At 63.5% G+C, this 56,702-nt stretch carries 54 protein-coding genes and 1 riboswitch (1 of these 55 running past the window's edge); of the genes, 32 read left to right on the top strand and 22 right to left on the bottom strand.

What is annotated here, in order from left to right; genetic code table 11:
* Positions 1-235: 235 nt before the first annotated feature.
* From NKI79_RS26450 to NKI79_RS26480, 7 genes are all read right to left on the bottom strand, one after another.
* Positions 236-631 carry a hypothetical protein gene (locus tag NKI79_RS26450; RefSeq protein WP_352805726.1) on the bottom strand — a complete coding sequence of 132 codons (396 nt, stop codon included), beginning with the start codon at positions 629-631 and terminating at the stop codon, positions 236-238.
* A gap of 265 nt (positions 632-896) precedes the next feature.
* Complete coding sequence (locus NKI79_RS26455; RefSeq protein WP_352465687.1) at positions 897-1,928, bottom strand: peptidoglycan -binding protein; 1,032 nt, start codon at positions 1,926-1,928, stop codon at positions 897-899.
* Position 1,929: 1 nt separating this feature from the next.
* On the bottom strand, positions 1,930-2,955 hold the full coding sequence (locus NKI79_RS26460; protein WP_352476085.1) for a MotA/TolQ/ExbB proton channel family protein: 1,026 nt from the start codon (positions 2,953-2,955) through the stop codon (positions 1,930-1,932).
* Between the two features lie 115 nt (positions 2,956-3,070).
* Positions 3,071-3,778, bottom strand: coding sequence for a PAQR family membrane homeostasis protein TrhA (gene trhA / locus NKI79_RS26465; RefSeq protein WP_352805729.1), 708 nt, complete (start codon positions 3,776-3,778; stop codon positions 3,071-3,073).
* A 99-nt stretch (positions 3,779-3,877) separates the two neighbouring features.
* Positions 3,878-4,678, bottom strand: a complete 801-nt coding sequence (locus tag NKI79_RS26470; RefSeq protein ID WP_352476087.1) for an inositol monophosphatase family protein — start codon at positions 4,676-4,678, stop codon at positions 3,878-3,880.
* A gap of 25 nt (positions 4,679-4,703) precedes the next feature.
* Complete coding sequence (efp, locus tag NKI79_RS26475; protein WP_352476088.1) at positions 4,704-5,270, bottom strand: elongation factor P; 567 nt, start codon at positions 5,268-5,270, stop codon at positions 4,704-4,706.
* Positions 5,271-5,409: 139 nt separating this feature from the next.
* Complete coding sequence (locus tag NKI79_RS26480) at positions 5,410-6,267, bottom strand: LysR family transcriptional regulator (RefSeq protein WP_352476089.1); 858 nt, start codon at positions 6,265-6,267, stop codon at positions 5,410-5,412.
* Between the two features lie 112 nt (positions 6,268-6,379).
* On the opposite strand from NKI79_RS26480, the gene NKI79_RS26485 reads away from it, so the two are divergent.
* Positions 6,380-7,396 (top strand): zinc-dependent alcohol dehydrogenase family protein, encoded by a 1,017-nt coding sequence (locus tag NKI79_RS26485; protein WP_352805733.1) that lies wholly within the window; start codon positions 6,380-6,382, stop codon positions 7,394-7,396.
* Between the two features lie 43 nt (positions 7,397-7,439).
* Here the strand turns inward: NKI79_RS26485 and NKI79_RS26490 are convergent, their stop codons facing one another.
* The 3 genes from NKI79_RS26490 to NKI79_RS26500 form a co-directional block, all read right to left on the bottom strand.
* Positions 7,440-8,471, bottom strand: a complete 1,032-nt coding sequence (locus NKI79_RS26490) for a tetratricopeptide repeat protein (protein ID WP_352476091.1) — start codon at positions 8,469-8,471, stop codon at positions 7,440-7,442.
* A 1-nt stretch (position 8,472) separates the two neighbouring features.
* Positions 8,473-9,120 carry a thiamine phosphate synthase gene (locus NKI79_RS26495; protein WP_352504940.1) on the bottom strand — a complete coding sequence of 216 codons (648 nt, stop codon included), beginning with the start codon at positions 9,118-9,120 and terminating at the stop codon, positions 8,473-8,475.
* A 105-nt stretch (positions 9,121-9,225) separates the two neighbouring features.
* Positions 9,226-10,110 carry a DMT family transporter gene (locus tag NKI79_RS26500; RefSeq protein WP_352805736.1) on the bottom strand — a complete coding sequence of 295 codons (885 nt, stop codon included), beginning with the start codon at positions 10,108-10,110 and terminating at the stop codon, positions 9,226-9,228.
* Positions 10,111-10,244: 134 nt separating this feature from the next.
* Between NKI79_RS26500 and NKI79_RS26505 the strand changes: the two genes are divergently transcribed.
* Together NKI79_RS26505 and NKI79_RS26510 are read left to right on the top strand one after the other, a co-directional pair.
* The gene (locus tag NKI79_RS26505; RefSeq protein ID WP_254816455.1) at positions 10,245-10,694 is read left to right on the top strand and encodes an Lrp/AsnC family transcriptional regulator; all 450 of its coding nucleotides are present in this window, start codon (positions 10,245-10,247) and stop codon (positions 10,692-10,694) included.
* Between the two features lie 94 nt (positions 10,695-10,788).
* Positions 10,789-11,559 (top strand): sulfite exporter TauE/SafE family protein, encoded by a 771-nt coding sequence (locus NKI79_RS26510; protein WP_352476094.1) that lies wholly within the window; start codon positions 10,789-10,791, stop codon positions 11,557-11,559.
* A gap of 40 nt (positions 11,560-11,599) precedes the next feature.
* Here NKI79_RS26510 and NKI79_RS26515 read toward each other — a convergent pair whose 3' ends face one another.
* Positions 11,600-12,151 (bottom strand): DUF2269 family protein, encoded by a 552-nt coding sequence (locus NKI79_RS26515; protein WP_352476095.1) that lies wholly within the window; start codon positions 12,149-12,151, stop codon positions 11,600-11,602.
* 580 nt (positions 12,152-12,731) lie between these two features.
* Between NKI79_RS26515 and rcdA the strand changes: the two genes are divergently transcribed.
* From rcdA to ftsH, 15 genes are all read left to right on the top strand, one after another.
* A complete protein-coding gene (gene rcdA, locus NKI79_RS26520; protein WP_352649028.1) occupies positions 12,732-13,259 on the top strand; it encodes a protease adaptor protein RcdA in 528 nt (175 codons plus the stop codon).
* 176 nt (positions 13,260-13,435) lie between these two features.
* A complete protein-coding gene (gene ruvC / locus NKI79_RS26525; RefSeq protein ID WP_254816459.1) occupies positions 13,436-13,948 on the top strand; it encodes a crossover junction endodeoxyribonuclease RuvC in 513 nt (170 codons plus the stop codon).
* Between the two features lie 56 nt (positions 13,949-14,004).
* Positions 14,005-14,274 (top strand): AbrB/MazE/SpoVT family DNA-binding domain-containing protein, encoded by a 270-nt coding sequence (locus NKI79_RS26530; RefSeq protein ID WP_352805741.1) that lies wholly within the window; start codon positions 14,005-14,007, stop codon positions 14,272-14,274.
* A complete protein-coding gene (locus NKI79_RS26535) occupies positions 14,252-14,674 on the top strand; it encodes a type II toxin-antitoxin system VapC family toxin (RefSeq protein WP_352476098.1) in 423 nt (140 codons plus the stop codon). The genes NKI79_RS26530 and NKI79_RS26535 overlap by 23 nt, the downstream gene beginning before the upstream one ends.
* Positions 14,675-14,687: 13 nt before the next feature.
* Positions 14,688-15,308: a Holliday junction branch migration protein RuvA gene (gene ruvA / locus NKI79_RS26540; RefSeq protein ID WP_254816462.1), complete on the top strand. Its 621-nt coding sequence runs from the start codon at positions 14,688-14,690 to the stop codon at positions 15,306-15,308.
* Positions 15,309-15,351: 43 nt separating this feature from the next.
* Positions 15,352-16,392, top strand: coding sequence for a Holliday junction branch migration DNA helicase RuvB (ruvB, locus tag NKI79_RS26545; RefSeq protein WP_352805744.1), 1,041 nt, complete (start codon positions 15,352-15,354; stop codon positions 16,390-16,392).
* A 130-nt stretch (positions 16,393-16,522) separates the two neighbouring features.
* A complete protein-coding gene (gene ybgC, locus NKI79_RS26550; protein ID WP_352805747.1) occupies positions 16,523-16,993 on the top strand; it encodes a tol-pal system-associated acyl-CoA thioesterase in 471 nt (156 codons plus the stop codon).
* Between the two features lie 295 nt (positions 16,994-17,288).
* Positions 17,289-17,999, top strand: a complete 711-nt coding sequence (tolQ, locus tag NKI79_RS26555; protein ID WP_352489260.1) for a protein TolQ — start codon at positions 17,289-17,291, stop codon at positions 17,997-17,999.
* A 9-nt stretch (positions 18,000-18,008) separates the two neighbouring features.
* On the top strand, positions 18,009-18,467 hold the full coding sequence (gene tolR / locus NKI79_RS26560) for a protein TolR (RefSeq protein WP_352504951.1): 459 nt from the start codon (positions 18,009-18,011) through the stop codon (positions 18,465-18,467).
* 7 nt (positions 18,468-18,474) lie between these two features.
* Entirely contained in the window at positions 18,475-19,632 is a 1,158-nt protein-coding gene (tolA, locus tag NKI79_RS26565) for a cell envelope integrity protein TolA (RefSeq protein WP_352805750.1), read from the top strand.
* Between the two features lie 78 nt (positions 19,633-19,710).
* A complete protein-coding gene (tolB, locus tag NKI79_RS26570; protein WP_502909861.1) occupies positions 19,711-20,982 on the top strand; it encodes a Tol-Pal system beta propeller repeat protein TolB in 1,272 nt (423 codons plus the stop codon).
* A 284-nt stretch (positions 20,983-21,266) separates the two neighbouring features.
* Positions 21,267-21,773, top strand: a complete 507-nt coding sequence (gene pal, locus NKI79_RS26575; RefSeq protein ID WP_352476106.1) for a peptidoglycan-associated lipoprotein Pal — start codon at positions 21,267-21,269, stop codon at positions 21,771-21,773.
* Positions 21,774-21,961: 188 nt separating this feature from the next.
* Entirely contained in the window at positions 21,962-23,077 is a 1,116-nt protein-coding gene (gene ybgF, locus NKI79_RS26580) for a tol-pal system protein YbgF (protein WP_352805754.1), read from the top strand.
* Positions 23,078-23,131: 54 nt separating this feature from the next.
* Positions 23,132-24,625 carry a tRNA lysidine(34) synthetase TilS gene (gene tilS / locus NKI79_RS26585; RefSeq protein WP_352805757.1) on the top strand — a complete coding sequence of 498 codons (1,494 nt, stop codon included), beginning with the start codon at positions 23,132-23,134 and terminating at the stop codon, positions 24,623-24,625.
* 105 nt (positions 24,626-24,730) lie between these two features.
* Positions 24,731-26,656 carry an ATP-dependent zinc metalloprotease FtsH gene (gene ftsH, locus NKI79_RS26590; RefSeq protein ID WP_352476109.1) on the top strand — a complete coding sequence of 642 codons (1,926 nt, stop codon included), beginning with the start codon at positions 24,731-24,733 and terminating at the stop codon, positions 26,654-26,656.
* A gap of 403 nt (positions 26,657-27,059) precedes the next feature.
* On the opposite strand, the gene NKI79_RS26595 is transcribed toward ftsH, so the two are convergent.
* A complete protein-coding gene (locus tag NKI79_RS26595; RefSeq protein WP_352504957.1) occupies positions 27,060-28,046 on the bottom strand; it encodes a hypothetical protein in 987 nt (328 codons plus the stop codon).
* A 533-nt stretch (positions 28,047-28,579) separates the two neighbouring features.
* On the opposite strand from NKI79_RS26595, the gene glmM reads away from it, so the two are divergent.
* The 5 genes from glmM (at position 28,580) to serA (ending at position 35,137) form a co-directional block, all read left to right on the top strand.
* Positions 28,580-29,932, top strand: a complete 1,353-nt coding sequence (gene glmM, locus NKI79_RS26600) for a phosphoglucosamine mutase (protein ID WP_292664754.1) — start codon at positions 28,580-28,582, stop codon at positions 29,930-29,932.
* Between the two features lie 225 nt (positions 29,933-30,157).
* On the top strand, positions 30,158-31,000 hold the full coding sequence (locus tag NKI79_RS26605; RefSeq protein WP_352805760.1) for an outer membrane protein: 843 nt from the start codon (positions 30,158-30,160) through the stop codon (positions 30,998-31,000).
* 233 nt (positions 31,001-31,233) lie between these two features.
* Positions 31,234-31,983 carry an outer membrane protein gene (locus NKI79_RS26610; RefSeq protein WP_352805763.1) on the top strand — a complete coding sequence of 250 codons (750 nt, stop codon included), beginning with the start codon at positions 31,234-31,236 and terminating at the stop codon, positions 31,981-31,983.
* A 195-nt stretch (positions 31,984-32,178) separates the two neighbouring features.
* On the top strand, positions 32,179-33,354 hold the full coding sequence (locus NKI79_RS26615) for a phosphoserine transaminase (protein WP_352805766.1): 1,176 nt from the start codon (positions 32,179-32,181) through the stop codon (positions 33,352-33,354).
* Between the two features lie 184 nt (positions 33,355-33,538).
* The gene (serA, locus tag NKI79_RS26620; protein WP_352805768.1) at positions 33,539-35,137 is read left to right on the top strand and encodes a phosphoglycerate dehydrogenase; all 1,599 of its coding nucleotides are present in this window, start codon (positions 33,539-33,541) and stop codon (positions 35,135-35,137) included.
* 84 nt (positions 35,138-35,221) lie between these two features.
* Here the strand turns inward: serA and NKI79_RS26625 are convergent, their stop codons facing one another.
* Positions 35,222-36,124 (bottom strand): DMT family transporter, encoded by a 903-nt coding sequence (locus NKI79_RS26625; RefSeq protein ID WP_352805770.1) that lies wholly within the window; start codon positions 36,122-36,124, stop codon positions 35,222-35,224.
* Positions 36,125-36,443: 319 nt separating this feature from the next.
* On the opposite strand from NKI79_RS26625, the gene NKI79_RS26630 reads away from it, so the two are divergent.
* Positions 36,444-37,742 carry an adenylosuccinate synthase gene (locus NKI79_RS26630; RefSeq protein WP_352476117.1) on the top strand — a complete coding sequence of 433 codons (1,299 nt, stop codon included), beginning with the start codon at positions 36,444-36,446 and terminating at the stop codon, positions 37,740-37,742.
* A 73-nt stretch (positions 37,743-37,815) separates the two neighbouring features.
* On the top strand, positions 37,816-39,498 hold the full coding sequence (locus NKI79_RS26635; RefSeq protein ID WP_352805773.1) for a hypothetical protein: 1,683 nt from the start codon (positions 37,816-37,818) through the stop codon (positions 39,496-39,498).
* A gap of 31 nt (positions 39,499-39,529) precedes the next feature.
* Here NKI79_RS26635 and NKI79_RS26640 read toward each other — a convergent pair whose 3' ends face one another.
* The 4 genes from NKI79_RS26640 to NKI79_RS26655 form a co-directional block, all read right to left on the bottom strand.
* Positions 39,530-39,829: a CcdB family protein gene (locus tag NKI79_RS26640; RefSeq protein ID WP_352504964.1), complete on the bottom strand. Its 300-nt coding sequence runs from the start codon at positions 39,827-39,829 to the stop codon at positions 39,530-39,532.
* Entirely contained in the window at positions 39,829-40,071 is a 243-nt protein-coding gene (locus NKI79_RS26645; RefSeq protein WP_352805776.1) for a type II toxin-antitoxin system CcdA family antitoxin, read from the bottom strand. Before NKI79_RS26645 ends, NKI79_RS26640 begins: the two co-directional genes overlap by 1 nt.
* A gap of 76 nt (positions 40,072-40,147) precedes the next feature.
* The gene (locus NKI79_RS26650; RefSeq protein ID WP_352805779.1) at positions 40,148-41,968 is read right to left on the bottom strand and encodes an ABC-F family ATP-binding cassette domain-containing protein; all 1,821 of its coding nucleotides are present in this window, start codon (positions 41,966-41,968) and stop codon (positions 40,148-40,150) included.
* Between the two features lies 1 nt (position 41,969).
* Entirely contained in the window at positions 41,970-42,614 is a 645-nt protein-coding gene (locus NKI79_RS26655; protein ID WP_352476121.1) for a thiamine diphosphokinase, read from the bottom strand.
* 140 nt (positions 42,615-42,754) lie between these two features.
* A riboswitch (TPP riboswitch) is annotated at positions 42,755-42,869 on the top strand.
* Positions 42,870-42,912: 43 nt separating this feature from the next.
* Between NKI79_RS26655 and thiB the strand changes: the two genes are divergently transcribed.
* The 4 genes from thiB to NKI79_RS26675 all read left to right on the top strand — a co-directional run bounded on the left by thiB (position 42,913) and on the right by NKI79_RS26675 (position 48,298).
* Positions 42,913-43,926 (top strand): thiamine ABC transporter substrate binding subunit, encoded by a 1,014-nt coding sequence (gene thiB / locus NKI79_RS26660; protein WP_352801702.1) that lies wholly within the window; start codon positions 42,913-42,915, stop codon positions 43,924-43,926.
* Positions 43,927-44,166: 240 nt separating this feature from the next.
* The gene (gene thiP / locus NKI79_RS26665; protein WP_352805783.1) at positions 44,167-45,786 is read left to right on the top strand and encodes a thiamine/thiamine pyrophosphate ABC transporter permease; all 1,620 of its coding nucleotides are present in this window, start codon (positions 44,167-44,169) and stop codon (positions 45,784-45,786) included.
* Complete coding sequence (gene thiQ / locus NKI79_RS26670; RefSeq protein WP_352805785.1) at positions 45,783-46,574, top strand: thiamine ABC transporter ATP-binding protein; 792 nt, start codon at positions 45,783-45,785, stop codon at positions 46,572-46,574. Before thiP ends, thiQ begins: the two co-directional genes overlap by 4 nt.
* Positions 46,575-46,828: 254 nt before the next feature.
* A complete protein-coding gene (locus NKI79_RS26675; RefSeq protein WP_352476125.1) occupies positions 46,829-48,298 on the top strand; it encodes a M48 family metalloprotease in 1,470 nt (489 codons plus the stop codon).
* A 13-nt stretch (positions 48,299-48,311) separates the two neighbouring features.
* Here the strand turns inward: NKI79_RS26675 and NKI79_RS26680 are convergent, their stop codons facing one another.
* Positions 48,312-49,169 carry an RNA polymerase factor sigma-32 gene (locus tag NKI79_RS26680; protein ID WP_254816490.1) on the bottom strand — a complete coding sequence of 286 codons (858 nt, stop codon included), beginning with the start codon at positions 49,167-49,169 and terminating at the stop codon, positions 48,312-48,314.
* 325 nt (positions 49,170-49,494) lie between these two features.
* On the opposite strand from NKI79_RS26680, the gene NKI79_RS26685 reads away from it, so the two are divergent.
* The 3 genes from NKI79_RS26685 (at position 49,495) to NKI79_RS26695 (ending at position 51,841) form a co-directional block, all read left to right on the top strand.
* Entirely contained in the window at positions 49,495-50,268 is a 774-nt protein-coding gene (locus NKI79_RS26685) for an amino acid ABC transporter substrate-binding protein (protein WP_352454874.1), read from the top strand.
* A gap of 122 nt (positions 50,269-50,390) precedes the next feature.
* Positions 50,391-51,071, top strand: coding sequence for an ABC transporter permease subunit (locus NKI79_RS26690; RefSeq protein WP_352805787.1), 681 nt, complete (start codon positions 50,391-50,393; stop codon positions 51,069-51,071).
* Positions 51,068-51,841 (top strand): amino acid ABC transporter ATP-binding protein, encoded by a 774-nt coding sequence (locus NKI79_RS26695; protein ID WP_352801706.1) that lies wholly within the window; start codon positions 51,068-51,070, stop codon positions 51,839-51,841. The genes NKI79_RS26690 and NKI79_RS26695 overlap by 4 nt, the downstream gene beginning before the upstream one ends.
* A gap of 76 nt (positions 51,842-51,917) precedes the next feature.
* Here NKI79_RS26695 and NKI79_RS26700 read toward each other — a convergent pair whose 3' ends face one another.
* From NKI79_RS26700 to NKI79_RS26715, 4 genes are all read right to left on the bottom strand, one after another.
* Entirely contained in the window at positions 51,918-52,499 is a 582-nt protein-coding gene (locus tag NKI79_RS26700) for a CarD family transcriptional regulator (RefSeq protein WP_006327799.1), read from the bottom strand.
* A gap of 368 nt (positions 52,500-52,867) precedes the next feature.
* Positions 52,868-53,206, bottom strand: a complete 339-nt coding sequence (gene fdxA, locus NKI79_RS26705) for a ferredoxin FdxA (RefSeq protein WP_352801708.1) — start codon at positions 53,204-53,206, stop codon at positions 52,868-52,870.
* 148 nt (positions 53,207-53,354) lie between these two features.
* On the bottom strand, positions 53,355-53,741 hold the full coding sequence (locus NKI79_RS26710; protein ID WP_352801710.1) for an RNA-binding S4 domain-containing protein: 387 nt from the start codon (positions 53,739-53,741) through the stop codon (positions 53,355-53,357).
* 12 nt (positions 53,742-53,753) lie between these two features.
* Positions 53,754-56,702, bottom strand: partial view of a helicase-related protein gene (locus NKI79_RS26715; protein WP_352801712.1) — the 3' portion only. The gene runs 450 nt beyond the window's last position; only the last 2,949 of its 3,399 coding nucleotides appear in the window; the start codon falls outside the window, past its right edge; it ends in the stop codon at positions 53,754-53,756.

Genomic DNA, 56,702 nt, shown 5'->3' on the forward strand with positions numbered 1-56,702 from the left:
CCCGCCCCAACCGGCGGTTTCCCTTTACAACGCCTCCGCCGGGGTCGGGGGCGCGGCCGCCGCGTTTTCGGGCGCGGCGACGGCGGGCCGTAAAGTCCTGTTCATCCGAACCGTGCCGGCAGTGCTGGCGCTGATTGCGCAGGCGTTGGGCTAGCGCATGATTCCCTGAACCGAAAGCTGGACAAGGATCATGCGCAAAAATCAATTGCCACAGCGCCGGGCGCTGCGGCCGGTTTCAGCCGCCTGGATAGGTTGGGCCATAGCCGTTCGGATAGTATCCGCCATCGGCGCCGTTGCCGATGAGGAAGGCACTGCCGGTATCAGCGCGCAGCTTTTGGCTGACATCGTCGAGCTGCGCCAGCAACTGCTGATCTTGCGTGCTCGGCATCGTTCCCTCGCGTGCGGCCCTCTCGGCGGCCCGGTCGAGTTGAGCGACCTGCGTGCGCAAGTCACGCGCCTCGCCCGGCTCGAGCTTGTTCGCCTGGATGGCGCCCTGGATACCTGTCTCCACGCTCTGGATCTGATTGATCAAGGCCGTCTCGCGTGGGCCGGCGTAAGCGCCGGCAAACGGAACGAGGAGAAGTGTGGCGAGCGCAGCGGTCCTAAAATTCCTGGGGGCGAAGAAGCGCATGGTTGCGTCTCCTTTACTGCGGAAGGCGGTGGTTGGGAAGGGGCCCTGCCTTCCGGCCGCGGGCCGTCAGGTTCCGTCGCGTCGCGATGAGCGGTTCCACCGCCGGCGGTTCTCGTCCCATGACCAAGGCTAAAAGGCCACGGCGGCAAAATGTAATTAAAAAAGGTAATTTTTTCAGCTCTTGCCGCTGCCGCACCAGTGCACTAAATGCCGCCGACTTGAGCCGGCTCGCCCTGGCGCATGATATAAGCCAAAGGCTTGCAGATCACCGCTCGGTCAGCTTCAGCTCGATACGGCGGTTTTTGTTGCGCGCCTCTTCGGTATCGGCGGGGTCGAGCGGCTGGAATTCGCCGAAGCCGGCCGCGACCAGCCGGTTGGCCGGCACGCCGTTCTCGATCAGGAACTTGACCACCGAGGTCGAGCGCGCCGTCGACAATTCCCAATTGTCGCGGTAGCGGCCGGTGCCGGAGAGCGGCTTGTTGTCGGTGTGGCCATCGACGCGCAGCACCCAGTTGATCTCCGGCGGGATTTCCTTTTGCAATTCGATGATGGCATCGGCAAGCTTCTTCATCTCGACCTTGCCGGCATCGTTGATCACTTCGGAGCCGGTCGGGAAAAGCACTTCCGACTGGAAGACGAAGCGGTCGCCGACGATACGGATGTTCTCGCGGTCGGCGAGAATTTCACGCAAGCGGCCGAAGAAATCGGACCGGTAGCGGTTCAGCTCCTGCACGCGTTGCGCCAGTGCGACGTTGAGGCGGCGGCCGAGATCGGCGATCTTGGTGTTGGATTCGCGGTCGCGCGTTTCGGACACGTCGAGCGCTTGTTCGAGCGCTGCGATCTGCTTGCGCAGCGCCGAAATCTGCTGGTTGAGGATCTCGACCTGGCTCAGCGCCTGCTGGCTGATCTGGCGCTGGCTGTCGAGCTCGCCGGAAAGGGCCGTTGCGCGCTGGTTGGCGGCATCGCCGGCACCGGCGCCTTGCGCCAGCAATTGCTCGAGCCGGCTTTTTTCGGCCTCCGATGCGGATAGCGATGCCTGCAAATTGGCAAGGGTGTCTTCCTTGTCCTGTGTCGTCGAGCGCTCCAGCGCCAGAAGCTGGGTCAACTCATTGATCTGCGAGTTGAGGCGGTTGAGCACCGTGTCCTTGCCGGAGATCTCGCGGCCGAGCAGGAATTGCGCCAAAACGAAAACCGTGAGCAGGAACATGATCGCCAACAGCAGCGTCGACAGCGCATCGACGAAGCCCGGCCAGTAATCGATGCGGCGGTCGGAGCGCCGGCCTCGCGCCAACGCCACGTCAATGCACTCCGGGCTTCTTCAAGGCGTCGGCGATCTTCTCCAGGGTGTTGCGCATCGCCTTCTGCTCGTCGGACTGGGCCTCGACCCAGTCGCGCATGATCTGCTGTTCCGAGCGCATGTTCTTGACCAGGCCGGAAATGCCGTCGGCGAGATTGGCCATGGCAGTGGCCACGCGCGGATTGGAGCCGCCGCCATTTTCCTGCAGAGTGCGCAGTTTTTCCGACAACAGCCGGATTTCCTCGGAGGGTTCGGTCCTCGCCGCGTCGGCAACGACGATGTCGGAGGACAGGTCGGTGACCGAGGACAGCCAGTTTTCGAGTTCGGTATAGAAGCGCGTCTGGGCGCGGCCGGCCTGCAGGTCGAGGAAGCCGAGCACCAGCGAGCCGGAGAGGCCAAACAGCGAGGACGAGAAGGCGGTGCCCATGCCGGCCAACGGCGCGGAAAGCCCCTGCTTCAGGGATTCGAGCACGGCGGCGGCATCGCCGGTGCCGGGATCGAGCGACTCGATGGTTTCGCGGATCGAGCCGATCGTGTTGAGCAGGCCCCAGAAGGTGCCGAGCAGGCCGAGGAACACCAGCAGTCCGACAAGGTAGCGCGACGTGTCGCGGCTTTCGTCGAGGCGGGTGGCGATCGAATCCAGCATGGTGCGCATCGAACTGGTCGAGAAGGCAATCGTCGAGGAGCGGCCGATCATCGCCTTCATCGGCGCCAGCAGCACCGGCTCGGTTGTCTCGGAACCGGCGCGGAACGAGTTGACCCAGCGCACCTCGCGGAACAGCCGGCCGACCTGGACGAAGGCCAGCAGGATGCCGACCGCAAGCACGCCGATGATCAGGCCGTTGAGACCGGGATTGGTGACGAAGGCGGTCGAGATCTGGCGCGTCAGGATGGCGGCGATAAAGGCCACGATGAACAGAAAGATCACCATGGTCAGCAGAAACACCTGCGGGCTCGACAATTTGTGCGGATCGTAGATCAGAACGTCGGAGCGCCTGCCCATGCCGAAGGATCTGAGAAGAGTCATCCGTGCCCCGTTTCCGATGCCGTCGCCGCCGATCAATTTGTGTTTGCGACTCTAAACGGAATTGTGACGAAATTGAATGGCGCTTGGCAATATTGCCACTGTCCGCGACCGGAGGTCAAAGCCGGTTGATGACCAGGCAGTCGACCATGGCGGCCAGATGCAGGCCGGCGCCGGTGACGACAAAGCCATGCCACAGCGCATTGTGGAAGCGCAGGCCCTTCCAGGCGAAGAAGATCACGCCGCAGGAGTAGACGATGCCGCCGGCAACGATGAGCGCGATCGATGTCGCCGGCAGTGTCCGCACGAGCGGCTCCACCAGAACGAGACCGCTCCAGCCGATGGCTAGATAGAAGACGATCGCCAGCCGGTCGAAACGGCCGGGAAGAAAGACCTTGATGGCGATGCCGACCGCTGCGGCGGTCCAGACCAGGACGATCATCGAAACGGCCAGCGGCGAGCCGCCGAGCTGGGCCAGGAAAGGCGTGTAGGTGGCAGCGATCAGCAGGTAGATCGCGGCATGGTCGAAGCGCCGCAATATCCATTTTGCCGGCGACGACACCGGCCAGACATTGTAGGCCAGCGAAATTGACAGCACGGTGAGCAGCGAGACCACATAGAATGCGGCGGCGACATATTCGCCGGGGCCGGTTCGATCGGCGGCCAGTGCCAGCAGCGTCGAGCCGGCAGCGATCGCCAGCACGATGCCCACGGCGTGGACAATGCCGTCGGCGATGATCTCGGCGCGCGAGTAATGCCAGCGCCCCATGAAGGGAATGTCGAGCTGGGAGAATTCGCTCTCGGATTTGGGCCGGCTGTTCGTCATCGATGATCCTGCGTCGCCTTATCTGGGCGGCCGCGGGCGAGTATTTCAAGCTTTGGTTGCGGTTTTGCGACTGCGGCGCTTCAGCGCGGCGCGCCTCTATCAGCTGGCTGAGAGTGGCCTTTTTATGGTCTTCAACAACGCGCGCTGGATGAGTTCGTTGCCGGCAACCAGCGAACCGGCGTTCAGCGCGTCCTGTCCCCCGGCGAAATCGGAGACGAAACCGCCCGCCTCGCGGATCAGCAAGATGCCGGCGGCGACATCCCAGGCCGACAGGCCGGTTTCCCAGAACCCGTCCATGCGGCCGGCGGCGACGTAGGCGAGATCGAGCGAGGCGGAGCCGAGACGGCGGACGCCAGAAACCTCGGCCATGACATTGCGCAACTCGATGAGGAAATTGCCGTGCTGGCCACGCCCGAGATGCGGCATGCCGCAGCCGATCACCGCATCGACCAGCTTGGTACGGCCGGCGACGCGCAGCCGGCGGTCGTTCATGAAAGCGCCGCCGCCGCGCTCGGCGGTATAGAGCTCATCCATCGCCGGATTGTAGACGACGCCGGCGACGATCTGGCCCTGGCGCTCCAGCGCGATCGAAACGGCAAAGAGCGGAATGCCGTGCAGGAAATTGGTGGTGCCGTCGAGCGGGTCGACGATCCAGCGGTGCTGGCCGTCGTCGCCCTCGATCACGCCGCGTTCCTCCATCAGGAAGGCGTAGCCGGGCCGCGCCTTCGACAGTTCGGCAAAGACGATGTCTTCGGCCTTGCGGTCGGCCTGGCTGACATAGTCGCCTGGCCCCTTCATCGAGACCTGCAGGTTCTGCACTTCGCCGAAGTCACGCGACAGGGAGCGGCCGGCCTTCATTGCGGCCTGGACCATGACATTGAGGATCGCGGAACGCGGCATTGTGTTTCTTCCTGCTGCCCGCGCTTTAGTCGGCGCGGCGCACGTAAGTGATTTCGTTGGTATCGACGATGATGCGCTCGCCCGAGCCGATGAACGGCGGCACCAGCACGCGGATGCCGTTTTCGAGTATCGCCGGCTTGTAGGACGAGGCTGCCGTCTGGCCCTTCACCACCGGGTCGGCCTCGGAGATGGTCAAGGTGACATAGTCGGGCAGCGAAATGCCGATCGGCCTTTCGTCATAGAGCTGGACCGTCACCATCATGCCGTCCTGCAGGAAGGCGGCGCGATCGCCGACGAACTCCTTTTGCAGTTCGAGCTGCTCATAGCTTTCGGTGTCCATGAACACCAGCGCGTCGCCCTGCTCGTAGAGGAAAGAAAAATCCTTCAGATCGAGCCGGATCTGCTCGACCGTTTCGGCCGAACGGAAGCGCTCGTTGAGCTTGGTGCCGTTGATCAGGTTCTTGAGCTCGACCTGGTTGTAGGCGCCGCCCTTGCCGGGCTTGACGGTGTTGGTCCTGACCGCCACCCAAAGGCCGCCATCGTGCTCGATGACGTTGCCGGGACGGATTTCGTTGCCATTGATCTTGGCCATGGTGAGGTGATCCGGAAATGAGATGATCGCCGCAAACGGCAATTTGGCGCCTCCAAGACCACAAATCGCCAGCAGAGGCAAGGAGCGCCTTTCAGGTGAAGCGGGAACGAAGCTGGCCCGGCAGCGCGGCGCGGCAGCCTCAGTCCGTCCCGACGGTTGCGGTGACCGCCCCGGTCACCGCGTCGGCAACCTTTCTCAAAAGATGCAGGTGCGGCGAACGCAGCACGACAATTCGCAGCGACAGCTCGAGGCCGGGAGCGTCGACCAGGGCAATACCCTGCGGCAGCTTTTCCCGCAGCAGCCGCTTGGGCAGCAGGCCAAGGCCTTGGCCTCGACGAACCCAGTCGATCTGCAGCGCGCTGTCCTGAATCTCGGCGCCGACGATCAACCTGTGGCCGCCCTCGGCAAGGGCAGCCGCCAGCCGCCGGCGCGCGTCGCAAGGTTCAGGGCTGAGGACCCAGGGCATGGTCTTGACGTCAACTTGCCGGCCGGTGTTTTCGGCAGCGATGATGCCGAGGGGCTCGGTTCCGACAACACCGTCGCCGGCTTTGGAATTGCTGCCGTCCAGGATGAAGGCGAGGTCGAGCTGTCCGCGCTTGTGCTGGTCGGCCAGCTCAAGACTCCAGCCGCTCTTCAGACGCAGCGAGACCTTCGGAAACCGCGCCACGGCATCAGCAATAGCGGCGGCCACAGCTTTGTCGCAAAGTCCATGCGCGAGGCCGAGCCGCAGCAGGCCCTCCGGTTCGTCGCCCTTGGCGAATGATCTCAGCGCGTCGACCGCAGCGAGAATGTGCTTGCCGCGTGCCAGCACTTCTACGCCGGCCGGGGTCAGTCGTGACGGTTTCAGCCGGCGGTCGAGCAATTCCGTGCCGAGCATTTCCTCCAGCCGCTGGATCTGACGGGTGACGGCCGGCTGCGTCAATGGCAGGCGTCGAGCCACCTTCTGAATCGAACCCTCCTCGGCAAAGAGGGCCAGTGTTTTCAGTTCTTCAAGCACGATACACCCGAACATGTCATAGAAGCATAATTATTCTGAACATTATGAATTTGAAATCGGATGGATGGCAAGCGATTTTCCTCCGGCAGGACCCAGCTGGAAAGGAACGACGATGAAAGCGATCGAATTGCGGAGCCCGGGCGGCCTGGAGAACCTCAAAATGGTCGAGCGGCCGATGCCTGAACCAGGGCGCCAGGAGATGATTGTGAAGGTCAAGGCCACGGCGCTGAACTACCGCGATGCCGAGATCGTCCGCGGCAGCTATCACACGAAGTTTGCATTGCCGCTGGTGCCGCTGTCGGACGGCGTCGGCGAAGTCGTTGCCATCGGCGCCGAGGTCAGCCGGTTCAAGATCGGCGACCGGGTCTGCGGCACGTTCTGGCAACGCTGGGTCGGGGGCAGTTTCGCGATGGCTGAGCCCTCCTATCAACGCGGCGGCCCAATCGACGGGCTGCTCAGCGAATTTGCCCGGCTCGACGAACAGGCGGCGGTGCTGGCGCCGGCCAATCTGAGCGACCTCGAAGCAGCGACGCTGCCATGCGCCGGCGTGACGGCATGGCACGCGCTGTTTACGGAGGGCAGCGTCAAACCCGGCGACACCGTGCTTTGCCTCGGCACCGGCGGCGTTTCGCTGTTTGCGGTGCAGTTCGCCGCCGCTGCCGGGGCGCGCGTCATCGTGACGTCGAGCAGCGACGAGAAGCTTGCGCGGGCAAAGCAACTTGGCGCGCAGGATGGCGTGAACTATCGCAGCGTCCCCGACTGGGCATCGGCCGTGCTGGGATTGACGGATGGCCGCGGCGCCGACCATATCATCGAGGTTGGCGGACCGCAGAGTTTTGCACAATCCCTGAGGGCAGCGGCGCGCGGCGCCCAGATCAACGTCATCGGCTATCTCGGTGGCAGTGACGGCGCCATCAACCCGCTCGACATCTTCCGCCGGCAGGTCCGGGCGCGAGGCATACCGGTGGGCTCACGCGAATCCTTCGAGGCGATGAACCGCGCCATTGTCGTCAACCGGTTGAGACCGGTGATCGACCGGGTTATGCCGTGGAACCAGGCCGCCGAAGCCTTTCGGTACCTTGAACACGGCTCGCCCTTCGGCAAGGTCGTGCTCGATCATACGCAGTGAGCCCGCCTGACGAGCCCGGGTGCGATGAGTCGCGAGATCGCGATCAGGGCAGGCGGTTGGCCCGTTGCAGCGCCTGCTGTGTCTGCTCGTCGGTCAGGCCCTGCAGGAAATCGTCCATTTCTTGGTCGATGAGCCCGGCGCGGCGGGCGACAACATACCAGGCGCCGGCTAGGATCAGATCCGGATCGGTGCCGATGCCGTTCATGTAGAGCTTGGCGAGACGGTTCTGGGCAGCGACATTGCCGCCTTCTGCGGCCTGCTTCATCCAGTTGAAGCCGGATTTCAGGTCGCGTGCGCCGCCGCGCCCCTCGATCATCCAGGTGGCGAGATCGATCTGTGCGGTGTCGTAGTTCTGCCGCGCGGCCTGTGCCAGCAGGCCGCGGGCGCGGACATCGTCGCGCGGCTTGCCACCGGCGCCGTTGGCGTAGACCTGTGCCATCGCATATTGTGCGTCGGCAAGCCCGGTCGCGGCAGCGCGCTCGTAATAGGATACGGCTTTGGCAATACCGGCATCGCCGGGCTCCTGCTCGACCATCAGCTGCGCAAAATTGAACTGCGCCAGGCGATTGCCGGCCTCGGCGGCGGCCTGCATCAGCGCATAGGCTTCCTTTTCGTCCTTTTTGACGTAGCGGCCGTCGAGCAGCATCAGCGCATACTGGAATTGCGATTCCGGCACGCCCTGCTCGGCGGCAAGCGCATACCACTTCGCCGCCCCAGCCGCGTCGACCGGCACGCCGAGGCCGCGCGACAGTATCTCGGCCACCAGCGTCTGTGCCGCCGGATCGCCGTTTTGAGCACGGGAAAGCGCAAGATTGTAGGCCGTCTTGTAGAGCCCGCGCTGAAAGGCGCCGTAGGCGGCGTCGGACGGCTTTGCGCCGAAGCGGTCGGGGTTGATGGTATCGGCCGACGGCAACGGGGCGGTGGTGGCGGGCTGCGGCAATTGTGCGGCGATCGGCTTATCGGCAGGTTCGCTGGAATCCGGCCTGGGCTGCGGTAGCGGAACGGGTTCCGCCGCTATCGCCTGCGTCACGGCCGTTGCAAGAAAGGCGCTGAAAAGGATTTTCCGCGAGAACACGTCAGTCCTCGAAGCGCGGCGCGGTTTCGTCGAGCAGCGCGTTGGCGGCGGCAACCGCCGTCTTCGGATCGGCGCCGTCGGCGAAGACGGCGCTGGACAGCGCAACGAATTCGGCACCGGTGGCGGCGACCGCTTCCACCGAGGCAAGATCGGATCCGGCCATGACGATGCAAGGGATCTGGATCACGTCCGCCCACCATTGCCCCAGCGACAGGTTGCGCGGGTGCGGCTCTGGCTTGTTGTCGTAACCGAAGCGGCCGAAGAAGATGTAATCAGGCCTGAGCTCGCCGAGTTCCAGCGCATCGTCGCGGGTCTTGGCGCCGCCGGTGCCGACCATCATCCTGGCCTGGAAATGTTCGATCGTTTCGGCGAGCTCGTCCTTGCCGACCTCGACATGAATGCCGTCGGCCTGGACGCGGCCGGCGATGCGGGTGTCGCCGGCAATGATGACGGCAATGCCGGCCGCTTGCGCCACCGGCACGATCTGCTCGGCAAAGGCCTGGAAGGCGGCCTCGTCCATACCGTTTTCCGGCAGGATAAGCGAGGCGACGTCACCGCCGTCGAAGGCCGCGGCGATGCGCTCGGCCGGCACGTTCGGCGGCGCGATCAGCACGATACGGCAGCGGTTGGGCGGCGTTGCGTCATTCATTGGTGTTCGGTCCCGGTTATCGCCTATGCCGGGCGAAGATGGTTGCATTGCGGCATAGAGCAAAGTGCGGGAGTTGAACAGGCGGCAGGGCGTCGCTTGCGGGCTCTAAGCGGGCACTTTCGATTTCCACAGCGACCAGCCGAGATTCATGCCGGCGGCGGCGACCAGGATGGCGGCGGCGCCGACGATCTGCGCCGGCTGCAGACGATGACCGAAAGCGACCACGTCGACGAGGATGGCGACGACGGGATAGATGAAGGACAGCGATCCCTGCAGATGCGTCGGCAGCTTCTGGATGGCGCCGTACATGAGGATGTACATCAGGCCGGTATGGACGATGCCGAGCGTCGCCAGCATGCCCCAGCTCCGCGCGTCGGCGGGAATGTGGGTGAGATTGGCGAAGGGTGCCAGCATGACAACGCCGACACAGACCTGGATCAAGGCGATCAGGTGCGGCGGCGTGCCTTTGAGTTTCTTGGTGATGATAGCCGCAACGGCCCAGAAGAAAGCCGCGGCCAGCGCCATCGCAATGCCGGTAAAGTAATCGGTACCATGATCGCCTGCATCGGGCGCGGCCTGCACGATCAGCAGCATGCCGGCGAAGGCAATGCCGAGCCAGGTCAGCTTGGCCATCGTCAGCCGTTCAGAGAAGAAGAGCGCGCCAAAACCCACCAGCATGAAGGGCTGCGTGTTGTAGACAGCCGTGGCGATCGAGATCGAGGCACGCGAAAACGCGCTGAACAGCAGCAGCCAGTTGATAACGATGGCAGCACCGCCGAGAGCCGCGATCGCGACAATGCGAAGCGACAGCCTGCCGCGCAGCAGTCCCAGCGCCGCGCAGATGATCAGCAGCGTTACCGCCCCGAAAGCACAGCGCCAGAACACCACGTCCATGATGGGCTGGCCGGAAAGGACGACGAACCAGCCGATCGTGCCGAGGATCGCCATCGCCGCCGTCATCTCGATCGTGCCGCGTACCGTGTTGTCCATGGATGCTCCCGAAACTTTGTTTGAGATTTCATAATCCCACAGCGAATCTGGTCTTTCCATGACTTGTAGCCGGTGATATGCAGGAAGAACCTCATTAAATTAGGTAAAAATGGGATTTTTCCTGGAATTGCAAAATGCTGGACGATCTCGACAGAAAGCTCCTCGATATCCTGGTCAAGGATTCACGGACCTCGCTGAAGGAACTGGCGCTGCAGGTCGGGTTGTCGTCGCCAAGCGTTTCGGAGCGGCTTCGGCGGCTTGAGGATCGCGGCGTTATCCGCGCGTTCACCATCGACGTCGATCCGCAGGCGCTCGGCTACGCCTTGCAGGCGATCGTTCGCATCCGGCCATTGCCGGGCAAGCTGCACATCGTCCAGAAGCTGATCGAGGAAATCCCGGAATTCGGCGAATGCGACAAGGTGACGGGCGATGACTGCTTCGTTGCCCGGCTGTTCGTCCGCTCGATCGGCGAGCTCGACGGGATTCTCGACCGCATCGCCGACAAGGCCGAAACCAGCACCGCCATCATCAAGGCGCAGCCGATCCGGAGACGCCCGCCGCCGCTCGACATGCCAAACATGTGACGGGTTTCGGTGCCGTGGTCCACATATTTGCGGTCGCGGTCCGATCATTTCTGGTCTATTCAGAGGTCACTTTCCCTCCAGCCTCCTTTCCCTCATGTCAGGCCTGCTCGTCGATCCCTGGTTCTATGCCGCGGCCATTCCGGCCGTCATCCTCGTCGGCCTGTCGAAAGGCGGCTTCGGCGGCGCCGTCGGTTTTGTCGGCGTGCCGTTAATGGCGCTGACCATGCCGCCGGTTCAGGCTGCCGCAATCCTTCTGCCAATTCTGTGCCTGATGGACATTGTCTCGGTGTGGACATGGTGGGGCATCTTCGACCGCAAGATGCTGGCCGACATGATGCCGGGCGCCGTGATCGGCATCGCCCTCGGCTGGCTGACGGCGGCACTTGTAACCGAAGAGATGGTGCGGCTGATCGTCGGCGCGGTTGCCTTTATCTTCGTGCTGCGCTGGCTCTATTTGCAACTCCGCCACGGTGCCGGCCACGCAGCGGAGCCCAACCGCGTCGCCGCCGGCTTCTGGGGTACCGTTGCCGGGTTCACCAGCTTCGTCGCCCATGTCGGCGGCCCGCCTTTTCAGGTCTATGCGCTGCCGATCAGGCTCGATCCGAAGGTGCTGTCGGGCACCGCGGCGATCTTCTTCGCCGTCACCAATGCGCTGAAGCTCATCCCCTATTTCGCGCTCGGCCAGTTCGACACCACCAATTTGACCGCGTCGGCGGTGCTGATGCCGCTGGCGCCGCTGTCGACAATCGCCGGCGCCTGGCTGGTGCGGCGGATGCAGCCGGAACTGTTCTATCCCTTTACCTATGCGACCGTAGCGGTCGTCGCGGTCAAGCTTCTGTGGGACGGCATCGCCGGCCTTCTGTAAGACGGCGGCCCCAGTCGGCCGCCGCCGGATTCCTTAAACCTCAGGCGGCACTCGGCAGCAGCGGCCGCGTCCTGCCAAGCGCCAGGGCAACGCCAGTTGCCAGCACGAACGCCATGCAGCCCAAAATGGTGATGTCGTGCAGCGTCGGCTTCAGCACCATGTCTGCGATGATCACCAGCATCACCGAATAGTCGAAGCGCGCGGCATTGAGGACGCGCTGGCCCTGGGCAAGCACTGCCGGCGTCACGCCATCCTTGGCGATCATGCCTGCCATGCGGTCGGCAGTCGGCTTGAAGACGAACATGCCGATGCAGAAGGTCGTCGCATAACCGGCAAGGCCGATCAGCACCCACAGATCGGAAAAGCCGACCCAGAAGCCGCACATGATGAGGCCGAAGAGCAATGTCAGCATCGACATCGGCGCGAAGAACCGGTTGCCGAGCTCGCCGGTGGCGCGCATCGCCTGCAGCATGCCTTCGACGTTTCCGGCACGGTCGGCGCGTACCGCAAGCAGCATCAGCGTGAAGCCGCCGCCGACCCAGAGGATCGCCGAGACGATGTGCAGAAATTTAACGACCGAGTACCAGTCCATTGTTCGCTCCTTGAGAGATTTTCATGATTGCCGGAGCGCAAGGTTTGCTCCGCCTCGTTGCGAGGAGCGCGGCGTTTAGCGCGTCGCCTGTTTCGGAACGATGTCGCGCGCAGTGCCGCTTTGTTTCGGTATGTCGGCCACGATCTGGAGGAACCATGGCGCAAGCGCGTCGCCCCCGCTTCCAGCCAGTGGTGTGAACGCCGCTCTGGCCGGTCAGCTGTGCTGTTACGGCACAGATGCCGGGCCCTTGATCGAAAAATATGCGCTGCGTTAAGGCTTCGTTAAGCTTTACAGGCGTTTACTATGTCCATCCAGTGATCTGGATTCTTACCGAGTGGTTGGAGCCACTTTGTTTGACGCCTCCCTGTTAAACTCCTGAGAGCCGCCTTATCCGCGGCTCTTTTTTTGTTCGCAGGCATGGACGTCTAGCGGCTAAATGCGGCCGTTAACCGTTTGTTAAACATGTGCTTGCCTTCGCCGGCAGCGAAGCGCATTTTCAAGCTTCAGTCGTTTAGGCTGCCGGATGTGGCAGACCAAGAGCCGAATCGGCCGGCTTTGAGGCAAGTGCAGGGGCGTAGCAATGAACGAGCCTTCGAAGGCTGGCGCGAAAACCATCAAACTGGCGGAGCGCCGGGTTTTCTCCCAATCCTTCAAGCCGCTCTATCAGGAAGGCATGGGCCTGGTCGAGCAGGCGGCCGAGTATCTCGACGGCAAGGGCCGCGCCGAGGCCAAGAAGCTGTCAAGGCCGGCGGCGACGCTTTATGCGGCCGAATCGATGCGGCTGACCACCAGGCTGATGCAGGTCGCCTCGTGGCTGCTTTTGCAGCGGGCGGCGAATTCCGGCGAGATGACCCGCGATCAGGTGGCCTCAGAAAAATCCAAGGTGCGTCTCGACACCGCCTCGGCGCATGAGGAGGCGCCCGGCTGGGCCGAACTGCCGAACGATTTCACCGACCTCGTCAACCGCTCGCTGCGCCTGCAGGCGCTGGTGCGCCGCATGGACGAGGAGATCTATGGCAGCCTCGCCGAGGTGCCGCCGTCGAGCCGTCGCGTCAATCCGGTGTCCGACCAGATCACGCTGCTCAACACGGCTTTCGCCCGCGGCTGAGAGACCGTTTGATAATTCTACTCCGACGGACACCTAAGGCCGCCTCGGTTCTCGAAAATCACGCCATCTGCCTCGTCAGAGCGAATCTCAAACAGCCTGCGCGACGTAGCCAGCCCTCGTTTCTGGTTTGTTCACATTTCGCTGGCATCGCTGTTCCCCGAAGGTAGACTTGACGGATGGGGGAAGCGATTCGCATCATCGGCATCGATCCAGGGCTGAGGCGCACCGGCTGGGGCATAGTCGAAAGCCTCGGCAATTCGCTGCGCTTCGTCGCTTCCGGCACGGTGCGGTCCGACGACAAGGCCGCCCTGGCGATGCGTCTTTGCCAATTGCACGACGGGCTCGCCGAGGTCCTGCATGCCGCGATGCCGCACGAGGCGGCGGTCGAGCAAACTTTCGTCAACAAGGACGCCGCAGCGACGCTCAAACTCGGCCAGGCACGCGGCATCGCCATGCTGGTGCCGGCGCGTGCCGGCCTTGTCGTTGCCGAATACGCGCCAAACGCCGTCAAGAAGGCGGTGATCGGCGTCGGCCATGGCGACAAGAAGCAGATCCACATGATGGTCAAGGTGCTGATGCCGAAGGCGACTTTCGACAGCGACGACGCCGCCGATGCGCTGGCCATCGCCATCTGTCACGCACACCACCGGCAGAGCATCGCCTACAGGCTGGCGGCGCTGGTCGGATAAGTTTGTTCTTGACTTGTTCTCAGGTCGGCAATAAGTAATACCGACGAGGTATTACCATGCGCGTTACCACCAAGGGGCAAGTGACCATCCCGAAGGAGATACGGGATCATCTGGGTATCGGCCCAGGTTCGGAGGTGGAGTTCGTTCCCACCGAGGACGGCGCTCGTGTCATTGCGGTCAACGAAAACATGTCGCAGGAGGAAGCCTCGCGCAGATTCAGCCAGACGCTCGACCGTATGGCCGGTACGCTGGACCTAGAGGGCATGACGACGGACGAATATATGGAATGGCTGAGGGGCCCGCGTGAAGACCTCGACATTGATTGACACAAATGTCTTGGTCGACGTTTGGGGTCCTGCCGGACGGGAGAGGAAGTGGTCGGCGTCGGCAATTACCGCATGCCGGCGCGACGGCGCGCTTGTCATCAACACAATCGTCTGGTCCGAGCTCGCGCCGCTGATTGCAACGGAGAAGGCCCTTCGCCAGGCAGCCGACATGCTCAAGATCGAGCGTGAATTCCTGCCGTGGGAAGCAGCCTTCCTGGCCGGTGTTACACATTCCCGCTATCGCAGCGCCGGCGGCCTCCGCGAACGAACGCTGCCGGATTTCTTTATTGGAGCCCATGCAGTTGTTGCCGGGCATCGCCTGCTGACGCGCGATGCCGCGCGCTATCGCAGCTACTTCCCGGACCTCGATATCATCTCTCCGGAAACCCACCCGGCATGATCGGCAAGCTCAAATGATCGGCAAGCTAAAAGGCACGCTGGACGAGATCGACGAGGATTTCTGCATCGTCGACGTGCATGGCGTCGGCTACGTCGCCTATTGCTCGGCGCGTACGCTGGCGGCATTGCCGCAGCCGGGCGAGGCGGTGGTGCTGTTCATCGAGACCTACGTACGCGAGGACATGCTGCGGCTCTATGGGTTCCAGTCGGTGCTGGAGCGCGAGTGGTTCCGGCTGTTGATGAACAATGTGCAAGGCGTCGGCGCCAAGGTGGCGCTGGCCATCCTGTCGACGCTGGCGCCGGCCGATCTCGCCAATGCGATTGCGCTGCGCGATATCGCCATGGTCAGCCGCGCGCCCGGCGTCGGCAAGAAGGTCGCCGAGCGCATCGTCACCGAGTTGAAGAACAAAGCGCCGGCCTATGCGGGCACCGCCTCCGGCACCATCGGCTTGAAGCAGGAGCTCGGTGAGGGCGTTGCCTCGGCGCCGATCACCGACGCCGTCTCGGCGCTGGTCAATCTCGGCTATTCGCGCGACACCGCCGCCAATGCAGTCGCAGCGGCGCTGAAGACGGCAGGTGAGGAGGCGGACGCATCGAAGCTGATCCGCTTCGGGCTGAAGGAGCTCGCACGGTGAGACGTTGCTTGTCCCACACCTTGCCCTGTGCAAGGAAGGCGACATGAGCCTTTCGCCACGCCTCATTGCTCCCGATAAACGCGGCGAGGACGCCGAGCAGACCTTGCGGCCGCAGACGCTCGGCGACTTCGTCGGCCAGGCGGCGGTGCGGGCCAATCTCAAAGTCTTCATCGAGGCCGCCAAGGGCCGCAGCGAAGCGCTCGACCATGTGCTGTTCGTCGGCCCGCCCGGCCTCGGCAAGACGACGCTGGCGCAGATCATGGCGCGCGAGCTCGGCGTCAATTTCCGCTCGACCTCGGGTCCGGTCATCGCCAAGGCCGGCGATCTGGCGGCGTTGCTCACCAATCTCGAAGACCGCGACGTGCTGTTCATCGACGAGATCCACCGGCTCAACCCGGCGGTCGAGGAAATCCTCTATCCGGCGATGGAGGATTTCCAACTCGACCTGATCATCGGCGAGGGGCCAGCGGCGCGTTCGGTCAAGATCGACTTGGCCCGCTTCACGCTCGTCGCCGCCACCACCCGGCTCGGCCTGTTGACCAACCCGTTGCGCGACCGTTTCGGGATTCCGGTGCGGCTCAATTTCTACTCGGTCGAGGAACTCGAGCAGATCGTGCGGCGCGGCGCCCGCATCCTTGCCATGCCGCTCGGCGACGACGGTGCCTTGGAGATCGCCCGGCGCGCGCGCGGCACGCCGCGCATCGCCGGCCGGCTGTTGCGCCGGGTGCGCGACTTCGCCAGCGTTGCCGGCGACGGTCATGTCGACCGCAAGGTCGCCGACGAGGCGCTGACGCGGCTGGAGGTCGACGGGCTCGGCCTCGACGCGCTCGACCGCCGTTATCTGTCGATGATCGCCCGGAATTTCGGCGGCGGGCCGGTCGGCATCGAGACAATCGCTGCCGGACTGTCAGAGCCACGCGATGCCATCGAGGACATCATCGAACCCTTTCTGATCCAGCAAGGCTTCATCATGCGTACCCCGCGCGGCCGCGTGCTGGCGGCCAATGCCTGGCGGCATCTCGGCCTCGACGCGCCGAAGGACCTGGCGCAGCAGCAGATCAGCCTGTTCCAGGAAGAGCCCTAAGTTCCGCTACTTATGGCTTTGCTGCTGGCAGTTCCCCGGCCCAGCCCTCCAGGTCTTGATCATCGCCGGTCTATGCGCAAAACAGGTGGTGCCAAAACAGATGCTCGTCGGGGGCCAAAAGGACAGCGCAATGGACGATCACAGTGAATCGGCGTTGTCCGCCGGGCTTTCCGGCGCGCTGACGGAATTCGGCCATCGATTGATGGCGCGGGTCTATTATGCAGACACCGATTTTTCCGGCGTCGTCTACCACGCGCGCTATCTCGAATTCTTCGAGCGCGGCCGTTCCGACTATCTGCGGCTGGCCGGCGTCCACCACACCGAGCTTGCCGACGGCAAGCATGGCGAGAGAATTGTCTGGGTGGTGCGGCGCATGGAGATCGACTTCCGCGGTTCGGCCCGGATGGACGACATCCTGACCATCGATACGCGCACCGACGAGATTTCCGGCGCCCGCATCGTCATGGCGCAACAGTTGAAGCGCGGCAGCGAAGTGCTGGTCGAGGCGCGTGTCGAAGCGGCGATCGTCGGCGAGAACGGGCGGCCACGGCGCTTTCCCAAGGACTGGATCCCAGCCTTCATGCCCAGAACGCGCAAATAAGGGCTCAGAGGCGGACGATCCGGAGCTCCTGGTCGGGGCGAGGATCGCCGGGCGGCTCGTCGGGGCGCGGCAATGCGCCGCGCTGTACGTCATAACCCATCCTTAACCATAACGGTCCATGAAGGGATTGGTTAAGATTGGGAGAATCCAAGCGCCTTCCTTTCACCAATATTTGCCCCGAAAAGGCCGCCAACGGTGCATTTGGGGTTATTCCGCAAGCCTAACGCGAACGGACCACAAGGGATGCCCATGGGCCAGCCGCCAGCCACGCCCGGAAAATCTTTAAGGACGTAACATGGAAAACATCGCTCTCGCCGACCCGGGCGCGCATTTATCGATTTGGGCCTTGTTCATGCAGGCCGGTTGGGTGGTCAAGCTGGTCATGATCGGCTTGCTCTGCGCCTCGATCTGGACCTGGGCAATCATCGTCGACAAGCTCGTCGCCTATGCCCGCATGCGGCTGGCGCTCAACCGCTTCGAGCAGGTGTTCTGGTCGGGACAGTCGCTGGAAGAGCTTTACCGCACGCTCGCCGACCGCAAGACGACCGGCATGAGCGCGATCTTCGTCGCCGCCATGCGCGAATGGAAGAAAAGCTTCGAGAAGGGCGCGAAATCGCCGCTCGGCCTGCAGACCCGCATCGACAAGGCGATGGATCTGGCGTTGACCCGCGAAATGGAAAAGCTGGAAGGGCGGCTCGGGTTTCTCGCCACCACCGGCTCGGCGGCGCCCTTCATCGGCCTGTTCGGCACCGTGATCGGCATCATGACCTCGTTCCAGGCGATCGCCGCCTCGAAGAACACCAGCCTGTCGGTGGTCGCGCCCGGCATCGCCGAAGCGCTGCTGGCGACAGCCATCGGCCTGCTCGCCGCCATCCCGGCCGTCATCGCCTACAACAAGCTGTCGTCGGACGCGAGCAAGATCGCGGTGCGCATGGAAGGGTTTGCGGATGAGTTCTCCGCCATACTCTCGCGCCAAATCGATGAAAAAGTCGCGCAGAAGGCCTGAGGAACGATCATGGGAATGTCCGTAAGCGCAGGTGGCGGAGGACGCGGTGGGCGCGGCCACCGGCGGCGCGGCCGCCATCACGCCTTGATATCGGAGATCAACGTCACGCCGATGGTCGACGTGATGCTGGTGCTGCTGATCATCTTCATGGTCGCAGCACCCTTGCTGACGGTCGGCGTGCCGATCGACCTGCCGGATACGCAGGCCAAGGCGATGAACGCCGATACGCAGCCTATAACCGTGTCCATCAACCCGGCCGGTCAGATTTACCTCCAGGAAACCGAGATCCCTGTCGAGGAGCTGGTGGCGAAGCTGCAGGCGATCTCGAAGACGGGCTATGACGAGCGCATTTTCATCAGGGGTGACAAGGCGACGGATTACGGCACGGCCATGAAGGTGATGGCCCGCATCTCGGCTGCCGGCTACAAGAATATCGGCCTGGTTTCACTGCAGGAACAGGATCAGTAGACGCAAGATGAGGACCGGCCTCACCACATCGGTGATCTTGCATACGGTGGCGATCGCCTTCGGGCTGTTCACGTTGTCCTCGCCGCCCGCGATGCCTGCGTCCGATGCGGAATCGGTGTCGGTCGAGATTGTGCCGATGGAAGCGACGGCACAGGTCCTGCAAGGCGACAAGAAGGCGGTGATGCACGACAAGCCGGCGCCGCTGCCGACACAGCGTCCCGACATCGTTCCCGACGCCCAGAAAATCGGCGATAACAGCGTCGACACCGACAAGCCGCCGACACCGGAGCCCAAGCCCCAGCCAGTCGATATGACGGCGGCTCCGCCACCAGCGCCGACGCCGGTCGAAAAGCTCAAGCCCGAGGACGTGCCGAAGCCGAAGGAAGAGCCGAAGCCTATTCCCGCTACCGAGGTGGCGCCGGTGCCGCAGCCGAAGGAAGAGGTCAAGCCCGAGCCTGTCGAGCAGACCGAGCCCAAGCCGACGCCGGCGAAGGAACCGACGCCCACGCCACCGCAGGACAAGACTGCCGCGATCGATCCGCAGCCCGAGGTCAAGCCGGATGCCGTCGCCGAGGCGATTGCCAAGCAACCGCCGACCGAGGAGGCGCAGCTTCCGGACTCGGCGCCAGCACCCGAGGCTCGGCCGAAGCCGCAGCCGGCCCAGGCCGAAAGCGCCAAGGCGCCCGAGCGCAAGGATGCCGACAAGCCGGTCAAGGAAGCCTCGTCCAGGCCGAAATCTGAAGACAAGCAGTTCAACGCCGACGAGATTTCGGCTCTGCTCGACAAGCGGAAGCCGTCCGGCGGCGGCGCCAAGCGCTCGACCCAGCAAGCATCGCTCGGCGGCGACAAGGATCAGGGCCAGAAGCTTTCGAAATCGGAGCAGGGGGCATTGGAGGCCCAGCTTAGTAATTGCTGGACCCTGCCGGTAGGGGTCGAGGGTTCGGAGAATTTCGTGGCTGTGATCCAGTTCAACCTGGACGCCTCCGGCAAGCTGGATGGCCGGCCTACTGTCGAAAAATCGAGCGGAAACCGCCCGTTTGACGAAAGTGCAGTGCGCGCGGTTCAGAAATGCGACATGGCCGGCCTGCAGGTTCCGGCGGGCAAGCAAGACATCTGGTCCGACGTTCGGGTCACTTTTGACCCCAGGGAGATGCTCGGTCTTTAGGCCCAGCGCTCACAGAATCAGCGAAAGAAGCGAGAAGACATGAAATCCATCCTCAAGCCGCTCCTGACGATCGCAGCGATGGCGCTGGGTATGACTGTTGCTGTCACCCTGCCGGCGCGGGCGCTCGTTGAGCTCAACGTCAATAAGGGCAATGTCGAGCCGTTGCCGATCGCCATCACGGACTTCCAGGGCGGCGATGCGCTCGGCGCCGAGATTTCCGGCATCGTCAGTGCCGACCTGAAACGCTCCGGGCTGTTCGCGCCGATCGACAAAAGCGCTTTCATTGAAAAGATCTCGAACCCGGATGCCACGCCGCGCTTCGAAGACTGGAAGGTGATCAATGCGCAGGCGCTGGTCACCGGCAGCGTCGGCAAGGAGGCTGACGGCCGCATTCGCGCCCAGTACCGGTTGTGGGACACGTTTGCCGGCCAGCAGATGTCGGGCGAGCAGTTCTTCGCCAACGACGCCAATACCAGGCGCGTCGCCCATATCATCGCCGATGCGATCTACGAGCGGCTGACCGGCGAGAAGGGCTATTTCGACACGCGCGTTGTCTTCATCGACGAGTCCGGTGCCAAGAATGCGCGCAAGAAGCGGCTTGCCATCATGGACCAGGACGGCGCCAACGTCCGCTATCTCTCGAACGGCAGATCGATCGTGCTGACGCCGCGCTTCTCGCCGAACCGGCAGGAAATCACCTACATGTCCTACGAGAGCGGCCAGCCGCGGGTTTACCTTTTGCAGATCGAGACGGGGCAGCGCGAACTGGTCGGCAATTTCCCCGGCATGACGTTTGCGCCGCGCTTTTCGCCGGATGGCCAGAAGGTAATAATGAGCCTTCTGCGCGACGACGGAAATTCCAACATCTTCGCCATGGACCTGAGAAGCCGCTCGACGACCAGGCTCACCAATTCGACCGCCATCGATACCTCGCCATCCTACTCGCCTGACGGCAGCAAGGTGGTGTTCACGTCGGACCGCGGCGGCCGCGCGCAGATCTATGTGATGGGCGCCGACGGCTCGGGCCAGACCCGCATCTCGTTCGGCGACGGCGTCTATTCGACGCCGGTGTGGTCGCCGCGCGGCGATCTCATCGCCTTCACCAAGCAGACCGGCGGCGAATTCCAGATCGGCGTCATGCGCACCGACGGTTCGGGTGAGCGCATCCTGTCCACCGGCTTTCAGCAGGAGGGGCCGACCTGGGCACCCAACGGCCGGGTGCTGATGTTCTTCCGTGATTCCAATGGCGGACCAAAACTTGTTTCGGTCGATCTCACCGGCCGCAACGAACAGCCGATCCCGACGGCGAACTTCGCCTCGGATCCGGCCTGGTCGCCGCTGCTGGAATAGTCCCGGGCAAGGATGTTCTACTTGAGCATCCTTTGTTCCCAGTTGCACGCCGGCAACGGTGCCCGAAAAGCGCCGTTTCCGGCCTTGTTTTCACCCCTTGGTCGCGTTTTGGCCGCATTTCCGCCTACGGTCCGCGCTCATTGTCGCCCTTGAGTAGCCCTCGGCAGAACGGTTGCGGACGGCAGCCGAAACCAAATTTTAACCGTGTTTCTTGAGCGTCGGTTAACCCAAACGTGGTTACTGGACGATCAATGAAATCACTCGAATTGCGAAGGAGAGGCGGCATGGGCCGTATCGCAGCACTTACCACAAACCCGGTCATGATCGCGCTGGTCGCGATACTCGCGATCACCGGTTGCGCCTCGAAGAAGACGCCGAACAGCGCCGCCGATCTCGGCCTCAACGGCGCCGGCGCGGCAACGCCCGGGTCGGCCCAGGACTTTACCGTCAATATCGGCGACCGCATCTTCTTCGACACCGATTCGTCCTCGATCCGCGCCGACGCGCAGACGACGCTGTCGCGCCAGGCGCAGTGGCTGAACCAGTACAAGCAGTATGCTATCGTCATCGAAGGCCATGCCGACGAGCGCGGCACGCGCGAATACAATCTGGCGCTCGGCGCCCGCCGTGCTGCCGCCACCCGCGACTTCCTGGTCGCCAAGGGTGTTTCGGCGCAGCGCCTGAAGACTATTTCCTACGGCAAGGAGCGTCCGGTCGCGGTTTGCGACGACATCTCCTGCTGGTCGCAGAACCGCCGCGCCGTGACCACACTGAGCGGCGCCGGCTCCTGATCGGCAAAAATGCAACACTTGATGCGAAAGGCGGCCGCAGGGCCGCCTTTTTCGTATCTGCTCGCTCCAAACAAAATTTGGCCGAAGTCTCACGTCCTGTTAAGAGCCGAGAGCGTCTGGCCAGTCCCCAGTTGGCTGGTCTACTTCGAGTGAGAGGCGCGCAACAATGGTTTCACGGCGAGAGGCACATGCATTTCAGATCGGTCTTGAGCGGCACGCTTGCGCTGCTGCTCGTATCAAGTATCGCGGCACTTGCTGACGGTATCGGGGCAAACGCCACCGAGCAGTCATCGCAAAGCGGTTTTTCCTTCCATCTGCCGACGATCAAACTGCCCGGCATTTTCGGCGAAAGGAAAAAGCCGGATCAGGTTCAATTCGCGCAACAGGATGGCACCGGCACGCCGGCGCTGGAGGAACAGCTCCGGCAGATGAACGGCAAGATCGAGGAACTCAATTTCCAGGTCCTGCAGATGCAGGAGCAGATCCGCAAGCAGCAGGAAGACAACGAATTCCGTTTCCAGCAGCTGGAAGGCGGTCCGCAAGGCGCGCAGCAGCCGGCCGGGCAGAAGAAGTCCGAGGCCGCGCCCAGCAGCGACAGCCCCAACCGCGACGGTAACGTGGCGGAGGCGCCGGCAACGCAGGCCCCGGCCGACGCGGGCAAGGCTGCAGACGGCGGCAAAAGCGTCGAGGACGTCATCATCGAATCGCCGAGCGGCGATCCCGGCAAGCTGATCCCCGGCGCGCCGCCCAAGACGTTCGGCACCATCACCGTCGACAAAAACGGCAATGTCGTCGAAGCCGATGGCAATGCGCAGGCGAACGCGCCGTCGCAGAATACGGCCCCAGCCAACGGCGCCAGCGCGGCCGGCAACAAGGCCGGTAAATCCGACGACACGGTGGTCGCGGCACTCCCATCGACCAACGACCCGGAGGAGCTTTACCGCAACTCTTACCAGTTCATCCTGTCGGGCGACTACAGCACGGCCGAACAGGGTTTCCGCGATCACATCGCCCGTTTTCCCCGGGACGCCAAAGCGGCGGATGCGCATTACTGGCTTGGTGAATCGCTGCTCGGCCAGCAGAAATACCGCGATGCGGCCGAGATTTTCCTCGCTGCCAGCAAGGACTATCCCAAGGCCAAGAAGGCGCCCGACATGCTGCTGAAGCTCGGCGTTTCACTGGTCGGGCTGAAACAGCGCGACGTGGCCTGTGCCACTTTCAGCGAGATCGGCAAGCGCTACCCTGATATTTCCGGCGCGCTCAAGGAGCGGGTCAAGCAGGAAAGGGCACTCGCGGCGTGCTAGTTTTTCCGTTGCGTGTCGTTGCCGCAAAACCGGGCCCACGCTTGGGCGACATGCATGACGCTCGACACCGAGCCTGACCTTTCGGATTTTTCGCGGATCGACTTTTCCAACGGCGCTGTTGCGGCCGTATCCGGCGGCAGCGACTCGACCGCCCTTCTCCTCCTCCTCAAAGCCCATCTCGACCGTAACGCCCCGGCAACGAAATTGCTGGCGGTAACGATCGATCATCGATTGCGGCCGCAAGCGGCAGCGGAAGCGCAAGCCGTGGCCAGGCTGTGCGCGGCGCGCGGCATTGCCCATCGCGTCCTCGCCTGGTCGGGGCGCAAACCATCGACCGGCCTCCCCGCCGCCGCGCGCGAGGCCCGATACCGGCTGCTCGCCGAGGCCGCCGAAGCGGCAGGCATCGGCCTGATCCTGACTGGCCACACCGCCGACGACCAGGCCGAGACCGTGCTGATGCGGCAAGCGCGGGACGAGTGGGCGCGTGACGAGCGGCCAACTGACGAGCGGCCAAGTGACGAGCGGCCAAGTGATGGCAGGCAAAGCGACGACGGGGGGCGCGAGGAAGGGCGGGGTCTTGCCGGCATGGCGCCGGCAACCCTCTACGACTGGCGGCACTGGATCGTGCGGCCACTGCTCGGCGTAAGGCGTGAGGCACTGCGCGAATTCCTGCGGCGTGAACAGGTTGCCTGGATCGAAGATCCGACCAATGCCGACACCGCTTTCGAGCGGCCGCGCGTCCGCGCAGCACTTGCCGAAGGCGATGGTGCGCCTCGTGTGGCTGAAGCGATAGAGCTGGCCAGAAAGGTGGCGGCCGAGCGTGAGCAATTGGGACGCCGCGCGGCCATGCTGATCCGCAGCTTGGCCTCCAGGCCAGCCGCCGGCCTCGTCCGCCTCGACCGGGATTTTGCGACTGAAAGCGACAGCGGGGCGGCTATTTATGCGCTGCGCATTCTGCTGGCGGCGACCGGCGGCACAGCTTTCCTTCCCGACCAGGCCCGCAGCGAAGCCCTTTTCGGCCGGCTCCGCACCGGGGCGCTTTGTGCCACATTGTCGCGGACCGTGATCGATGCCCGGCGTACCGGTATCTTTTTGCATCGCGAATTGCGCGATCTGCCGCCCGCTGTCGAGGTTTCCGACAATGCCCTTTGGGACGGCCGCAGACGGATCACATTGGGCGACAGTTCAGGTGCATTGTTGATCGCGCCGCTGTTGGTAGCACCGCTCGGGGCGGCTCTTGCCGCCAAGCGGGCAATTGCCGGGCATGGCACGCCGGCAAGCCTTGTACGCGCAGCCCTGGCCGCCGAGCCGGCGCTATGGCGGGATGGCGAATGCCTTGGTCTGCCTGGGGAAGGCCCGGGTTTGCCCGGGGAAGGCCCGATGCCGGCGGCTGTCGCCGCATATCCGGCGGTCGCGCCCTTCGCCCGTTTCCTGCCGTCCTTCGATCTGGCGCCGGCCGATGCCGTCGCCGCCTTGCTTGGCGCGGCGCCGGTTCCAGCCTCGCCATTCGGCGGCCACAGTGCCGGCCTACCACGGGCGAAAGCTTAACCGAGACCTGCTGTTATGCTTGGCAAGGGGAGACGCTCTCCCTATGTTAGGGCCAAGTTTCCTCTCACGACGCGTGTCCGCCCAGCGGCGCCAACGGGACAATTGATGAATCCGAATTATCGCAACCTCGCGCTCTGGGCGATCATAGCGGTCCTGCTCATCGCTCTCTTCAATCTTTTCCAGACGCCGCAGACGCGTGGGGCCTCGAGCGATGTGCCCTATTCGCAGTTCCTGCAGGAAGTCGCGGCGGGACGGATCAAGTCGGTGACCATCGCCGGCGCCCGTATCTCCGGCAATTACACGGACAGCTCCAACGGCTTCCAGACCTATTCGCCTGGGGATCCGTCACTGGTTTCGCGTCTGCAGGACAAGAACGTCACCATCAATGCGCGTCCTGAATCCGACGGCTCCAATTCGCTGTTCGGCACCCTGATCTCCTGGCTGCCGATGATCCTCATCCTCGGCGTCTGGATATTCTTCATGCGCCAGATGCAGTCCGGTTCCGGCCGTGCCATGGGCTTCGGCAAGTCGAAGGCCAAGCTTTTGACCGAAGCGCATGGCCGCGTCACCTTCCAGGACGTCGCCGGCGTCGACGAAGCCAAGCAAGATCTGGAAGAGATCGTCGAGTTCCTGCGCGACCCGCAGAAATTCCAGCGGCTCGGCGGCAAGATCCCGCGCGGCGTGCTGCTCGTCGGTCCTCCCGGAACCGGCAAGACGCTGCTCGCCCGCTCGGTCGCCGGTGAAGCCAACGTGCCGTTCTTCACCATTTCGGGCTCGGACTTTGTCGAGATGTTCGTCGGCGTCGGCGCAAGCCGCGTCCGCGACATGTTCGACCAGGCCAAGAAGAATGCGCCTTGCATCATCTTCATCGACGAAATCGACGCGGTCGGCCGCCATCGCGGTGCCGGCCTCGGCGGCGGCAATGACGAACGTGAGCAGACGCTGAACCAGCTGCTGGTCGAGATGGATGGCTTCGAATCCAACGAAAGCATCATCCTGATCGCCGCCACCAACCGGCCCGACGTGCTCGATCCGGCGCTGCTCAGGCCGGGCCGCTTCGATCGCCAGGTGGTGGTGCCGAACCCCGACATCGTCGGCCGCGAGAAGATCCTGAAGGTGCATGTGCGCAACGTGCCGCTGGCGCCCAACGTTGACCTCAAGGTGATCGCGCGCGGCACGCCGGGCTTTTCCGGCGCCGACCTGATGAACCTGGTCAACGAGTCCGCCCTGATGGCGGCGCGGCGCAACAAGCGCCTCGTCACCATGGCCGAATTCGAGGACGCCAAGGACAAGATCATGATGGGCGCCGAGCGCCGCTCGTCGGCGATGACGCAGGCCGAGAAAGAGCTGACCGCCTATCACGAGGCCGGCCACGCCATTCTGGCGCTCAACGTGCCGTCGGCCGATCCGTTGCACAAGGCGACCATCATTCCGCGCGGCCGGGCACTCGGCATGGTCATGCAGCTGCCGGAAGGCGACCGCTATTCGATGAGCTACAAATACATGATCTCGCGGCTCGCCATCATGATGGGCGGCCGTGTCGCCGAGGAGTTCAAGTTCGGCAAGGAGAACATCACCTCGGGCGCCTCCTCCGATATCGAGCAGGCGACCAAGCTGGCGCGCGCCATGGTGACGCGCTGGGGCTTCTCCGACAAGCTCGGCCATGTCGCCTATGGCGACAACCAGGAGGAGGTGTTCCTCGGCCATTCGGTGGCGCGCACGCAGAACATCTCGGAAGAGACGGCGCAGATCATCGACGCCGAAGTGCGCCGGCTGATCGACGAGGCCTATTCGACGGCAAGGTCAATCCTGACCAAGAAGAAGAAGGAATGGATCGCGCTGGCGCAAGGCCTGCTCGAATACGAGACGCTGTCGGGCGAGGAGATCAAGCAGCTGATCGCCGGCAATAAGCCCGCACGCGACCTCGGCGACGACACGCCGCCGAGCCGTGGCTCGGCCGTACCAAAGTCCGGCCGCCGCAAGAAGGGCCCCGAGCCCGAAGGCGGCATGGAACCCCAGCCATCAAGCTAGGGCCCAGGACAGATCGACTTCGAAACGCCGCGGGCTCTAGCCGCGGCGTTTTCCTTCTGATGTTCGCGAGGCGCTAAAGCTGCCGATCTTCCCACTTGTGCAGGGCTATCGCAGGTGGAAAGCCGAGGCTTTCGCCCTACGATGATCCCTAATCCCATAAAGGGAAGGGAGACTCGGCGCCGACCTGGGCAAATTGCGTGCCTTTCCGGCGCCAAGGGCTCAACGGCGCCGACGACCCGCCCTCCGGGGCGGGTTCTTTGCTTCCGGCGGCGGACAGAGGGAACGAAGGAACGCGATCTGACAGTTGGTCCGACCTCGGAAGGCCTCTCACTTGTTCGGCAATAACAAAAAAGCCCGCGAACCTTGCGGCTCGCGGGCTCCTATCGTCGGATGATGGCGCCGGTCAGCTCTTCAGCTTGGCGTTGCAGAGGCTGTAGAAGCCGCCGCCCTTCTGGATCCACCTGAGGCCGCCCAGCGTATTGGCGTCCTTGTTCGCGTAATAGAGGTCGAGGCAGGTGTGCATGCGGCCCTTGGCCGGGGTCTCGGTTGCATACTTCTTGGAGATCGCCGTCGGGAATTTCACGCCCTGGGGGGCGGTGATGGTCGGCGGCTGCGGATCGCCGGTATACTTGGCATCAGGAGCCGGCAGGGTGTCGTCGTCGGCTGCGCCGGCGCCGCATTGGCTCTTGCGGAAGTCGTTCCACTTCATGCCGTTCAGCGTGTTGCCGGCCTTGGCAGCCTGATATTTGGCGCTGCAATCCGCCATGCTGAGGCCTTTGCCGGAATCGGTCGCCGCGGCTGTCGCCGCCTCGGCAGGTGCCGCGGCAGGCTGTGCCGCTGCAGTTGCGCCGGCGGCGCATTCACTCTTGCGGAAGTCGTTCCATTTCATGCCGTTGAGGGTGCCGGCAGCCTTGGCGGCCTGGTATTTGGTGCTGCATTCCTTGGCCGTCAGGCCCGGCGCAGCGTCGTCGGCGGCTGCCGCAGCCTTGGTCGTGGCGGCGGGTTGTGCGGCTGCCGTCGCGTCGGCGGCGCACTGTGTCTTGCGGAAGTCGTTCCACTTCATGCCGTTCAGCGTGCCGGCGGCTTTTGCCGCCTGGTACTTGGTGCTGCACTCCTTCGCCGTCAGGCCCGGGGCCGCATCGTCGCCGGCGGCTGCCTTGGTGGTGTCAGTGGCCTTGGCCGGGGCGGTGTCGGTCGTAGCGGCGGTGGCATCGGTGCCGCATTGCGCCTTGCGGAACTGGTTCCAGTTCTGCCCGCCAAGCGTTCCCGCATCCTTCGCCGCGTTATACTTGGTGCTGCACTCGGCCATGGTCAGCGCATTGGCAGGCGCCGCCAGGAACAAGGTCGCGACGGCAAGACCCGTCAAAGTGGCAAGTCGGTGGATGAGCATGCGTTTTCTCCCTATGGCAGTTCATGATATGTCCCAGTGCAGCAATAGCGCTCAACGGCTGGTTGCGCCAGATGCTAAGTAGCGTAGAGACAAATTTAGAAGTGCATTCTTTTCTTTAAGGTGATGAATTCGTTGCCGGGACCGTCTCCGAGCCAAGTTCGTCCGGGTGCATTGCACGGAGAGCGCGCATATGGCTGGTTCCCAGCGAGGCCACTGCGTCACATGACGGCCAGTCAAATCGGCGGGTGCGGAGGACCTGAGCCTACCGCTGTCTGGAGCCGCACGATGCGGACTCGGGTTCAAGGCCACACTGCCAGACCAAAGGATCCAGATGAGGTTTGAGTTGACGTTTCTGATGCTGCTGCCGCAGCAAGGGCTCGGAACTTGAAAATCAACACACTAGCGTGACGCAAAACACACAAAACAACAATTTTCTAAGGATTGGTCGTCCATAATCATACAATGTGATGACGGGGCTTGGGCCATTTTATGGCATGAGATGCTCGGAAAGAACCATCGGGAAGCTGGCGAACATGGCAGGACATTATTTCGGTACGGACGGCATTCGTGGGCGAGCCAACAAGTTTCCAATGACCGCGGAGGTCGCCATGCGCGTCGGCATGGCCGCCGGCCTCTCGTTCCAGCGCGGCAGCCACCGCCACCGCGTCGTGCTCGGCAAGGATACCAGGCTTTCCGGCTACATGATCGAGAACGCGATGGTCTCCGGCCTGTGCGCCGCCGGCATGGATGTCTTCCTGCTCGGCCCTATCCCGACGCCCGCTGTTGCCATGCTGGTGCGCTCGCTGCGCGCCGATATCGGCGTGATGATTTCTGCCTCGCACAACCCCTATTACGACAACGGCATCAAGCTGTTCGGCCCCGATGGCTACAAGCTGTCCGATGAGATCGAGGAGCGTATCGAGGGGATGCTCGACAAGGATATCGAATTGGCGCTCGCCGATTCTGATGGGCTCGGCCGCGCCAAACGCGTCGACGGCGTGCATGACCGCTATATCGAATTCGCCAAGCGCACACTGCCCCGCTCGATGTCGCTGTCGGGCCTGCGCATCGTCGTGGATTGCGCCAATGGCGCCGCCTACAAGGTGGCGCCCGACGCGCTATGGGAACTCGGCGCCGAGGTCGTCGCCATCAATGTCGAGCCGAACGGCTTCAACATTAACAAGGAATGCGGCTCGACTCATCCGGCCGGCTTGCAAAAGAAGGTGCACGAGGTGCGCGCCGATATCGGCATTGCGCTCGACGGCGATGCCGACCGCGTCGTCATCGTCGACGAGAACGGCGCGATCGTCGATGGCGACCAGATCATGGCGCTGATTGCCGAGTCCTGGCACCAGAGCGGGCGGCTGGCCGGCGGCGGTGTCGTCTCGACGGTAATGTCCAATCTCGGCCTCGAACGCTTCCTCGGCGACATGAACCTGCAGTTGCATCGCACCAAGGTCGGCGACCGCTATGTCGTCGAGCACATGCGTGCCCATGGGCTCAATGTCGGCGGCGAACAGTCGGGTCACATCGTGCTGTCCGACTTTTCGACCACCGGCGACGGCCTTGTCTCGGCGCTGCAGGTGCTCGCCTGCATCAAGCGGCAGAACCGGCCGGTGAGCGAACTGTCGAAGAAGTTCGAGCCGGTGCCGCAGTTGTTGAAGAATGTGCATATTTCCGGCGGCAAGCCGCTCGAGGAGGCGCCGGTCAAGGCAGCGATCGAAGATGCGCGCAATCGCCTCGGCAAGGCCGGGCGTCTGGTCATCCGGCCATCCGGCACGGAGCCGCTCATCCGCGTCATGGCGGAAGGCGACGACCCACAACTTGTCGAATCCGTCGTCAACGACATCGTCGAGGTCATTTCGGAAACGCGCAGCGCCGCCTGATCTCCCTCCCAACACCGGTTCAAAGCCCGCCTTGCCGGCGGGCTTTTTATTGAGTCGCGGCCAATTCCGCCTGCAGCAACGGCGGCCAGATTGCTCGACTTTTAGAGATTCGTGGTTAATCAATACGGTTAAACGCCTTTTAACCTTTCCGATTCATTATCCACAACTGAGGTCAATCATATTTCGGGCGCGTTCGCCGTTCGAGGGTTCTCAGGAGTGATAAGCATGTTCAACACAGCAAGAATGGCCCTCCTGGCCGCGCTGTTTGCCGGCGCCGGGCCGGCATTCGCCGCCGATTTCGTCGAGCCGCCCGTAGTCGAGGAGGCGCCACCACCGGTTGCCTACGAGCAGCCGGCCGAATTCGGCGGCTGGTATATCCGTGGCGACATCGACTATCACTGGTCGAAGTTTCGTGGTGGCGACTACATCACCTACGGTGTAGCGCCCCAGAATCCCGGCAAGTTCGATACAGGCAAGCTGGACGGCGCCTTCTCGGCCGGCGGCGGTGTTGGTTACCAGATCGACGAGCATTTCCGCACCGATCTCACCTTGGACTGGATGAGCAAGTCCAAATTCCGCGGCTCGACCAACGGCTTCTGCGGCCCGCAGCAAACGCCTTGCACGTCCGTCGATACCTCGTCCTATTCGGCGCTGCTGCTCTTGGCCAACGCCTATGTCGACATCGGCACCTGGCATGGGATCACGCCTTATGTCGGCGCCGGCATCGGCGGTGCCTGGGTCAAGTGGGATGAACTGCACAACGTGGACAGCGACGGTTCATTTGATCATAGCGGTGGCAAGGGCTGGCGTTTTGCCTATGCTGCCATGGCGGGCGCATCCTACTGCCTGACCGACCGCGTCAAACTCGATGTCGGCTACCGCTTCAGCCACATCAATGGCGGTAAGATGTTCGACTATGCCTCCCTCCCCAATGTCGGCCCCGGCTATGACCGCGGCATCAACGTGCACGAAGTGCGTGGCGGCCTGCGCTACCAGTTCGGCAGGTCGGACTGCGCGCCGCCCCCGGAGCCCTATGTTCCGGAACCGGAGCCTGTTTACACCAAGTAGTCGCCTCGAATTCCAGGAATTCGTCGACCGCCCGGCTGATGCCGGGCGGTTTCGTTTTGGCTGCCTACAGATGCTGCGGCGCTCTGGAACACCGTCCAGCTTGAGAAGCGAAAGCGGATCAAATCAATTGCTAACGCCTTGTTATCCTTAACCCGCACTTAACCACTATGGTTAACAATGCTCTCTGAAACGGCGCGCGATTGCGAATGCGCCAAGTTCGGGAGCCGAGGACCATGACATCCAAATCGCCTGTAGCACTGGCGCTTGCAGCAGTCGTCCTGATGCCGCTGACGCCGGCGCTTGGTGCCGATTACGAACCGCCGGTCTATGTCGACCAGGCGCCCGACTATGTACCGGTCGAGGTTGGCTCGGGATGGTATCTGCGCGGCGATGTCTCCTATCTGGTGCAGAAGAGCTTCAGGGATGAGGATTTCGCCTTCACGCCCGCGAGCTTCGACGAAAAGGAAGATCCCATCTTCGCCAGCATTGGCTTCGGCTACCATTTCAACGACTATCTGCGCGCCGATCTCAATGCCGGCTATCTGCCCGGCAACAAGATCGAGGTCGGCTATAACAACGGAACGACCGTGGCATCGGCGACCCTGAAGAACTATGCCTTCTCAGGCATACTCAATGGCTATGTCGACCTTGGCACCTATGTCGGAATCACGCCTTATCTCGGCGCTGGTGTCGGTATCCTCCAGAGCAAGCGCCGCCTGTCGGCGAGCTACTTCACCGCCAACGCCGACCCCACCGACGATTTCGTCCTGCGTGACAACAAGACCCAATACTCCTTCGCCTACACGCTGAATGCCGGCCTTGCCTACCAAGTGTCCAAGAATGTCTCAGTCGATGTGGGCTATCAGTATTTCTCCGCACCCGACGCCGAATATGTGACGGCCGAAAGCCTGACTTCTTATCCGATCCGCAAAGGGATCAATAATCACCAGGTCAAAGTCGGACTGCGATACGACCTCTGGTAGGCTCGATCGAAGCTGAGGCGTGAACAATGGCGGGTCTTTGGCCCGCCGTTTGCGTTGCGGCATTTTTGCCAAAGGCAGCCGGTATCCCGACAGCGACAAAAACTTTCCCCTTGACGCCGAAAGCCTGAACGCATATCGCCGTCCGTGGGCCACCCCTCCCCAACGAGGGGCCACTATCTGGAAGGATAGACCACAATGAAGACGCAAACGAAGCCCGGATTCCGTCCGGCAAATCCCAATTTTTCCTCAGGTCCCTGTGCAAAACGTCCCGGCTGGTCGGTCGAGGCGCTCAAAAATGCCGCGCTCGGGCGCTCGCACCGTGCCAAGATCGGCAAGACCAAGCTCGAACAAGCGATCGAGCTGACGCGGGAAATCCTCCAGGTTCCGGCGGATTACCGCATCGGCATCGTGCCGGCCTCGGATACCGGCGCGGTCGAAATAGCGCTGTGGTCGCTGCTCGGCGAACGCGGCGTCGACATGGTCGCCTGGGAGAGCTTCGGCTCCGGCTGGGTCACCGATGTGGTCAAGCAGCTGAGGCTCGCCGATGTGCGCAGGTTAGAGGCTGACTACGGCGTGCTGCCCGACCTGTCCAAAATAAATTTCGACCGCGACGTGGTCTTCACCTGGAACGGCACGACGTCGGGCGTGCGCGTGCCGAACGGCGATTTCATCCCGGCCACCCGCAAGGGCCTGACCATCTGCGACGCCACTTCGGCCGCCTTTGCGCAAAAGCTCGATTTTCAGAAACTCGACGTCGTCACCTTCTCCTGGCAGAAGGTCTTGGGCGGTGAAGGCGCGCACGGTATGCTGATCCTCAGCCCGCGCGCCGTCGAACGGCTGGAAAGCTACAAGCCGGCCTGGCCGCTGCCGAAGGTCTTCCGTCTCACCTCGGGCGGCAAGCTGATCGAAGGCATCTTCAAGGGCGAGACGATCAACACGCCGTCAATGCTGTGCGTCGAGGACTATCTCGACGCGCTGCGTTGGGCGCAGTCGATCGGCGGCCTCGACGCGCTGGTCACCAGAGCGGATGCCAACGCCGCTGTTCTCGATCGCTTTGTCGGAAAATCTTCCTGGCTCGGCCATCTTGCCGTCGATCCGGCGACGCGCTCGAACACATCGGTCTGCCTTTCCTTCACCGACCGGCAAGTCGCTGCACTCGACGCCGATGGACAGGCTGCGTTCGCCAAGGCAATCGTCTCGGCGCTCGACAAGGAAGGCGTCGCCTACGACATCGGCGCCTACCGCGATGCACCGCCCGGCCTGCGCATCTGGTGCGGCGCGACAGTCGAGACCTCCGATCTCGAAGCGCTGCTGCCCTGGCTCGACTGGGCTTTTGCCGCACAAAAGGCGTCGCTGAAGGCAGCCGCCTAACTCCCTCTCCCTCGAAGAGAGGGTGGCCCAAAGGGCCGGGTGGGGTCGCCTCCAACCGCTCACCGATCCGCCATCCAGAAAGAAAAAAAGATTTGGCCGCATCCGGCCGCAATGACCCACCCCGGCGCTTCGCGCCGACCCTCCCCTCAAGGGGGAGGGACGCCAATCGCAAAGGACCAAGCCAATGCCCCGCGTTCTCGTCTCAGACAAACTTTCCACCACCGCCGTGCAGATCTTCAGGGATCGCGGCATCGAGGTCGACTATTTGCCGGATCTCGGCAAGGACAAGGAAAAACTGCTCGAAGTGATCGGCCAGTATGATGGGCTGGCCATCCGCTCGGCGACAAAGGTGACGGAGAAGCTGATCAACGTCGCGACCAGGCTGAAGGTCGTGGGCCGCGCCGGCATCGGCGTCGACAATGTCGACATCCCGGCGGCGAGCCGCAAGGGCATCATCGTGATGAACACGCCTTTCGGCAATTCGATCACCACCGCCGAGCATGCCGTCGCCATGATCTTCGCGCTGGCCCGCCAGATACCGGAGGCCAACGCCTCGACCCATGCCGGCAAATGGGAAAAGAACCGCTTCATGGGCGTCGAGATCACCGGCAAGACGCTCGGCATCATCGGTTGCGGCAATATCGGCTCGATCGTCGCTACGCGCGGCGTCGGTCTGAAGATGCACGTCGTCGCCTTCGATCCGTTCCTGTCGGACAGCCGCGCCGAGGAACTCGGTGTCGAAAAGGTCGAGCTCGACGAGCTGTTCGCCCGTGCCGACTTCATCACGCTGCACACACCGCTTACCGACAAGACGCGCAACATCATCGACGCCGCGGCGATCGCAAAGATGAAGACCGGCGTGCGTATCATCAACTGCGCGCGTGGCGGGCTGATCGTCGAGGCCGACCTGATCGCGGCCTTGAAGAGCGGCAAGGTGGCCGGCGCCGGCATCGACGTGTTCGAGGTCGAACCGGCGGAGAACAACGCGCTGTTCGGCATGGAGAATGTGGTGGCGACGCCGCATCTCGGTGCCTCGACGATGGAGGCACAGGAGAACGTCGCGCTGCAGGTCGCCGAGCAGATGTCGGACTATCTGATCAAGGGGGCCGTTTCCAATGCCATCAACATGCCGTCGATCACCGCCGAGGAAGCACCGCGGCTGAAACCTTTCGTCAAGCTCGCCGAAGTGCTCGGCGCCTTTGTCGGACAGGTCACCGAGGATCCGATCAAGGAGGTCGAGATCCTGTTCGATGGCTCGACCGCGACGATGAATACGCGGGCGCTGATCAGCGCCACTCTTGCCGGGCTGATCCGGCCGCAGGTCGCCGATGTCAACATGGTGTCGGCGCCGATCATGGTGAAGGAGCGCGGCATCATCGTCGCCGAGGTCAAGCGCGACAAGTCGGGCGTGTTCGACGGCTATATCAAGCTAACGGTCAAGACCGAGCACAGGACGCGCTCGATCGCCGGCACCTGTTTTTCGGACGGCAAGCCGCGCTTCATCCAGATCAAGGGCATCAATCTCGACGCCGAGGTCGGTCAGCACATGCTCTACACGACCAATGCCGACGCGCCCGGCATCATCGGCCTGCTCGGCACGGTGTGCGGCGAGAACGGCGTCAACATCGCCAATTTCCAGCTCGGCCGCAACCGGCCGGGCGGCGATGCCATTGCGTTGCTCTATCTCGATGCGCCGTTCCCGGAAGACGTGTTGGCGCAGGTGCGCTCGCACAAATCGATCGACTCGGCCAAGCGGCTGCATTTCGACGTCGGCGCGGCCTGAAATTCGATCGCCCCGTGTGCAGCAGCACGCAGGGCGCTTCCATGGTCGTTGACGGACCGCAGTGAACCGTCGCGGCAAGCGACTTCATTCAGCAGCGGATACCGCCATCTTCCGTCCGCTGTATTCGGCGAGGCTGATGCCGCCCAGCACCAGTGCGAGAGCCAGCGCCTGATAAAGGTGGAATGTCTCACCGACAATCAGCACCGACAGCAGCGTACCGAAGATCGGCACCAGATTGATGAACAGGCCGGCCCGGTTGGCGCCGATCAGCTCGTTGCCCCTGATATAGAAGATCTGCGAGATGACCGAAGCACCGATGGCGGTATAGAACGCGACAGCCCAGCCGCGGGCGTCGGGGACGATGACCTTGCCGGCGGCAATCTCCCACAGGAAGAAAGGCAGCGATGTGATGAGTGCGGCAACCGACAGCGCCAGCATCAGGCTCTGCCAGCGGATGACCGGCTTCAGCCGCAACCCCACCGAATAGAAGGAGTAGCAAAGCACGGCCACCAGCATGATCGCGTCGCCGAAGTTGAGATCCAGCTTGAGAAGCTGGCGCAGGTCGCCATGGCTCGCCGTCACCGCGACGCCGATGATGGTCAGCACGACGCCAGCGATCTGCACCCGGTTCACCCGCAGACGAAACAGCACGAAATTGGCGATGATGATCACGATCGGTATCGCCGCCTGCTCGATCGAGACGTTGATCGCCGTCGTGTAGTTGAGTGCCGTGTAGAAGATCGCATTGAAAAAGGCGAAGCCGCAAGCGCCGAGCCCGCCAAGCAGCAACCAGTGCCGACGCACCACTGGCCAGTCCTCATGCAGCGTTCGCCAGCCGATCGGCAGCAGGATCAGAACGGCTAGAATCCAGCGCAGGAAGACCAGCGTCATCGGCGAAATGTGGTCGACCGCCAGCTTGCCGGCCACGGAGTTGCCGCCCCACAGCAAGGTGGTGAACAGCAGGAACAGGTAGGCGGCTCGATGCATCGTGACATTCCGGCCAGACAGAGGGAATTTGACGTCGGTGTGGGACTATTGCGACCGCTAGCCCAAGTAAATGATGTCAAAGACGAAAATTGTTGTGCCTCGGAGCGTTTTTGGTGGCAAAGAGTGGTCGCGCTCGCCGGGTCTTGACGCTATAGAGCGACGTGCGTGCAATTGGACGCTACAAGTACGCGTCGGAAGGCTTTAATCCTCGCGTCGTGCTCTCCGAAAATCGATTCCGTTTTGGGGGCCGATGCGATAGAGGCCTGTCGTTTCGAACTGTTTTCAAGCTGCTCGTGCGGCGTCTCAAGGGAAAAGAAATATGGCCAATGTGGTGGTCGTCGGCTCGCAATGGGGCGATGAGGGCAAAGGCAAGATCGTAGACTGGCTGTCGGAGCGCGCCGACGTCGTCGTGCGCTTCCAAGGCGGCCACAATGCCGGCCACACGCTGGTCGTCGACGGCAAGGTCTACAAGCTGTCGCTGCTGCCGTCCGGCGTGGTGCGGCAAGGCAAGCTGTCCATCATCGGCAATGGCGTCGTCTTCGATCCGCACGCTTTCGTTGCGGAGGTTGCGAAATTGAAGGCGCAGGGCGTCGAGGTGACGCCAGACCGCCTGAAAATAGCCGAAAACACCGCGCTTATCCTGTCCTTGCACCGGGAGCTGGACGGATTCCGCGAGGACGCCGCGTCCAATTCCGGAACGAAGATCGGCACGACCCGCCGCGGTATCGGTCCCGCCTACGAAGACAAGGTGGGCCGGCGCGCGGTCAGGGTGATGGATTTGGCGGATTTGGAAACGCTACCCTTGAAGGTCGACAGGCTGCTGACGCACCACAATGCGCTGCGGCGCGGGCTTGGCCATGCCGAAGTCACGCATGAGGCGATCATGAGCGAGCTGATTTCCGTCGCTGACGAGATCCTGCCCTATATGGACCGCGTCTGGAAAATCCTCGACGACAAGCGCCGCGCCGGCGAGCGCATCCTGTTCGAGGGCGCGCAAGGCACGTTGCTCGACATCGATCATGGCACCTATCCGTTCGTCACCTCGTCAAATACCGTTGCCGGCCAGGCCGCTGCCGGGTCCGGTGTCGGCCCGGGCGCCATCGGCTATGTGCTCGGCATCACCAAGGCCTATACCACGCGTGTTGGCGAAGGCCCGTTTCCGACCGAGCAGAAGAACGAGATCGGCGAGTTCCTGGGCACGCGTGGCCATGAATTCGGCGTCGTCACCGGCCGCAAGCGCCGCTGCGGCTGGTTCGATGCCGTGCTGGTCCGCCAGGCCGTCGCCGTCAACGGCATCAAGGGCATTGCGCTGACCAAGCTCGATGTGCTCGATGGACTGGACGAGATCAAGGTCTGTACCGGCTACCGCCTCGACGGCGAGGCGATCGATTACCTGCCGGCCAGCCAAGGCGCGCAGGCGCGCGTCGAACCGGTTTACGAGACGCTGGAAGGGTGGAAAGGCACCACCGCCGGCGCGCGCAGCTGGAACGATCTGCCGGCCCAGGCGGTGAAGTACGTCCGCCACATCGAAGAGCTGATCGGCGCGCCGGTCGCACTCCTTTCCACCAGCCCTGAACGGGACGACACGATACTTGTGACCGATCCGTTTCAAGACTAGTTTCTCAGCCTTTCCGGGCATTGCGGCTGATTTGCGGGGGCCGGCCCAGAAACAAATGCAGGTCGACTGAAGCATGGTAGATTTTGTTGGTGCCCTGAAAAAGACGCTAGACAAGCTTGATAAGCCGTCGGCGGAAGTGCGCGCCAAAGTTTATGACATGGCGCGTTCGACGATCGCGAAGAAAATTGCCGAACGCGATCCGCCGTTTGCGCCGTCGGATGTCGCCAGGCAGAAGCGCGCACTCGAAGACGCCATCGCAAGCGTTGAGCGAGAATATGCTAAACCGGCACCGGCATCCGATCCGCTGGCGGAACTGGAGGACATCTTCTCCTCCATCGACCGCAACAAGAACCAGCCCAGCCATGTCCGGCAGCCGGCAAAGACCGAGCCAGCAACGACCGGGCCAGCAAAGACCGGGCCGGCCCAGACTGGGCCGGCATGGCAGTCCACGCCCGCCAAGGCGGTGCCGAACTGGCAAAAGCCGCAGCCCGTCGCTCTTCCTCAAGAGCGCGCTGGTCCGCCGCCGTCCGATATGGATCTTCCGACGGCCGATGACCAAGACAGCGTTTTTCGGGGCGACGACTTTTCCAACGACGGCGGCCCCGCGGAGGACAGGTTCCAGCGACTCCATCCTGCCGAGCGCAGGCGCAGCTATGGCGGCGTGATCGCCGCCGCCATTGCCCTGCTGGTCATTGCCGGTGGCGGTTATGGCATCTGGCTGAACAAGGATGCGTTCGGCAGCATGCTCGGCCTCGACGAGACCAAAGCCGTCGCCACCGAACCGCTGGTAAAACCAGCCCCGGCCAAGCCGGTGGCCGATGCGGCCGTACCGGCCGCCGCGCCTCCGACGGAGGCCGGCGAGGGCGCGAAGTTTACGCAGCGCCTTACGCCCGAGGGCCACGAAGTCGATCCCGGCCCCGCGGTCGGGCAGGCGGGCATCGGCGAAGGCGAATCCGTCGCCGCACTGACCACGCCGCCGTCGGCCGCTCAAGCGCCGACCACCCCGGCACCCGCCGCGCCGGCACCGGCCGCACCCGCCGACACGCAAGCCACGGCCAATGCTCCAGCAGTCGATGGGTCCGCTGCGCCAACGCCCGCAACGCCGCCCGATGCTGCAGCTACTCCGCCAGCCCCTGCAACGGCCGCCCCACCGCCCGCGACGGCAGCGGCACCGACGGTAGTTCCGCCGCAAGCCGCGTTGGCCGTCGGCCAGAAGGCGATCTTCTACGAGGAGCGCACCAGCACCGCTCAAGGCTCGGCCGAGCCCGGCAACATCGTCTGGTCGCTGGTGCAGGAATCGCCCGGCGGCGACCTGCCGCCCGAGCCGGCGATCCGTGCCGAGGCGACCATTCCAGGCAAGGATATCCAGTTGCGCATGACGATCCGTCGCAACACCGACCAGACGCTGCCGGCCAGCCACATCATCGAGATGATCTTCCTGACGCCTAATGGCTTCGAGGGCGGCGGTGTCGACAACATCTTGCGTGTCGCCATGAAGGGCTCCGAGCAGGATGCCGGCAGCCCGCTGATCGGCATCCCGGCCAAGATCGCCGATGGCTTCTTCCTGGTTGCGCTCAACGACACCAAGGCGGATGAAGACGCCAATCTGACCTTGCTCAGAGGTCAGGACTGGATTGACGTGCCGGTCGTCTACAAGACCGGGCGGCGGGCGCTGCTCACCATGGAAAAGGGAATTCCCGGCGAGAAGGTATTCGACGAGGCGCTGAAGGCCTGGCAGACAAAGACGGCGGGGTGAGGCCGGCTCACCAGCCCAACGCCTCCTTGGCTCAGAAGCCTTGGAACAGCATGTCGAGCGCGCTCACGATGTCTTCGTGATGCCTGGTCAGATTCAGTCGGCTCTCGCCCAGTTCCGTCGCCGCAACCGTGGCGATCAAATGGGTGGCCATGACCAATTTCCGACCATTGATCTCGAAAATGGGATGGAGCCTTCGCATTGGTGATGGCGCCATCGCAACCGGCAGCAGCGGGACGACCACCCGGGTCTTGAAGTGGTCGAGCAGATCGGCCTGGACGTCGAGGAGATAGCCGCCTTCGATGCTACTCGCGAAGACGTCGTAGCGCGCCATCAGAAGTGCCGATGTTCTGCCAGCGGAATACCGTGTTTTTCGACATATTCGTTCCACGCATCTATCGTCGCGCGGTTCTCAAGCTTCCACAGCCGCGTCTTCTCGGCGGCCACTGCCTCTGCGATGCCGGCTTCAGCGGCGCGCGAGACATTCACATCGAGCCCCTTGGCTTCCTTCATGAGCTTTGAGTCGATCGACAGATTTGCCGGCTGACGAACCGCATTCACAGCTATCTTGCGCATGATCACCTCCGCAGCATGCGCATAATATATGCGCACTCCTGTCTAGCCGCAATGACAAGGTGCTTGAACTCGCGAATTACCCCTCCATCTCCTCGCGCAGCATCTCGAGTTCCAGCCATTCCTCCTCGAGCGCTGCCAGTGTGACGCGCTCCTTGTCGAGCGCGGCAATCGTCTTCTGGAACGAGGCCGGGTCGCGCTCGTAATAGGCCGGATCGGCGATGTTGTTCTCCAGCCGCGAGATCGAGGCCGACACCGCCTCGATCTTCCTGGGCAAGGTTTCCAGCGCGAATTTCTGCTTGAACGACAGTTTCTTTGCCGGGCCCTTGGGAGCGGCCGCGTTGCTCCTGCTTGCAGCCGTCGCCTCGCCGGTCTCTGCCTTCGGCCGCGCCTTGCGGTCGTCCAGCCTGGTGCCGCCGCGCTGCGCCAGCATGTCGGAATAGCCGCCGGCATATTCGATCCAGCGGCCATCACCATCCGGCGCGATGATGCTGGTCACGGTGCGGTCGAGGAAATCGCGATCGTGGCTGACCAGGATCACCGTGCCGGCAAAGCCGGCGACCAATTCCTGCAGCAACTCCAGCGTCTCCATGTCGAGGTCGTTGGTCGGCTCGTCGAGCACAAGCAGGTTTGCCGGCCGCGCCAAAACGCGGGCGAGAATCAGCCGTGCCCGCTCGCCGCCCGAAAGCTCGCGCACCGGCGTGCGCGCCTGTTCCGGCTTGAACAGGAAGTCTTTCATGTAAGAGACGACGTGGCGCTGTTCGCCATTGATGACCAGGTTCTCGCCGCGACCGTCGGTGAGATACTGCGCCAGTGTCTCCTGTGGATCGACGGCCTCGCGCTTCTGGTCGAGCGTGGCGATCTCCAGATTGGTGCCGAGCCGCACCGTGCCTGCGTCTGGCTTCAATTCGCCGGTCAGCATCTTCAACAGTGTCGTCTTGCCAGCGCCGTTCGGCCCGACCAGGCCAACGCGATCGCCGCGCTGGATGCGGGTCGAGAATCCCTTGACCACGGTCAGATCGCCAAAGCTCTTCTCGATGTTCTTGGCTTCAATCACCAGCTTGCCGGATTCGGCGGCGTCGCTGGCTGTCATCGTCGCCGCACCCTCGGCGCCGCGATGACCGCGAAAGCGCTGGCGCATGGTCTGCAACTCACCGAGCCGGCGCATGTTGCGTTTGCGCCGCGCTGTCACACCATAGCGCAGCCAGTGCTCCTCGCGCACGATCTGGCGACCGAGCTTGTGCTGCTCGCGCTCTTCCTCCTCCAGCACCGTGTCGCGCCATTCCTCGAAATAGCCAAAGCCCTTGTCGAGACGGCGGGTCTGACCGCGGTCGAGCCAGATTGTGGCGCGTGACACGCGCTCGAGAAAACGGCGGTCATGCGAGATGACGACCAGTGCCGAGGAGGTACGGGCAAGCTCCTCCTCCAGCCATTCGATGACCGACAGGTCAAGATGGTTTGTCGGCTCATCGAGGAGGAGAATGTCGGGCTCCGGCGCCATGACGCGGGCGAGTGCCGCACGCCTCGCCTCGCCGCCGGAGAGGTCGTTCGGCCGTTCTTCGCCGGTCAGGCCGAGATGCTCCATCAGATAGGTGGCGCGATAGGGATCGTCGGCGGGCCCGAGCCCCGCCTCGACATAGGCGCGGACGGTCGCAAAACCGTCCATGTCGGGCATTTGCGGCAAGTAGCGCACGGTTGCCGAAGGCTGGCGGAAGACTTCGCCGTCCTGCGGCTCGATCAGCCCGGCGGCGATCTTGAGCAGCGTCGACTTGCCCGAACCGTTGCGGCCGACCAGGGCGATCTTGTCGCCAACTGAGGCCGTCAGGGCGGCACCGTCGAGCAGCGGCGTGCCGCCAAAGGTCAGCTTTATCCCGTCGAGATTGAGAAGCGGCGGTGCCATGTCAGCTTTCAGGTAAGGGAAAAGGATGCGCGAGCAGCAGCGCGCGGCCGCTGGCCAGCGCGATTTCCAACCGGCCCCTGACCTCGTTGGAAATGGTCAGCGACGAGCCGAACGCAACCTCGACGTGGTCGAGCGGCCATTTGGCACCGGTGACGCTCAGGCCGGCGAGATCGGAGAAGCCGAGCACCGAAAACAGCGTGCCGTCGGCATAGTCGAAGCCAGCCTTTCCGGGCAGCAAGGGAATGCCTTCCTGTGCGCCGCTGGTCAAAAGCACTTCCGTCCCGCCTTCCGCCAGCCGGACGCTCAGCGCCATATGCAGGAAGATGTGGTCGGTGCGTTTGCCGCCGAAAGCGCCTGCGAGCACAAGGCTGGTCGCACCGCGTTCGAGCGCGGCAGCGATAGCGAGTTCACCGTCGGTCTTGTCCTTTTCGGCGGGAAACACCTGCCGTGGTACGGCGGCCAGATCCTCCGGCAACTCGGCAGGCACGGAATCGAAATCGCCGACCCAGAGTTCCGGCCTCAGGCCCAGCATACGGGCATGGCCGATGCCGGCATCGGCAGCGATGACGCGCGAGCCTTCGACCTGGCGGTCGAGCAGCGGCGTGCGGATGAGATCGCCGCCAAGCAGGATGGTGAATTTGCTCATATCTCGTGGCCCTTACCAGCCCTGCCCCAGAAACGGAAGAATGAAACGGAAGATGAAACGGCAGACGAAACGGAAGGCTGGGCTTTGGATGCCTGGCAAACTTCCGCTTGCGCAGCACTTCGGCCGGGCCTATGTGTCGAAACGCTCTAACGGGGTGCCGGACGCGATCTTCGCGGACCGGCTGAGAGGCAAGACTGCCAACCCGCTGAACCTGATCCGGTTTGTACCGGCGGAGGGATTAGACGTTTCGGACAGCCCGACGCCTCAATTCCTTTCAACGCGAACGAAGGAGGCGCCGATGCGCAGTTTTTTCCACTCTCTTGTCCCGATTGTCCTGCTTGCGGCATCCGCGCTCGCCCTGCCAGGGCAGGCATCGGCACAGGATAGACTGACCGTCTATACCTATGAAAGCTTCACCGCCGATTGGGGTCCGGGACCGGCGGTGAAGAAGGCCTTCGAGGCCGAGTGCAGTTGCGTCATCGAATTCGTCTCGGTCGCTGACGGCGTGGCGCTGCTCAACCGTGTGAAGCTGGAAGGGGCCGCCACCAAGGCCGATATCGTGCTTGGCCTCGATACCAATTTGACGGCGGACGCCAAGGCAACCGGCCTGTTTTCGCCGCATGGCGCCATATCGGATGTCAGCGTGCCGGGCGGCTGGCGCGACGATATTTTCGTGCCGTTCGACTATGGCTATTTCGCCGTCGTCTACAATACCGAAAAACTGAAGAACCCGCCGAAGAGCCTCAGGGAACTGGTCGAGGGCGATGCCGGAGAGAAGATCGTCATCCAGGACCCGCGCACCTCGACGCCGGGTCTTGGCCTGCTGTTGTGGGTCAAGTCGGTCTATGGCGACAAGGCGCCCGAAGCCTGGGCCAAGCTCAAAGCAAAGGTGCTGACGGTGACGCCAGGCTGGAGCGAGGCCTACGGCCTGTTCACCAAGGGCGAGGCGCCGATGGTGCTGTCGTATACCACGTCGCCGGCCTACCACATGGTCGCCGAAAACACCGAGCGCTACCAGGCGGCGTCCTTCGAGGAAGGCGAATACCTGCAGATCGAAGTTGCGGGGATCACCACTAAGGGCGCGAAGAACCCCCTGGCGGAAAAGTTCATCGCCTTCATGACCGGACCGAAATTCCAGGATGTCATTCCCGAAACCAACTGGATGTTCCCGGCCGGCAAGACCGACAAGCCGCTCAATCCGGCGTTCGACAAGCTGGTCAAACCGACCAAGACCTTGCTGTTCAGCCCGGAGGAAGTCGCGGCCCACCGCAAGGCCTGGGTCGATGAGTGGCTTGCGGTGATGAGCAAGTAGCTTTGGCCGATTGATCGAAGATGATCGCTCTACGGCGCCCCCCTCTGTCCTGCCGGACATCTCCCCCACAAGGGGGGAGATCGGACGGCACGGCGGCTTTCGCCAGTCGCCGATGTTGCTGGAATGAGCGGAGCGCTGAAACTGCCAATCTCACCCCTTGTGGGGGAGATGTCCGGCAGGACAGAGGGGGGCGCGAAGGAACGCAATCCTCACTAAGAATCTCGAATCTGGTGGTCTAGCGTGCAACGCGCACCATCATCTGACTCCCGCATCACCGCCGGCATCCTCGCGCTTGCGGCAATAGCACTTCTGCTCGGCGGAGCATTTGCAGGGCTGATCATCGAAGCCACACGCGACCCGTCCGGCGTCGCCTCCGCCTTCGATTCGTATCTCTTGCGTATCGTCCGTTTCACGCTCTGGCAGGCTCTGCTGTCGACCCTGCTCTCCGTCGCGCCAGCGCTGTTCGCCGCGCGTGCCCTGTCGCGGCATCCACAGTTTTTCGGGCGAGGCTTTATCCTGCAGCTTTTCGCCGTGCCACTGGCGCTGCCGGCCATTGTTGCTGCACTCGGTGTCTTGGCGCTCTATGGCCGCGCCGGCTATTTTGCCGGCACGCTGGGCGCGCTAGGCGGCCAGAGCTGGCCCGGCATCTATGGCCTGTCGGGCATACTCGTCGCCCATGTCTTCTTCAACCTGCCGCTGGCGACGCGGCTGTTCCTGGAGGCGTTGCAGACCGTGCCGGCCGACCAATGGCGGCTGGCGAGCCAGCTTGGCATGGGTGCTGCGCCGGCCTTCCGGCTGATCGAATGGCCGCCGCTGCGTGCGGCCTTGCCGGGCGTTGCCGGGCTCGTTTTCATGCTGTGCATCACCTCCTTCACCATCGTGCTTACGCTCGGCGGCGGACCCAGCGCGACGACGCTGGAGGTTGCCATCTACCAGGCGCTGCGTTTCGACTTCGACCCGGCGCGGGCTGTGACGCTGACCCTGCTGCAGATTGCCCTAACCTTCGTGGTCGTGCTGGCCTTGACGCGGCTTGGCGCCAATATGACCGGCGACGCCAATCTGCCGGTGGCGCCGCGCCGGTATTTTTCAGCCGGTGCGGCCGAGACCGTCCTGAACGCGCTGGTGATCGGGCTGGCACTGCTATTTGTCGCCGGGCCGATGGCGGCCACGCTGGCGGCCGGGCTTGGCGCCGATCTCGGCCGCCTGGCCGGCGAGAGCGCGGTGCGGCAAGCGACGGCGACCAGTGCCGTGCTGTCCGTCTTATCGGCGCTGCTCTCCCTGGCGCTGTCGCTGTCGCTGGTCATGGCGCGCCGGGCGCTGGCGCTCACCCGGCGGACAGGCCGACGGACGGTGCTCGAACATCTGGCCGACACCGGTGCGGGGTTCGTCCTGGTGGTGCCGCCCATCGTCATCGGCGCCGGCTGGTTCCTCCTCCTGCGCACTGTCAGCGATGTCTTTGCGATCGCCCCTGTCATGGTCGTTGCGGTCAATGCGGTGATGGCGATGCCGTTCGCCATCCGCGCCATCCGCCCTGCCTATGACGCGGCGAGCGAACGCCACGAACGGCTTTGCGCACAGCTTGGCATCTCGGGCTGGAACCGGTTGCGGCTGATCGACTGGCCGTCGCTGCGGCGGCCGCTCGCCACCGGCTTCGCTTTCGCCATGGCGCTGTCGCTCGGCGATCTTGGCGTCATTGCGCTGTTCGGCAGCGATTCCGTGCAAACCTTGCCCTACCTGCTGCTGGCCCGCATGGGCAGTTACCGCACCGAGGATGCGGCCGGGCTGGCGCTGCTGCTCGGCCTTGTCTGCCTGGCGCTGGTGCTGACCGCGGACTGGATGGGAAGGAGGGAGAAATCATGATGCCGATCAGCCCGGAACGCTCCATTTCGGTGGAAAAAGGCGCGGCCGTGCGGCTCGATAATGTCTCGTTCAGCTATGGTGAAACGCCGCTTATGTTCGATGTCGATTTCCCGGCATCGGAAATCACCGCCATCATGGGGCCGAGCGGTTCGGGAAAGTCGACACTGCTCAATCTGGTGGCCGGTTTCGAGGCGCCACGGTCAGGCCGCGTGCTCATCGGCGGCGCCGACGTCAGCACTGCGCCGCCATCAGCGCGGCCGGTATCGATGGTGTTCCAGGAAAACAACCTGTTTGCCCATCTGTCCCTCGAGCAGAATGTCGGGCTCGGCCGCTCGCCTTCGCTCAGGCTGAGCGAGGCTGACCGCGCCGCAGTCACCGCAGCGCTGAAGCGCGTCGGCCTTGCCGGCAAGGAAAGCCGACTGCCGCGCGAACTCTCCGGCGGCGAGCGGCAGCGCGTCGCGCTCGCCCGGGTTTTAGTGCGCGACCGGCCGGTGCTGTTGCTCGACGAGCCGTTCGCTTCGCTCGGACCGGCACTGCGCGATGACATGCTCGACCTGGTGGCCGACGTCCATTCGGAGCAGCGCATGACGGTGCTGTTCGTCACGCACCAGCCGGACGATGCGCGCCGCATCGGCCAAAACATGGTTTTCCTGGATGGTGGCACGGTTGCCGCGACGGGCACCGCCGCCGATTTTTTCGTTGGGGCTGGACCGGACGCATTCCGACGCTATATCGGCTCGGGTCCGTTTGCGGCTGGATCACGAGATGTTGCCCGGAAGCGGACATAATTTACGGTCAAACCGGAGGAAGGCGAAGCGGCGCTTGCTTGCCATGGTCGAGGTAGTGTGGCTAGGTCCGCCAGGAGCTGGTCCGGCCTGGACCGTGATTTGCCCTTGCTGCCTCGTATCTGTCGGACGCACGAAGGACGCCGTAGAACTTGATTTTGCGCGTGATGCTTTCCGGAAATCGCGCCAGATTTTCGCGGTCACGTCACAGGACTTGAAAGGAAGCCGACCTGCCGACCGGCATCGACAATCGGAGGCTGAAACCGCTGGCGCGCTTTCTGGCGCTGGCCGGCCTTGCCGTGGCGCTGGCAAGCTGCCAGATGTTCACGCCTCCCGACGTGCAGGAATCGGGCTTCCAGCCCTCCGACAAGCCGATTACGGTCGACAATGTCGCCGCTAACAGCAGGCTCGCCGAACTGGCGAAGGCGCAGCACCCGCGCATCCTCGCCACCTATGGCGGCGAGTATTCCGACCCCAAGCTCGAGCGCATGGTGGCCAAGGTCGTCGGCAGACTGACCGTGGTGTCGGCCAACCCGACCCAGACCTACCGCATCACCATCCTCAACTCGCCCAACGTCAATGCCTTCGCGCTGCCGGGCGGCTATCTCTACATCACCCGCGGCCTGCTGGCGTTGGCCAACGATTCAGCCGAGCTTGCCGCCGTCATTGCGCATGAGATGGGCCACGTTACGGCCAATCATGGTCTGCAGCGCCAGCAGCTGGAAGCCGAAGAGGGGTTGGCGACCAAGGTCGTTTCGGACGTGCTCGGCGACAACCCGACGGCCAAGGCGGCGCTGATCCGCGGCAAGCTGAGGCTGGCCCAGTTCTCGCGCAATCAGGAGCTGGAGGCCGATGCCATCGGCATCAAGTCGATCGGCGAAGCCGGTTTCGACCCCTACGCCGCCGGCCGCTTCCTGCAGTCGATGTCGGCCTATACCGATTTCCGCTCGATCAGCGGCGCCACCGACGCCAGCCTCGACTTCCTGGCGACGCACCCCAACACGCCGCAGCGTATCGATCTCGCGCAGCGCCACGCCCGCCAGTTCGGCGCGCCCGGTGTCGGGTCGCGCGACCGCGATTCATTCCTTGCCGGCATAGACGGGCTGCTCTACGGCGACACGCCGGAGGAAGGCTATGTGCGCGGCGAAACCTTCCTGCATCCTGGCCTCGGCGTGTCGTTCTCAGTGCCCAACGGCTTCATCATCGACAATTCGGCGGCGGCGGTGACGGCCACAGGCCCGGGCGACATGGCAATCCGCTTCGACGGCGTTTCGATCGACAAGGACCGCTCGCTGACCGACTACATCCGCAGCGGCTGGGTTGCCGGCCTCGACGACAGCAGCGTGCGTCAGGAAACGATCAACGGCAACGAAGCGGCGACCGCGCATGCCGGCGCCGATGGCTGGCAATTCGATATTGCGGTGATCCGCGCCGGCGGCCAGGTCTACCGCTTGCTGACTGCTGCACCGTCGGCCAGCACCTCGCTGGGCACGGTGGCGCGCTCGGTCAGCGGCTCGTTCCGTATTCTGAGTGCAGCCGAGAAGGCTGCGCTGAAGCCGCTGCGCATTCGCATCGTCACGGTGCGGCCCGGCCAGACAATGGGCTCCCTGGCCGCACAGATGGTCGGCGTCGACCGCAAGCTGGATTTGTTCAGGGTGCTCAACGCGCTGTCGCCGGGTGCTGCGGTTTCGGCCGGCGACAAGGTTAAGATCGTCACCGACAAATAGCAGCCGACGCGATTCAGGCTGCGAGAAATTCCGGATTCTGCTTTACCAGCGCCGCCTTGAGCTTTTCCATGGCGCGCGCCTCGATCTGCCGGACACGTTCCTTGGAGATGCCGAGCGTCTCGCCGAGCGCTTCGAGCGTCGCGCCCTCGTCGCTCAGCCGGCGTTCCTCGATAATCCTGAGCTCGCGCGCATTGAGAGCGCCGAGCGCCGTCTTCAGCCACACCGAGCGGCGTTCGACGTCGATCGTATCGCCGACGACCTCATCGGGCAGCGGGTCATCCGAAACCAGGAACTCCATCCGCTCGGTTGCGCCCGCATCGTCGGCAAGCGGCGTGTTGAGCGAGCTGTCCGGCGCCGAAAGGCGGGAATCCATCATCGCCACATCGGCCTCCGATACCCCGAGAGCCGCCGACACTTCGCGGTAGAGCGTGGCATTCGACGTCTGCTCGGCGCCGTTTGCCAGGCGGGCGCGCAGACGCCGCAAGTTGAAGAACAGCGCCTTTTGCGCGGAGCTGGTGCCGCCGCGCACGATCGACCAGTTGCGCAGGATATAGTCCTGCATCGATGCGCGGATCCACCATGTCGCATAGGTCGAGAACCGCACCTCGCGCTCGGGCTCGAAACGGGCCGCGGCCTCCAGCAGCCCGACATGGCCTTCCTGGATCAGGTCGCCCAGCGGAAGGCCGTAGTGGCGAAACCGCGACGCCATGGAAATGACCAGCCGCATATGCGCGACGGTAATGCGGTGCAGCGCGTGCTGGTCATTGTTTTCCTTCCAGCGCAGCGCCAGGAGATGCTCTTCGTCACGTTCCAGATAAGGGGCTTTCATCGCCGCGCGAACCATGGTCCGTCCTGCACTGTCTTCCATCATGCCGCGCTCCTGCTTCAGGCGTTGCGGTGCGATCGAATCGTGAGTTGGCGCCGATGGTTGAAATGGCGGCGCCGCGCCCTACAACAGCGAAGAACGTGCCATGCGGGGGAATGTTCCCCCGGACTGTCATGTCGATTGCGCTGTTCCAGGCGATTCGCCACCGGCCTTGACTCAGCCGGATGGCCCCGGGAACTGCTGGTTGAGAATTGGATTTCAAGGGCGCGAGATTTTTGAAATTTAGTTTCTTATTCCGGCATCGCGCATCTGTCATTTTCCGGCACTCGCAATGACGCCGGACATCGGCCAAGGACGGGATCACAGAAAAATGAAATGGCTCAAATCGCTCATCATCGCCGGAACGCTGCAGGTTCTGGCCATCGCTGCCGGTCATGCCGGCGCCAATCTCGACCAGATCAAGCAGTCCGGCGTCTTCAAGGTCGGTACGGAAGGAACCTATGCGCCCTTCACCTATCATGATGCTTCCGGCGCGCTCGTCGGCTTCGACGTCGAGATCGCGCGGGCCATCGCCGAGCGCCTCGGCGTCAAAGCCCAGTTCCTCGAAGGCAAATGGGACGGGCTGATCGCCGGTCTCGACGCCAACCGCTACGATGCCGTCATCAACGAGGTCGGCATCACCGAGGCGCGCAAGGCCAAATATGACTTTTCTGATCCCTACATCGCCTCCAAGGCGGTGCTGATCGTGCGTGGCGACAACACCGATATCAAGAGCTTCGCCGATCTCAAGGGCAAGAAGGCGGCGCAGTCGCTGACTTCGAACTTCGGCAAGCTGGCTGAAACCAACGGCGCCGAACTCGTCGGCACCGACGGCTTCGACCAGTCGATCCAGCTTCTTCTTACCGGCCGCGCCGACGCCACCATCAATGACAGTCTGTCCTTCCTCGACTTCAAGAAGCACAAGCCCGACGCCAATGTGAAGATTGCTGCGCAGGAGGAAAACGCCGACTATTCCGGCGTCATCGTGCGCAAGGGCGATCCGGAACTGGTGGCCGCCATCAATAAGGCGCTGGCCGACATCAAGGCCGACGGCACCTACAAGAAAATCGCCGACACCTATTTCGGCCAGGACGTTTCGAAGTAAAACGGCTTTCTCGTGTGGGCCGAACGCCGGCCCGCGTCGTTCATACCGCGGCGAGCTGTCTTTTGACGGCCCGCCGCTTTCGCGTGATGTGAGCGACGGCAATCTGGCAAGGAGGAGCCTTCGTGCCGCACTGGCTGCAACTGATGCTGGAATCCCTGCCTACGCTGCTGTGGGCCGCACTGATCTTAACCGTGCCGTTGACGCTGCTGTCGTTTGCATTCGGTCTTGTCCTAGGCCTGGTTGTGGCGCTTGTCCGGCTGTTCGGTCCCAAACCGCTGGTCGCCGTGGTCCGCTTCTACGTCTGGATATTCCGCGGCACGCCGCTTCTCGTGCAACTGTTCCTGATCTTCTACGGCCTGCCATCGGTCGGCATCCTGCTCGACGCCTTTCCGGCAGCACTGATCGGCTTTACCTTGAACATCGGCGCATATTCGTCGGAAATCATCCGCGCCGTCATCGGTTCGGTGCCCAAGGGTCAGTGGGAAGCGGCCTATTCGATCGGCATGACCTGGGCCCAGGCAATGCGGCGCACCATTCTTCCACAGGCGGGGCGCGTCGCCGTGCCGCCGCTGTCCAACACCTTCATCTCGCTGGTCAAGGACACTTCGCTCGCCGCCGCCATCACCGTGCCGGAGATGTTCCAGGCGGCCCAGCGCATCGTCGCCACCACCTATGAGCCGCTGATCCTCTATGTCGAGGCAGCGGCTCTCTATCTGGTCATGAGCTCCGTGCTGTCGGCCTTGCAGGCGCGGCTGGAAACGCGGCTCAACCGTTATGGCGGCTTCCTGGAGGCGCGCGCATGATCGGCCTCACCAACATCGAAAAGCGTTTCGGCGACAATTTGGTGCTGAAGGGCGTGACCGTCACCATCGAGGAAGGCAGCGTTACGGCGCTTGTCGGGCCCTCGGGCGGAGGGAAGAGCACGCTTTTGCGCTGCATCAACCTGCTCGAGCTGCCGACTTCAGGCACGGTGCGGATCGGCGACGATGCACTCGAGTTCCACCCCGGGGGCAGGGTCTCGACCAGGGATATCCAGCGGCTGCGGCTGCAGACCGGCATGGTGTTCCAGAATTTCCAGCTGTTTCCGCATCGTACTGCGATCGAGAACATCATGGAGGGGCTGGTGACGGTGCTGAAATGGCCCAAGGAGAGGGCGCGCGAACGGGCGCTGGCCCTGCTCGAAAAGGTCGGCATGGCGCACAAGGCCGATGCCTGGCCGGCGACGCTGTCAGGCGGCCAGCAGCAGCGCGTAGCGATTGCCCGGGCTCTGGCGCCTTCGCCGAAAGTCCTGCTCTGCGACGAGCCGACCTCTGCACTTGATCCGGAACTGGCGCAGGAGGTGGTCGACGTGCTCGGCAAGCTCGCCAGCGAGGGCACGACCATGGTGATGGCGACGCATGATCTGCGGCTCGCCTCGAAGATCGCGCGGGAAGTGGTGTTCCTCGATGCCGGCAACATCGTCGAACAAGGGCCGGCCGCGGTGTTGTTCAGCAACCCCGAGCGCCAGCGGACCAAGCGGTTCATCGCCACGCTGAAGCAGGAGGCGGAAAGGGAAGGCGGCGGCAAGAGCTAGAATGGCCATTACCGGTCCGCCAAAACAAAAAACCCGGCGCGAGGCCGGGTTTTTCTGAATTCGAAGGCGAAAAGGCTCAGGCAGCTTCTTCCTGCTCGGCTTCCTCATTGTCGGCCTTGGCGCCGCGCTTGGGGCCTTTGTTGAGGTTCACCTCGATGAGGCGAACCGCTTCGGTCTCCGACATGCGGTTGACGGCCGCGATCTCCCGGGCCATGCGGTCGAGGGCCGCCTCGTAGAGCTGGCGCTCGGAATAGGACTGCTCCGGCTGGTTGTCGGCGCGATAGAGGTCGCGCACCACTTCCGAGATCGAGATCAGATCGCCGGAGTTGATCTTGGCGTCATATTCCTGGGCGCGGCGCGACCACATGGTGCGCTTGACGCGGGCGCGGCCCTGCACGACCTTCAGCGCGCGCTCGACATAATCCTCTTCCGACAGCTTGCGCATGCCGATCGAGGTCGCCTTGGCGACCGGCACCTTGAGGCGCATCTTGTCCTTCTGGAAGTCGATGACGAACAGCTCCAGCTTGTGGCCCGCGACTTCCTGCTCATCGATCGAGACGATCTGGCCGACACCATGCGCCGGATAGACGATGTACTCGCCGGTCTTGAAACCGTGGCGCGCTGCGGTGGACTTCTTCTGCGGGGTGATCGTTGCCATTACGCCCTGAACTCCTTGTTGTGGTACCGGCATCGTGCCGGCCCGAACTCGTGCGACCGGGGTGACCGGTCCTTAGCCACACAACGATGAACTCACCGGAAAGGCCAGGACCGGCAAATCGCAACATTGCGACCGCCTGCCCCAGATCGCTCTGGTCCGGATTGAGAAATTCACCTTTCAGTGATTTGGGGCGTTTGCGCCATAAATCGACGTTGTGTCACCGGCATGTTTGGCTGATATAACACAAAAAGTCGGAAGAATCAAGGTTTTGCTGCACGCGCGAAGGCCACGCGCCGTCGCCGCCTGTCAAGGCAGTTAATGTATCACGTCTGTTAAGCGGCGTCAGGCCGCCGCAGCTGGCCGGCTCGTCAGTCGCCTTCGCCGGGCTCGGGGGAGAAATATTTCTCGAACTTGCCAGTTTCGCCATCGAAAGTTTTAGCGTCGGCCGGCGGCTCCTTCTTGGCGGTGATGTTGGGCCATTTCTCGGCATATTCGGTGTTGATCTGCAGCCATTTGTCGAGGCCCGATTCGGTATCGGGCTTGATCGCGTCGGCCGGGCATTCCGGTTCGCAGACGCCGCAATCGATGCACTCGTCCGGGTGGATGACGAGCATGTTCTCACCTTCGTAGAAGCAGTCGACCGGACAGACCTCGATGCAGTCCATGTATTTGCATTTTATGCAATTGTCGGTCACGACATAGGTCATTGGTCGGCTCCGGGACGTCCCATTTTGTTGGGCTTTTTTGGTGAGGTAACGCCTTTGTCCGCTGGTGGCAAGGGCGGCCCCTGCCAGCGGTGCCGCGGTTTCCGGAATGAAATTCCGGAAGGCCGGCAAAGCGGGCGTTCGACCTTGCTCAATCGTCGCCGAGCAGGTGGTCGGTCCGGCGGCGCTCCTTCTTCGTCGGGCGACCGCTGCCGGCCTCGCGCAACGGCGGCACCGCATCCGGAAGCCCCTCGCCCTTGGGCGCGGCGGGCGGCGACATGTCCTCGTAGAGCAGGCGGGCCTCTTCTGCCGGGCCACGCCGTACGCCGGTGCCAAGGACTTTCCAGACGAAGATCCGCCGCTCCAGCGTGATGGTCAAAACGTCGCCCGGCCGGACCGTATCGGAGGCCTGCGCTGCTTTGTCGCGATTGATGCGGACGCGTCCGGCGAGGACCAGCCTGGCTGCCAGCGTGCGCGATTTTACCGCGCGCGAGAAGAACAGCCACTTGTCGATGCGCTGGCGGGCATCAGTGACCATTGGACGAGCAGCTTACTTCTTCAGCTGGTCGCGCAACGCGGCGAGCTTGGCGAAGGGCGAGTCCGGGTCGAAGCGGACCGGGCGTTCCTCACGCGGTTTCGGCTGGAAGGCGGGCTTTGCGCCTTGGGCGCTGCCTTTGCCGTCCTGCCGGCCAGCCTTCCAGTCGGGCCGGTTTTCGCGCCGGTCGGGGCGTTCACCTTGCGGCTTGCCGGCGTGCTGCTCTCCAGCCTCGCCTTGCGGTTTAGGCTTGAACTTGCTGCGGTCGAAGCGCGGTTTGCCGGCGCCGACACGCGGGTCGTGGCGCCCCTGACGGGCGGGCCGGTCGCCTGGCGTCGGTTGCCCGCCGGCATCTACCGGCGCATCGCTGCGGCTGTCCGGCGCAGCTTGACCATTGCGCGCGCGATTGCCCCGTTGATTGTCCCGTGGGCGGTTGTCATGCTGGCGATGACGCGGGCGCTGGTCGAAACGACCCTGCCGCCACAATAGGATAGGTTTTGGCTCCTCCGCCTCCGGGGCAGCGTCGTCGGCGACTGCTTCCGCCGTCGCTGCAGGTTCGGCCGGCGATGCTTCCGTCGTTTCGAAGATCGGCGGCTCTGCCGGTGCCGTAGCCTCAGTTTCCGCCCCAAGTTCCGCCGCCCTTGGCTCAGCCGCTGGTTCTGCAGCCGCTTCGGCGGCGGGCAGGGTCTCTTGCGTGACTTCTGCCGCAGCTTCAGGGGCTGGAGCTTCCGCGACAGGCTGTGCCGCCGCTTCGGTCACAGCTTCAGCCGCCGCCTCCGCAACGGGAGCCGCATTCGACACGGGTTCCGAAGCCTCCGCCGGCGGCTCTGCCGCGGCAGATGCTTCCGCCATCCTCGCCTGCTCGACTCGCGCAGCCTCTTCCGCCGCCAGCTTTGCAGCAGCCGCTTCACGCGCGGCACTGTCCTGTGCTTCGAGCCGCGCCTTGACCTCGGCTGCCGGTTTGGCATCGGCGCGATAGCCGAGCCCCTTCAGGATTTCTTCCATGTCGTCGGCGGTGGCGCCGAGGATCGACATCATCGGCGGCGTCACCATGAAGGACTGGCCGTCATAGGCGCCGTCGGGGCGAGGCCCGAGGCCCGGCTTCCAGTTGGTCGCCGGCCGGATCAGGTCGGCCAGCCGCTCGAGAATATCGACGCGTACAGCACGCCGGCCAAGATTGCGGTAGCCGGCAAGCTTGTAGAAGGTCTTGTCGAACGTCGGATCGATGACCACCGAGGTGCGGCCGGAGGCCAGTGCGTGAACGACATCGCCGAAGCCGGGCTTGTCCTTGCCGTCGTTTCTCAGCGCCCACAGCAGCGTGATCAACCCGGCCGGCGCCGGCTTGATCAGCGCCGGCACAAAGACATGGTAGGCGCCGAAGCGCACGCCGAGGCGGCGAAGCGCCGCGCGGCCTTCCTGGTCGAGCGACTTCATCTCGTCGGCGATGTCGCGACGGTTGATGAGGCCGAAATGCTCGACAAGCTGGAAAGCGATGCCGCGGCCGATGCCGGTGATCTGCTCGGCATTCTTGAGGTCGACCAGCGGCTTCAGCAGGGATTCGATCTGGAAATTGACGAAGCGCTCGGCGCGCGCCGCAACCTTGTCGCGGGCCGGACCGGTGAGCTGCTCGTCGGCCAGCAGGACAAGACGCGGCTTCAAAGCGTCTTCGCCGGCGACCAGCGTGCCGATCGGCGCGCCGATCCAGCGCAGCGTGCCATCCGAACCCAGGGCGATGTCGCCATTGGCAGAGGCGCCGAAGCGCTCGGCCCGCGCCTCGAACTCGGCGGCAAGCGCCTTCTGCGCCGCCGCCCGCACCGCCTTGGCGTCCTCGCCGCCGGCGCTCTGGTCGGCGGTAAAGCGGAAACCCTGCAGCTCGCCGACATGATGGCCTTCGACGAGGACGGTTCCGGTTGGGCTGATTTCGGCTTCAGGCATCGTGTTTTCTCTAAGGCGCCGCATGAGGACGGAAGTCCTGCGGTCTACAAAACGTTTCGTCAACCGCTCATGCAGCGCATCCGACAATCTGTCTTCGATTTCGCGCGTCTTTTCCTGCCAGTGTGCCCGATCGGCCAGCCAGCCGGGCCGGTTGGAAACGAAGGTCCATGTGCGGATCTGGGCAATCCTGTGCGACAGCGTGTCGATGTCGCCTTCGGTGGTGTCGGCACGGCGCACCTGCTCGGCCATGTAGTTCTCGTCGACATGGCCATGCCTGGCAAGGTCCATGTAGATGGAGGCGATCAAGTCGGCGTGCTGGGCCGGCGCGATCTTCCTGTAGTCGGGCAGCGCGCAGGCTTCCCACAGCAGCGCCACGCGTCTGGCATCGGTGGTGAGTGCCCGGACGTCCTCGTCGCGCGACAGATGCTCGAGCGCCTGCGCGTCCACGGCCGGCAGTGCGCGCGTCAGGCCTTCGACCGGGGCGTTGGTCTCGATCGAGCGTTTCAGCGCATCGAGGTTGGCGAAATCGAAATGCGCGGTGCGCCACTGCAGCACTTTCACCGGGTCGAAATCATGCGCCTCGATTTTCTGGATCAGTTCCTCATCCAGCGGATCGACCTGGCCGGTGACGCCAAAGGTGCCGTCGCGCAGGTGCCGGCCGGCGCGGCCGGCAATCTGGCCGAGTTCGGCCGCCGTCAGGTTGCGGTACTGGTAGCCGTCGAATTTGCGGTTCTGGGCGAAGGCGACGTGGTCGAGGTCGAGGTTGAGGCCCATGCCGATGGCGTCGGTTGCGACGAGGTAGTCGACGTCGCCCGACTGGAACAGCGCCACCTGGGCGTTGCGGGTGCGCGGGCTGAGTGCGCCGAGCACGACGGCGGCACCGCCTTGCTGGCGGCGGATCAGCTCGGCAATGGCATAGACCTCGTCGGCCGAGAAGGCGACGATCGCGGTGCGCCGTGGCAGGCGGGTCAGCTTCTTCGAGCCGGCATAAGCAAGATGCGATAGCCGTGGCCGGGTCACCACCGACAC

Source organism: Mesorhizobium sp. M0340, from assembly GCF_040321535.1.
GTDB lineage: Bacteria > Pseudomonadota > Alphaproteobacteria > Rhizobiales > Rhizobiaceae > Mesorhizobium.

Bases quoted from the DNA above. Each gene is read 5' to 3' on its own strand.
- tilS (WP_352805757.1), top strand. From the start codon at position 23,132: ATGACGCTCGACACCGAGCCTGACCTTTCGGATTTTTCGCGGATCGAC.
- NKI79_RS26650 (WP_352805779.1), bottom strand. From the start codon at position 41,968: ATGGCACCGCCGCTTCTCAATCTCGACGGGATAAAGCTGACCTTTGGC.
- NKI79_RS26530 (WP_352805741.1), top strand. From the start codon at position 14,005: ATGCGCGTTACCACCAAGGGGCAAGTGACCATCCCGAAGGAGATACGG.
- ybgF (WP_352805754.1), top strand. From the start codon at position 21,962: ATGCATTTCAGATCGGTCTTGAGCGGCACGCTTGCGCTGCTGCTCGTA.
- tolA (WP_352805750.1), top strand. From the start codon at position 18,475: ATGAGGACCGGCCTCACCACATCGGTGATCTTGCATACGGTGGCGATC.
- ruvC (WP_254816459.1), top strand. From the start codon at position 13,436: ATGGGGGAAGCGATTCGCATCATCGGCATCGATCCAGGGCTGAGGCGC.
- serA (WP_352805768.1), top strand. From the start codon at position 33,539: ATGCCCCGCGTTCTCGTCTCAGACAAACTTTCCACCACCGCCGTGCAG.
- pal (WP_352476106.1), top strand. From the start codon at position 21,267: ATGGGCCGTATCGCAGCACTTACCACAAACCCGGTCATGATCGCGCTG.
- NKI79_RS26615 (WP_352805766.1), top strand. From the start codon at position 32,179: ATGAAGACGCAAACGAAGCCCGGATTCCGTCCGGCAAATCCCAATTTT.
- NKI79_RS26640 (WP_352504964.1), bottom strand. From the start codon at position 39,829: ATGGCGCGCTACGACGTCTTCGCGAGTAGCATCGAAGGCGGCTATCTC.
- NKI79_RS26655 (WP_352476121.1), bottom strand. From the start codon at position 42,614: ATGAGCAAATTCACCATCCTGCTTGGCGGCGATCTCATCCGCACGCCG.
- NKI79_RS26695 (WP_352801706.1), top strand. From the start codon at position 51,068: ATGATCGGCCTCACCAACATCGAAAAGCGTTTCGGCGACAATTTGGTG.
- NKI79_RS26495 (WP_352504940.1), bottom strand. From the start codon at position 9,120: ATGAATGACGCAACGCCGCCCAACCGCTGCCGTATCGTGCTGATCGCG.
- NKI79_RS26460 (WP_352476085.1), bottom strand. From the start codon at position 2,955: ATGACTCTTCTCAGATCCTTCGGCATGGGCAGGCGCTCCGACGTTCTG.
- NKI79_RS26635 (WP_352805773.1), top strand. From the start codon at position 37,816: ATGGTAGATTTTGTTGGTGCCCTGAAAAAGACGCTAGACAAGCTTGAT.
- ruvA (WP_254816462.1), top strand. From the start codon at position 14,688: ATGATCGGCAAGCTAAAAGGCACGCTGGACGAGATCGACGAGGATTTC.
- ybgC (WP_352805747.1), top strand. From the start codon at position 16,523: ATGGACGATCACAGTGAATCGGCGTTGTCCGCCGGGCTTTCCGGCGCG.
- NKI79_RS26610 (WP_352805763.1), top strand. From the start codon at position 31,234: ATGACATCCAAATCGCCTGTAGCACTGGCGCTTGCAGCAGTCGTCCTG.
- thiB (WP_352801702.1), top strand. From the start codon at position 42,913: ATGCGCAGTTTTTTCCACTCTCTTGTCCCGATTGTCCTGCTTGCGGCA.
- tolQ (WP_352489260.1), top strand. From the start codon at position 17,289: ATGGAAAACATCGCTCTCGCCGACCCGGGCGCGCATTTATCGATTTGG.
- NKI79_RS26630 (WP_352476117.1), top strand. From the start codon at position 36,444: ATGGCCAATGTGGTGGTCGTCGGCTCGCAATGGGGCGATGAGGGCAAA.
- NKI79_RS26605 (WP_352805760.1), top strand. From the start codon at position 30,158: ATGTTCAACACAGCAAGAATGGCCCTCCTGGCCGCGCTGTTTGCCGGC.
- rcdA (WP_352649028.1), top strand. From the start codon at position 12,732: ATGAACGAGCCTTCGAAGGCTGGCGCGAAAACCATCAAACTGGCGGAG.
- tolB (WP_502909861.1), top strand. From the start codon at position 19,711: ATGGCGCTGGGTATGACTGTTGCTGTCACCCTGCCGGCGCGGGCGCTC.
- NKI79_RS26625 (WP_352805770.1), bottom strand. From the start codon at position 36,124: ATGCATCGAGCCGCCTACCTGTTCCTGCTGTTCACCACCTTGCTGTGG.
- efp (WP_352476088.1), bottom strand. From the start codon at position 5,270: ATGGCCAAGATCAATGGCAACGAAATCCGTCCCGGCAACGTCATCGAG.
- thiQ (WP_352805785.1), top strand. From the start codon at position 45,783: ATGATGCCGATCAGCCCGGAACGCTCCATTTCGGTGGAAAAAGGCGCG.
- NKI79_RS26505 (WP_254816455.1), top strand. From the start codon at position 10,245: ATGCTGGACGATCTCGACAGAAAGCTCCTCGATATCCTGGTCAAGGAT.
- NKI79_RS26500 (WP_352805736.1), bottom strand. From the start codon at position 10,110: ATGGACAACACGGTACGCGGCACGATCGAGATGACGGCGGCGATGGCG.
- NKI79_RS26680 (WP_254816490.1), bottom strand. From the start codon at position 49,169: ATGATGGAAGACAGTGCAGGACGGACCATGGTTCGCGCGGCGATGAAA.
- glmM (WP_292664754.1), top strand. From the start codon at position 28,580: ATGGCAGGACATTATTTCGGTACGGACGGCATTCGTGGGCGAGCCAAC.
- NKI79_RS26595 (WP_352504957.1), bottom strand. From the start codon at position 28,046: ATGCTCATCCACCGACTTGCCACTTTGACGGGTCTTGCCGTCGCGACC.
- NKI79_RS26515 (WP_352476095.1), bottom strand. From the start codon at position 12,151: ATGGACTGGTACTCGGTCGTTAAATTTCTGCACATCGTCTCGGCGATC.
- ftsH (WP_352476109.1), top strand. From the start codon at position 24,731: ATGAATCCGAATTATCGCAACCTCGCGCTCTGGGCGATCATAGCGGTC.
- NKI79_RS26645 (WP_352805776.1), bottom strand. From the start codon at position 40,071: ATGCGCAAGATAGCTGTGAATGCGGTTCGTCAGCCGGCAAATCTGTCG.
- NKI79_RS26470 (WP_352476087.1), bottom strand. From the start codon at position 4,678: ATGCCGCGTTCCGCGATCCTCAATGTCATGGTCCAGGCCGCAATGAAG.
- NKI79_RS26710 (WP_352801710.1), bottom strand. From the start codon at position 53,741: ATGGTCACTGATGCCCGCCAGCGCATCGACAAGTGGCTGTTCTTCTCG.
- ruvB (WP_352805744.1), top strand. From the start codon at position 15,352: ATGAGCCTTTCGCCACGCCTCATTGCTCCCGATAAACGCGGCGAGGAC.
- NKI79_RS26700 (WP_006327799.1), bottom strand. From the start codon at position 52,499: ATGGCAACGATCACCCCGCAGAAGAAGTCCACCGCAGCGCGCCACGGT.
- NKI79_RS26510 (WP_352476094.1), top strand. From the start codon at position 10,789: ATGTCAGGCCTGCTCGTCGATCCCTGGTTCTATGCCGCGGCCATTCCG.
- NKI79_RS26450 (WP_352805726.1), bottom strand. From the start codon at position 631: ATGCGCTTCTTCGCCCCCAGGAATTTTAGGACCGCTGCGCTCGCCACA.
- NKI79_RS26685 (WP_352454874.1), top strand. From the start codon at position 49,495: ATGAAATGGCTCAAATCGCTCATCATCGCCGGAACGCTGCAGGTTCTG.
- NKI79_RS26485 (WP_352805733.1), top strand. From the start codon at position 6,380: ATGAAAGCGATCGAATTGCGGAGCCCGGGCGGCCTGGAGAACCTCAAA.
- tolR (WP_352504951.1), top strand. From the start codon at position 18,009: ATGGGAATGTCCGTAAGCGCAGGTGGCGGAGGACGCGGTGGGCGCGGC.
- trhA (WP_352805729.1), bottom strand. From the start codon at position 3,778: ATGACGAACAGCCGGCCCAAATCCGAGAGCGAATTCTCCCAGCTCGAC.
- fdxA (WP_352801708.1), bottom strand. From the start codon at position 53,206: ATGACCTATGTCGTGACCGACAATTGCATAAAATGCAAATACATGGAC.